The organism is Streptomyces sp. NPDC097619, from assembly GCF_040302735.1.
Taxonomy (GTDB): domain Bacteria; phylum Actinomycetota; class Actinomycetes; order Streptomycetales; family Streptomycetaceae; genus Streptomyces.
On sequence record NZ_JBEOSD010000007.1, the window covers coordinates 1 to 55711 of the forward strand.

At 73.8% G+C, this 55711-nt stretch carries 49 protein-coding genes, 1 tRNA gene and 1 riboswitch (1 of these 51 cut by a window edge); of the genes, 26 read left to right on the forward strand and 24 right to left on the reverse strand.

The window, feature by feature from the left end:
* Positions 1–78: 78 nt before the first annotated feature.
* Both rlmB and ABTZ17_RS03275 read left to right on the forward strand, forming a co-directional pair.
* Entirely contained in the window at positions 79–1035 is a 957-nt protein-coding gene (gene rlmB, locus ABTZ17_RS03270; protein WP_352193771.1) for a 23S rRNA (guanosine(2251)-2'-O)-methyltransferase RlmB, read from the forward strand.
* Positions 1036–1212: 177 nt separating this feature from the next.
* Positions 1213–2814 (forward strand): DoxX family protein, encoded by a 1602-nt coding sequence (locus ABTZ17_RS03275; protein ID WP_352193772.1) that lies wholly within the window; start codon positions 1213–1215, stop codon positions 2812–2814.
* A 138-nt stretch (positions 2815–2952) separates the two neighbouring features.
* Here the strand turns inward: ABTZ17_RS03275 and ABTZ17_RS03280 are convergent, their stop codons facing one another.
* From ABTZ17_RS03280 to ABTZ17_RS03290, 3 genes are all read right to left on the reverse strand, one after another.
* Positions 2953–3756 (reverse strand): nucleotidyltransferase family protein, encoded by an 804-nt coding sequence (locus ABTZ17_RS03280; protein ID WP_352193773.1) that lies wholly within the window; start codon positions 3754–3756, stop codon positions 2953–2955.
* 296 nt (positions 3757–4052) lie between these two features.
* A complete protein-coding gene (locus ABTZ17_RS03285; RefSeq protein ID WP_352193774.1) occupies positions 4053–4466 on the reverse strand; it encodes a hypothetical protein in 414 nt (137 codons plus the stop codon).
* A 185-nt stretch (positions 4467–4651) separates the two neighbouring features.
* A complete protein-coding gene (locus ABTZ17_RS03290) occupies positions 4652–5740 on the reverse strand; it encodes an ABC transporter ATP-binding protein (RefSeq protein WP_352193775.1) in 1089 nt (362 codons plus the stop codon).
* A 213-nt stretch (positions 5741–5953) separates the two neighbouring features.
* Here ABTZ17_RS03290 and ABTZ17_RS03295 point away from each other — a divergent pair.
* The 4 genes from ABTZ17_RS03295 (at position 5954) to ABTZ17_RS03310 (ending at position 12112) form a co-directional block, all read left to right on the forward strand.
* Positions 5954–6027: transfer RNA gene (locus ABTZ17_RS03295), tRNA-Thr, on the forward strand.
* A 333-nt stretch (positions 6028–6360) separates the two neighbouring features.
* On the forward strand, positions 6361–8091 hold the full coding sequence (locus tag ABTZ17_RS03300) for an FG-GAP-like repeat-containing protein (RefSeq protein ID WP_352193776.1): 1731 nt from the start codon (positions 6361–6363) through the stop codon (positions 8089–8091).
* Between the two features lie 214 nt (positions 8092–8305).
* Positions 8306–10006 (forward strand): FG-GAP repeat domain-containing protein, encoded by a 1701-nt coding sequence (locus ABTZ17_RS03305; RefSeq protein ID WP_352193777.1) that lies wholly within the window; start codon positions 8306–8308, stop codon positions 10004–10006.
* Between the two features lie 339 nt (positions 10007–10345).
* Positions 10346–12112 (forward strand): FG-GAP repeat domain-containing protein, encoded by a 1767-nt coding sequence (locus ABTZ17_RS03310; RefSeq protein ID WP_352193778.1) that lies wholly within the window; start codon positions 10346–10348, stop codon positions 12110–12112.
* Positions 12113–12259: 147 nt separating this feature from the next.
* On the opposite strand, the gene ABTZ17_RS03315 is transcribed toward ABTZ17_RS03310, so the two are convergent.
* Positions 12260–13675: an NAD(P)/FAD-dependent oxidoreductase gene (locus ABTZ17_RS03315; RefSeq protein ID WP_502994582.1), complete on the reverse strand. Its 1416-nt coding sequence runs from the start codon at positions 13673–13675 to the stop codon at positions 12260–12262.
* A 189-nt stretch (positions 13676–13864) separates the two neighbouring features.
* On the opposite strand from ABTZ17_RS03315, the gene ABTZ17_RS03320 reads away from it, so the two are divergent.
* The 3 genes from ABTZ17_RS03320 (at position 13865) to ABTZ17_RS03330 (ending at position 16192) form a co-directional block, all read left to right on the forward strand.
* Complete coding sequence (locus ABTZ17_RS03320) at positions 13865–14659, forward strand: DsbA family protein (protein WP_352193779.1); 795 nt, start codon at positions 13865–13867, stop codon at positions 14657–14659.
* 26 nt (positions 14660–14685) lie between these two features.
* Positions 14686–15591, forward strand: coding sequence for an aminoglycoside phosphotransferase family protein (locus ABTZ17_RS03325; protein WP_352193780.1), 906 nt, complete (start codon positions 14686–14688; stop codon positions 15589–15591).
* Between the two features lie 124 nt (positions 15592–15715).
* Positions 15716–16192 (forward strand): GNAT family N-acetyltransferase, encoded by a 477-nt coding sequence (locus ABTZ17_RS03330; RefSeq protein ID WP_352193781.1) that lies wholly within the window; start codon positions 15716–15718, stop codon positions 16190–16192.
* A 50-nt stretch (positions 16193–16242) separates the two neighbouring features.
* On the opposite strand, the gene ABTZ17_RS03335 is transcribed toward ABTZ17_RS03330, so the two are convergent.
* The 6 genes from ABTZ17_RS03335 to ABTZ17_RS03360 form a co-directional block, all read right to left on the reverse strand.
* On the reverse strand, positions 16243–17235 hold the full coding sequence (locus ABTZ17_RS03335; RefSeq protein WP_352193782.1) for a zinc-binding dehydrogenase: 993 nt from the start codon (positions 17233–17235) through the stop codon (positions 16243–16245).
* 154 nt (positions 17236–17389) lie between these two features.
* On the reverse strand, positions 17390–17752 hold the full coding sequence (locus tag ABTZ17_RS03340; protein WP_352193783.1) for a DUF1304 domain-containing protein: 363 nt from the start codon (positions 17750–17752) through the stop codon (positions 17390–17392).
* Between the two features lie 79 nt (positions 17753–17831).
* On the reverse strand, positions 17832–19145 hold the full coding sequence (locus tag ABTZ17_RS03345; protein WP_352193784.1) for an FAD-dependent oxidoreductase: 1314 nt from the start codon (positions 19143–19145) through the stop codon (positions 17832–17834).
* Positions 19146–19286: 141 nt separating this feature from the next.
* Positions 19287–19787: a hypothetical protein gene (locus ABTZ17_RS03350; protein ID WP_352193851.1), complete on the reverse strand. Its 501-nt coding sequence runs from the start codon at positions 19785–19787 to the stop codon at positions 19287–19289.
* A 225-nt stretch (positions 19788–20012) separates the two neighbouring features.
* The gene (locus tag ABTZ17_RS03355) at positions 20013–20636 is read right to left on the reverse strand and encodes a response regulator (protein WP_352193785.1); all 624 of its coding nucleotides are present in this window, start codon (positions 20634–20636) and stop codon (positions 20013–20015) included.
* Positions 20633–22312, reverse strand: coding sequence for a sensor histidine kinase (locus ABTZ17_RS03360; protein ID WP_352193786.1), 1680 nt, complete (start codon positions 22310–22312; stop codon positions 20633–20635). Before ABTZ17_RS03360 ends, ABTZ17_RS03355 begins: the two co-directional genes overlap by 4 nt.
* 419 nt (positions 22313–22731) lie before the next feature.
* Between ABTZ17_RS03360 and ABTZ17_RS03365 the strand changes: the two genes are divergently transcribed.
* The gene (locus ABTZ17_RS03365; protein WP_352193787.1) at positions 22732–23286 is read left to right on the forward strand and encodes a GlcG/HbpS family heme-binding protein; all 555 of its coding nucleotides are present in this window, start codon (positions 22732–22734) and stop codon (positions 23284–23286) included.
* 186 nt (positions 23287–23472) lie between these two features.
* A complete protein-coding gene (locus ABTZ17_RS03370; protein WP_502994583.1) occupies positions 23473–24900 on the forward strand; it encodes a M1 family metallopeptidase in 1428 nt (475 codons plus the stop codon).
* A gap of 19 nt (positions 24901–24919) precedes the next feature.
* Here ABTZ17_RS03370 and ABTZ17_RS03375 read toward each other — a convergent pair whose 3' ends face one another.
* Positions 24920–25441, reverse strand: coding sequence for a GNAT family N-acetyltransferase (locus ABTZ17_RS03375; RefSeq protein WP_352193788.1), 522 nt, complete (start codon positions 25439–25441; stop codon positions 24920–24922).
* Positions 25442–25544: 103 nt separating this feature from the next.
* Complete coding sequence (locus tag ABTZ17_RS03380; RefSeq protein WP_352193789.1) at positions 25545–26120, reverse strand: TerD family protein; 576 nt, start codon at positions 26118–26120, stop codon at positions 25545–25547.
* Between the two features lie 185 nt (positions 26121–26305).
* On the opposite strand from ABTZ17_RS03380, the gene arfB reads away from it, so the two are divergent.
* A complete protein-coding gene (gene arfB / locus ABTZ17_RS03385) occupies positions 26306–26740 on the forward strand; it encodes an alternative ribosome rescue aminoacyl-tRNA hydrolase ArfB (protein ID WP_352193790.1) in 435 nt (144 codons plus the stop codon).
* Between the two features lie 77 nt (positions 26741–26817).
* Here arfB and ABTZ17_RS03390 read toward each other — a convergent pair whose 3' ends face one another.
* A complete protein-coding gene (locus ABTZ17_RS03390; protein WP_352193791.1) occupies positions 26818–27369 on the reverse strand; it encodes a flavin reductase family protein in 552 nt (183 codons plus the stop codon).
* Positions 27370–27818: 449 nt separating this feature from the next.
* On the opposite strand from ABTZ17_RS03390, the gene cdgB reads away from it, so the two are divergent.
* Both cdgB and ABTZ17_RS03400 read left to right on the forward strand, forming a co-directional pair.
* Positions 27819–29519, forward strand: a complete 1701-nt coding sequence (gene cdgB, locus ABTZ17_RS03395) for a diguanylate cyclase CdgB (RefSeq protein WP_352193792.1) — start codon at positions 27819–27821, stop codon at positions 29517–29519.
* A 68-nt stretch (positions 29520–29587) separates the two neighbouring features.
* Positions 29588–30613: a CBM35 domain-containing protein gene (locus ABTZ17_RS03400; protein ID WP_352193793.1), complete on the forward strand. Its 1026-nt coding sequence runs from the start codon at positions 29588–29590 to the stop codon at positions 30611–30613.
* Positions 30614–30676: 63 nt separating this feature from the next.
* Here ABTZ17_RS03400 and ABTZ17_RS03405 read toward each other — a convergent pair whose 3' ends face one another.
* The 3 genes from ABTZ17_RS03405 to ABTZ17_RS03415 form a co-directional block, all read right to left on the reverse strand.
* Positions 30677–31612 (reverse strand): 1-phosphofructokinase family hexose kinase, encoded by a 936-nt coding sequence (locus ABTZ17_RS03405; RefSeq protein ID WP_352193794.1) that lies wholly within the window; start codon positions 31610–31612, stop codon positions 30677–30679.
* Positions 31613–31771: 159 nt separating this feature from the next.
* A complete protein-coding gene (gene nagA, locus ABTZ17_RS03410; protein ID WP_352193795.1) occupies positions 31772–32926 on the reverse strand; it encodes an N-acetylglucosamine-6-phosphate deacetylase in 1155 nt (384 codons plus the stop codon).
* Positions 32926–33858, reverse strand: a complete 933-nt coding sequence (locus tag ABTZ17_RS03415; RefSeq protein ID WP_352193853.1) for an ROK family protein — start codon at positions 33856–33858, stop codon at positions 32926–32928. Before ABTZ17_RS03415 ends, nagA begins: the two co-directional genes overlap by 1 nt.
* Positions 33859–34057: 199 nt before the next feature.
* Here ABTZ17_RS03415 and ABTZ17_RS03420 point away from each other — a divergent pair, with 199 nt between their 5' ends.
* From ABTZ17_RS03420 to otsB, 3 genes are all read left to right on the forward strand, one after another.
* Positions 34058–35335, forward strand: coding sequence for an extracellular solute-binding protein (locus ABTZ17_RS03420; protein WP_352193796.1), 1278 nt, complete (start codon positions 34058–34060; stop codon positions 35333–35335).
* An 84-nt stretch (positions 35336–35419) separates the two neighbouring features.
* Entirely contained in the window at positions 35420–35854 is a 435-nt protein-coding gene (locus tag ABTZ17_RS03425) for a DUF3263 domain-containing protein (protein WP_352193797.1), read from the forward strand.
* A 20-nt stretch (positions 35855–35874) separates the two neighbouring features.
* The gene (gene otsB / locus ABTZ17_RS03430; protein WP_352193798.1) at positions 35875–36723 is read left to right on the forward strand and encodes a trehalose-phosphatase; all 849 of its coding nucleotides are present in this window, start codon (positions 35875–35877) and stop codon (positions 36721–36723) included.
* A 287-nt stretch (positions 36724–37010) separates the two neighbouring features.
* Here otsB and ABTZ17_RS03435 read toward each other — a convergent pair whose 3' ends face one another.
* Together ABTZ17_RS03435 and ABTZ17_RS03440 are read right to left on the reverse strand one after the other, a co-directional pair.
* Positions 37011–38396 (reverse strand): alpha,alpha-trehalose-phosphate synthase (UDP-forming), encoded by a 1386-nt coding sequence (locus ABTZ17_RS03435; protein WP_352193799.1) that lies wholly within the window; start codon positions 38394–38396, stop codon positions 37011–37013.
* Positions 38397–38537: 141 nt separating this feature from the next.
* Positions 38538–39488 carry a glucosyl-3-phosphoglycerate synthase gene (locus ABTZ17_RS03440; protein WP_352193800.1) on the reverse strand — a complete coding sequence of 317 codons (951 nt, stop codon included), beginning with the start codon at positions 39486–39488 and terminating at the stop codon, positions 38538–38540.
* Positions 39489–39735: 247 nt separating this feature from the next.
* A riboswitch (SAM riboswitch) is annotated at positions 39736–39893 on the forward strand.
* Between ABTZ17_RS03440 and thrC the strand changes: the two genes are divergently transcribed.
* The 5 genes from thrC to ABTZ17_RS03465 all read left to right on the forward strand — a co-directional run bounded on the left by thrC (position 39887) and on the right by ABTZ17_RS03465 (position 45107).
* Entirely contained in the window at positions 39887–41188 is a 1302-nt protein-coding gene (gene thrC, locus ABTZ17_RS03445; protein ID WP_352193854.1) for a threonine synthase, read from the forward strand. Its footprint overlaps the riboswitch before it by 7 nt.
* Before the next feature lie 38 nt (positions 41189–41226).
* Positions 41227–41505: a MoaD/ThiS family protein gene (locus ABTZ17_RS03450; RefSeq protein ID WP_352193801.1), complete on the forward strand. Its 279-nt coding sequence runs from the start codon at positions 41227–41229 to the stop codon at positions 41503–41505.
* Positions 41506–42048: 543 nt separating this feature from the next.
* Positions 42049–42252 carry a cold-shock protein gene (locus ABTZ17_RS03455; RefSeq protein ID WP_352193802.1) on the forward strand — a complete coding sequence of 68 codons (204 nt, stop codon included), beginning with the start codon at positions 42049–42051 and terminating at the stop codon, positions 42250–42252.
* 339 nt (positions 42253–42591) lie between these two features.
* On the forward strand, positions 42592–44211 hold the full coding sequence (gene groL, locus ABTZ17_RS03460) for a chaperonin GroEL (RefSeq protein ID WP_352193803.1): 1620 nt from the start codon (positions 42592–42594) through the stop codon (positions 44209–44211).
* Positions 44212–44504: 293 nt separating this feature from the next.
* Positions 44505–45107 (forward strand): Uma2 family endonuclease, encoded by a 603-nt coding sequence (locus ABTZ17_RS03465; protein WP_352193804.1) that lies wholly within the window; start codon positions 44505–44507, stop codon positions 45105–45107.
* 4 nt (positions 45108–45111) lie between these two features.
* On the opposite strand, the gene ABTZ17_RS03470 is transcribed toward ABTZ17_RS03465, so the two are convergent.
* The 3 genes from ABTZ17_RS03470 to ABTZ17_RS03480 all read right to left on the reverse strand — a co-directional run bounded on the left by ABTZ17_RS03470 (position 45112) and on the right by ABTZ17_RS03480 (position 48712).
* Positions 45112–46659 carry a PTS transporter subunit EIIC gene (locus ABTZ17_RS03470; RefSeq protein WP_352193805.1) on the reverse strand — a complete coding sequence of 516 codons (1548 nt, stop codon included), beginning with the start codon at positions 46657–46659 and terminating at the stop codon, positions 45112–45114.
* A 176-nt stretch (positions 46660–46835) separates the two neighbouring features.
* Positions 46836–47753, reverse strand: a complete 918-nt coding sequence (gene murQ / locus ABTZ17_RS03475) for an N-acetylmuramic acid 6-phosphate etherase (RefSeq protein WP_352193806.1) — start codon at positions 47751–47753, stop codon at positions 46836–46838.
* A 14-nt stretch (positions 47754–47767) separates the two neighbouring features.
* Positions 47768–48712, reverse strand: coding sequence for a MurR/RpiR family transcriptional regulator (locus ABTZ17_RS03480; protein ID WP_352193807.1), 945 nt, complete (start codon positions 48710–48712; stop codon positions 47768–47770).
* 124 nt (positions 48713–48836) lie between these two features.
* Here ABTZ17_RS03480 and ABTZ17_RS03485 point away from each other — a divergent pair, with 124 nt between their 5' ends.
* Both ABTZ17_RS03485 and ABTZ17_RS03490 read left to right on the forward strand, forming a co-directional pair.
* A complete protein-coding gene (locus tag ABTZ17_RS03485; RefSeq protein WP_352193808.1) occupies positions 48837–49217 on the forward strand; it encodes a DUF8819 family protein in 381 nt (126 codons plus the stop codon).
* Positions 49218–49232: 15 nt separating this feature from the next.
* Positions 49233–49535, forward strand: a complete 303-nt coding sequence (locus ABTZ17_RS03490; protein ID WP_352193809.1) for a DUF4031 domain-containing protein — start codon at positions 49233–49235, stop codon at positions 49533–49535.
* A gap of 133 nt (positions 49536–49668) precedes the next feature.
* On the opposite strand, the gene ABTZ17_RS03495 is transcribed toward ABTZ17_RS03490, so the two are convergent.
* Together ABTZ17_RS03495 and ABTZ17_RS03500 are read right to left on the reverse strand one after the other, a co-directional pair.
* Entirely contained in the window at positions 49669–50955 is a 1287-nt protein-coding gene (locus ABTZ17_RS03495) for a Cmx/CmrA family chloramphenicol efflux MFS transporter (RefSeq protein ID WP_352193810.1), read from the reverse strand.
* 229 nt (positions 50956–51184) lie between these two features.
* On the reverse strand, positions 51185–51838 hold the full coding sequence (locus tag ABTZ17_RS03500; RefSeq protein ID WP_352193811.1) for an HD domain-containing protein: 654 nt from the start codon (positions 51836–51838) through the stop codon (positions 51185–51187).
* 188 nt (positions 51839–52026) lie between these two features.
* Between ABTZ17_RS03500 and ABTZ17_RS03505 the strand changes: the two genes are divergently transcribed.
* Positions 52027–52722, forward strand: coding sequence for a copper homeostasis protein CutC (locus ABTZ17_RS03505; protein ID WP_352193812.1), 696 nt, complete (start codon positions 52027–52029; stop codon positions 52720–52722).
* A gap of 175 nt (positions 52723–52897) precedes the next feature.
* On the opposite strand, the gene ABTZ17_RS03510 is transcribed toward ABTZ17_RS03505, so the two are convergent.
* Positions 52898–55156: a HelD family protein gene (locus ABTZ17_RS03510; RefSeq protein ID WP_352193813.1), complete on the reverse strand. Its 2259-nt coding sequence runs from the start codon at positions 55154–55156 to the stop codon at positions 52898–52900.
* 439 nt (positions 55157–55595) lie between these two features.
* Between ABTZ17_RS03510 and ABTZ17_RS03515 the strand changes: the two genes are divergently transcribed.
* On the forward strand, positions 55596–55711 hold the 5' end (the start) of the coding sequence (locus ABTZ17_RS03515; RefSeq protein WP_352193856.1) for a hypothetical protein. Its footprint extends 184 nt past the window's final position; only the first 116 of its 300 coding nucleotides appear in the window; the start codon lies at positions 55596–55598; its stop codon lies off the right edge, out of view.

The following is a 55711-nucleotide window of genomic DNA, read 5'->3' on the forward strand; positions in this document are numbered from 1 at the left end:
CGTCGTGCCGCCGGGCCTGCCGGGCGCCACACTCTTCATACGTACATATCGCAGCACCGACGAAAACAGGTAGAGGTCATGGCCGGGAACAGCCAGCGCAGGAACCGCCGCACGTCCAACAAGAAGGGCGCCACGGTCGGCAGCGGTGGCCAGCGGCGCAAGGGCCTGGAAGGCCGAGGTCCCACCCCGAAGGCCGAGGACCGCAAGGGCCACAAGGCGCACCGCGTCTCCAACGCCATGGCCCGCCAGGCCGCCAAGCGCCGCCCCGCCCCGCGCCGCGGCGGCCCCAAGGGCACCAGCGAGATGGTCGTCGGCCGCAACCCGGTCTTCGAGGCCCTGCGCGACGGCGTGCCCGCCACCACCCTGTACGTCCAGCAGTTCATCGACAACGACGAGCGGGTCCGCGAGGCCCTCGCGCTCGCCCAGGCCCGCGGCAACATCAACCTGATGGAGGCCCCGCGGCCCGAGCTGGACCGCATGACGAACGGCCTCAACCACCAGGGCCTCGTCCTCCAGGTCCCGCCGTACGAGTACGCGCACCCCGAGGACCTCACCGCCGAGGCCTACGACGCCGGGCAGGACCCGCTGATCGTCGCCCTCGACGGGGTCACCGACCCGCGCAACCTCGGCGCGATCGTCCGCTCCGTCTCCGCCTTCGGCGGCCACGGCGTGGTCATCCCCGAGCGCCGCGCCGCGGGCATGACCGCGGGCGCCTGGAAGACCTCCGCGGGCACCGCCGCCCGGACCCCGGTCGCCCGGGTCACCAACCTGACCCGCGCCCTCCAGGAGTACAAGAAGGCCGGGATCGCCGTGGTCGGCCTCGCGGCCGAGGGCGAGCACGAGGTCCAGGACCTGGAGGCGCTCGGCGGCCCGGTGGTCATCGTGGTCGGCTCCGAGGGCAAGGGCCTCGGCCGCCTCGTCGGCGAGACCTGCGACTTCCTCGTCCGCATCCCGATGCCGGGCGGGGCCGAGTCCCTGAACGCCGGTGTCGCCGCGGGCGTCGTCCTCTACGAGGCGGCCCGCCGCCGCGCCTGATCCGTTCGGCGGAGCCGGGCGCGGCGGACCGACCCGCGCGCCCGGCCCCCGCCGGCCCTCCCGGACCTCCGGGGGAGGGCTGCCGGACCGGCCCGGACCCGGCCGACAAGATCTTGACGGGCCTCCGACACATCCCTGCTGTCAAGGCAGTGTCCTAAACACTCATCACTCGGTTAGATGAGTGTGGACACCAGAACGCCGTTCGACGACCAGCCCGCGCTGAGCATGGTGAAGGTGCCGTGCGACCCGGCGCAGGTCATCGTCAACCACGCCAGCTTCCGCGTCCGGCTCGCCGCCCCGCCGCGCCGGCCCGCGGCCCCCGCGGGTCCCCTCGGGGCTTCCGCGCTGAGCGGCGCCGCGGCCCTGGCCGGGGCCTCGGTCCGGACCCGGCGCCGTGCCCCCGTGGTGTGGAGCGGCCGGTCCGCCGACGCCGCCGCCACCGGCGGGCTGCTCCAGGCGGTCCGCGAGGCCGGTCAGGGACACCCCGCCTACGAAGGCGCCGACGGCGGCACCACGCAGGTGATCCCCCGGATCGACCTGGCCGGGGACACCATGCCGACGCCGACCGTCATCGGCCAGCGCAGCCGGCACGACGCCGACAGCACCCAACTCCTCTCCCCGGTCGGGGACCCCGACGGCCGCACCGGCGGCTACGACGGGTACCCCGGCTACGCGGGCGGCCCCGCCCCCGACGAGCTCGGCGCCGCCGAGGCCGCCGACGCCGGGCTCCGCCGCCGCCGCCCCGCCGCCTCCGACGGGGACCGCCAGGGCTACTACCCGGACCGCCGGATGAACCTCGGCGTGGTCCTGCTGCCGCTCCGCGTGTTCCTCGGCTTCATCTCCATCTACGCGGGCATGGGCAAGCTCTGCGACCCCGTCTACTTCGACGGCGGCGAACGCGGCTCCATGGTGACCTGGCTGCACACCCTGCACCCGTGGGCCCTGGCCGAGCCGCTGCGGGACTTCGCCCTCTCGCACCCGGTGGGCGCCGGGCTCACCGTGGCCTTCCTCCAGGTCATCGTCGGCGTGCTGACCGTCCTCGGCCTGTGGCAGCGGTTCGCCGGCTGCATCGGGGCGCTGCTCTCCGCGGCCCTGCTGATGACCGTCACCTGGAAGACCGTCCCGGTCTACGACGCCCCCGACATCATCTACCTGGCCGCCTGGAGCCCGCTGATCATCGCCGGTGCCCCGGTGTACTCGCTGGACGCGCGACTGTCCGGCGAGGCGTGGCGGACCCTCGGTCCGCGCTCCGAACTGTGGGAGCTGCGCCGCCGGGTGCTGCGCCGCGGTGCGGTCATGGCGGCCGTGGTGTGCGGGCTGACCCTGCTCATCGGTTCGCTGCTGGGCGGCGCGGTGCGTTCCAACACCGTGGTCACGGTGCCCGGTCCGGACGAGGCCCCCAGCAACTACCTGCCGGGGCAGCCCCTTCCGCAGGAGCCGGTGAAGTCCCGGGCCCCGCGCCGGAAGACGGAGCCCTCGGCGGCGCCGTCCGCGGCGGCCTCCACCCCGGCGGCCGAGCGCAGCGTCACGAACCCGGACGCGGGCCCGGCGCGGGAGACGCGCGGCGGGGAGGAGCGTCCGGAGTCCCCGAGCACGGGCACCGGCACCGGCGGCGGGTCCTCGACCCCGCGGCAGCCGGTGAGCCGGCAGCCCTCGACCCCGGGCGGCGGCTCGCCCGCGGCCCCGGGCGGTTCCACGGGCGGTGACGGCGGCAGCGGGGGCGACTCCGGGGCCCCGGAGCCCGCGAAGCCGGGTCTGGTGGGCGGCCTGCTGGGCTGATCCGCCCCCGACGGCCCGGAGGGCCCGGTACGCGCGTGCGGTGCGCGTACCGGGCCCTCCGTCGTGTCAGGTGTGCCCCAGCCCTTCGGAGGCGGGTCCCAGGGGCTGTGTACGGGGCTGTGCGGGCCTGTACGGGCCTCAGGAGGCGCGCTGGGCGGCCAGCTCCTTGGCGGCCTCGGTGAGGTCCTTGGCGGTGTCGATGGCCCGCCAGTAGGCGCCCTGGGGCAGCGGGAAACCGGCGAGACGGCGCTCGCGGGCGAGGCGGGGGAAGGTGGTCCGCTCGTGGTCGCCGAGGTCGGGCAGGAGCGAGGCGAACTCCGCGGAGAAGACGTACACGCCCGCGTTGATCAGGTAGGGGGAGGGCGGGGACTCGATGAAGTCCAGCACGTGCCCGAACTCGTTGGTCTCCACCGCGCCCCACGGGATCCGCGGGCGGGCCAGCGCCAGGGTGGCGGTGGCGGCGCGCTCCTCGTGGAAGGCGGCCATCTCGCGCAGCGAGAAGCGGGTCCAGATGTCGCCGTTGGTGGCGTACCAGGGGCGGTCCGGGTGCGGCAGGTGGGCGGCCGCGTACTTGAGGCCGCCGCCGCGCCCCAGGGGTTCGGTCTCGACGACCGTGCTGACGCGGAGCGGGAGTTCGGCCTTGTCCAGCCACTCCTGGAGGACCTCGGCGAGGTGGCCGCAGGAGACCACGGCGTCGGTGACGCCCTCGGACGCGAGCCAGGCCAGCTGGTGCCCGATGATCGGGACGCCGGTGCCGGGGATCTCGACCATCGGCTTGGGCCGGTCGTCGGTGTACGGGCGCAGCCGCGAGCCCTGGCCGCCCGCCAGGACCACGGCCTGGGTGGGTGCGGCGGGGAACGCGGCGGGGTCTGCGGGTGCGGCGGGCGCGGGGTGCGGCGCGGCGGCCGCGGAGCCCGCGGCGGAGGGGTCTGGCTGCGTCATGCCGAGCAGCCTATGCGGCCGCGCCCGGGCGGGGGGCCGGACGGCGGGGGAGGCCGCCGGGCGGGTGCGCCGGTGCGTGGGGCCGTGCTGTGGGGTGGTGTGCGGCGGGCCGCGGGTGGGGCTCGTTCGGGGTGCCGTGGGGCGGGGTGGTGCGGTGGTGGGGCGTGCGTGCGGACGGGGGTGGGGGCCGGGGGGTCGGGCCGGGCGATGCGGCCGCCGGCGGGCGGCCGAGCGCTGCGGTCCTGTCCGGTGCCGGGGAGGTGCGGGGCCCGGTACCGGGGTTGCCGGGGTGTCGGCTAGCCGAAGGAGGCGACGCCGGAGGCGAAGGAGGTGTCGCAGGCGGGCCGGGAGTACGTCTGGGCCTTCGTGGGGCCGTAGAGGTCCGCGGCGGCCCGTCCGAGGGCCTTCGCGATCTGCCCGCAGTAACCGGCGAGCGAGGGACGGCGGTCCACTTCCTGCTGGAGGTGGGTCAGGACCACGCCCGGGTCCTTCTTCTCCTGGAGCTCGCCGAGCAGCTTGTCGCGCAGGACCTCGTGGGGCGCGCGGACCTTGGCGGGCTTGGAGACGTCCTCCGCGGAGGCGGTGAGGACCTGGGACGAAGAGGTGTCCGCCCAGGGGACCATGGTGACCGCGAGGGTTCCGGAGAGGACCAGGACGACGGGCAGGACCAGGGCGAGGGATCGGCCGATACGGCGGGCAGAATGGGTCACGAGGGCGAGAGTAGCGCTCGGTGAAGATTTGGCGACATTTAGTCACCCTGTCGAGGGACGGTTCGACGTGGCCTTTCGAATCGGGTGTTGACGCACGAGGCTCGAAATGCCCGGTCTGCCGGGGTATTTGTCACACTGGGCCCCGCCGTGAACGGCGGGGCCCAGTGTGCGTGCGTCCTGCGGGGTCAGTCCGCGAGGCGCTCGCCGGTGGAGGTGGAGAAGACGTGCAGTTCGCCGGCGCGCGGGACCACGTGGAGGGTGGCGCCCTTCTCCGGGACCTGGCGGCCGTTCACGCGGACCACGAGGTCCTGGCGGGTGCCGCCGACCTCGGCGGTGCCGTAGACGTAGCCGTCGGCGCCGAGTTCCTCGACCACGTTCACGGTGACGGCGAGGCCGCCCTCCTCGACGAGGTCGAAGTGCTCGGGGCGGACGCCGACGGTGACCCCGCGGTCGCCCTTGTCGGCGGCGGCGGTCAGGGCCTCGCGGTTCACCGGCACCACGCTGTCGCCGAACTTCACGCCGCCGTCGGTGATCGGGACCTCGACCAGGTTCATGGCCGGGGAGCCGATGAAGCCGGCTACGAAGAGGTTCGCCGGGCGGTCGTACATGTTCCGCGGGGTGTCGACCTGCTGGAGCAGACCGTCCTTGAGCACGGCCACGCGGTCGCCCATGGTCATGGCCTCGACCTGGTCGTGGGTGACGTACACGGTGGTGATGCCCAGGCGCCGCTGGAGCGAGGCGATCTGGGTGCGGGTGGACACGCGGAGCTTGGCGTCGAGGTTCGACAGCGGCTCGTCCATGAGGAAGACCTGCGGCTGGCGGACGATGGCGCGGCCCATGGCCACGCGCTGGCGCTGACCGCCGGAGAGGGCCTTCGGCTTCCGGTCCAGGTACTGGGTGAGGTCGAGGATCTTCGCGGCCTCCTCCACCTTGGAGCGGATGGTGGCCTTGTCCACGCCGGCGATCTTGAGGGCGAAGCCCATGTTGTCGGCGACGCTCATGTGCGGGTAGAGCGCGTAGTTCTGGAACACCATGGCGATGTCCCGGTCCTTGGGCGGCAGGTGGGTGACGTCGCGGTCACCGATGCGGATGGCGCCGCCGTTGACCTCTTCGAGGCCGGCGAGCATGCGCAGGGAGGTGGACTTGCCGCAGCCGGAGGGGCCGACGAGGACGAGGAACTCGCCGTGCTCGATGCTCAGGTCGAGCGCGTCCACGGCGGGCTTGTCGCCGCCGGGGTACAGGCGGGTGGCCTTGTCGAAAGTCACGGAAGACATGGGTGATGTGTCCCTTCACCGGCAGGAACGTGCCGGACGATCCGAGTAAAGGAAGGATGGGTCTAGTCCATTTGCCGGACTGCTCGGCACGCTACCCGGCAATTCCGGATCTGTCAGTAGCGCAGCGCACGGCGGGGGAACTTCTTCGCGGAGCGAGGGGCCCCATGTGTACAGTGAAGGCGGCTCGCGCACGGTTCCCGTGCCGCCCGCCGCGCCGCCTTAGCTCAGTCGGCTAGAGCGCTTGACTTGTAATCTTGAGGTCGTCGGTTCGATTCCGACAGGCGGCTCGACCCCCTCCAGCAGGGGCCGAGAAGAAGTCCCGCAAAGGGCCCCGGACTCCGATCCGGGGCCCTTTCGCATTCCCGGAGCCGCCGCGCCGCTTTCGCCACTCCGACCACGCCGACAGGGTCCGCCCAGGACCGATCGGGGCATGACTTCCCGGGTGCCCGCACGGGCCCGTCCGGTTCCGGGAGGAGCTGCGGTCGCGGATGCCCCCGGCTGGGGCTGAGGGGCTGAGGGGCTGAGGGGCGGTGTGAGCTGGGGGAACCCCGGGGGTGGGGGGTGTCCGTGGGGCGTGTTAGCGTCCGCCGTCTTTGTTGTTCTTCACATGGGGGAATCGCGTGCGCAGGATCGTGGGCGCCGGGGTGGCGGCCGTACTGCTGGCCACCGGTGGAGTGGTGGGGACGGGGGCGGGGACGGCCGTGGCGGCCGGGGACCCGACCTTCGAGTTCTCGCCCCTCGTGGACAAGGCCGTCATGCCCGGGGAGGGCTGGGCGGACCTGGGACCGAGCTCGACGGGCGGGCAGCACGACGGCCGGGGCGACGGCACGTACGTGTACGCGCTGAGCAAGAAGCCGCTGACGGAGGCCGGCTGGTCCGGGGGCGGGCTGCCCGCCGGGTTCAAGCTGGACCTGTCCTCGTCCGAGACCTGCAAGGCCAAGGCGGGTGTCGCGGGGATCCTCCTGTGCGACGTCAAGGACAACAACCCCTCGCCGACGCTCGCCGCCACCAGCACCGCCGCCAACGGGCTGACCGCCTACTACGGGCTGGTGTACGTGCCGCGCGGCGGCGACGTGAACAAGGGGATCAAGGAGGCGCAGACGGCCGCGACGCAGCCGGTCGGGACGCGCCGCTCCCACGCCACCGTGACGGCCAAGACCCGGGCGCACGTGGCGCAGAACACCATGAAGCCCGCCACGGCCCCGCTGCCCGCCGGCGGCACCGTCACCCACACGGTGCAGCTGCACGCCGTGGACAAGGGCAACCTGGGCATCAGCTTCCCGCCCGCGCCCGGCCAGCGCCGCTGGGACGAGGGCGAGCTGAAGGTCGAGGTGCTGTCGGTCACCTCGAACGGCGGCGCGAACCTGGAGTGCGACAACTCCCTCGGGGAGATCGGCTGGGGCAACGAGGCCCGCTGCCTGGTGAAGAAGCCCGGTGACTACACCGTCTCGTACACCCTCAAGGCCGCCCCGAACAGCCCGGCTTGGCGGCTGCGCGCCGAGATGACCTACGAGGTGTACTCCTTCGGCACGTACAACCCGCAGGCGCACGCCGACTTCGCGGTCAGCAGCCCCGTCCCGGTCGTGCCGCGGTACCGGCTGCTGGCCCGGGACGCCGCCGGTGACCTGTGGGACCACCAGGGCACCGGCAAGGGGTCCCGGGTGCTGGAGGCCATGGGCCCGGTGGGCTGGAGCGGGGACTGGAACCGCTATTCGGCGCTGACCCGGCTGGGCCCCGTGACGGTGCAGAGCACCGGTCCCGGCGCCGTCGCGCGCGACAAGGCCGGTGTGCTGTGGTTCCACGGCATGTCCGGGGACGGCGGGGTCTACACGGCCGGCAAGCGGATCGGCGCGGGCTGGAACGCGTTCAACGCGCTCGTGGGCGCCTCGGACCTGACCGGTGACGGGAAGGCGGACCTGCTGGCCCGGGACACGGGCGGCGTGCTGTGGGTCTACCCGGGCACCGGGAACACCGCGGCCCCGTTCGGGACGAAGACCCGGATCGGCGCGGGCTGGGGCGGCTTCGGCGCGCTCGTCGGCGGCGTGGACCTGACCGGGGACAAGAAGGCCGACCTGCTGGCGCGGGACGCCTCCGGGGTGCTGTGGCTGTACCCGGGCACGGGCACCCAGGCGAAGCCGTTCGGCGCGCGGGTGCAGGTCGGTACCGGCTGGGGCATCTACAACTCCGTGGTGGCGCCGGGCGATCTGGACTCCGACGGCAAGGCGGACTTCGTGGCCCGCGACGCCTCCGGGGTGCTGTGGTGGTACCGGGGCACGGGCGACGCGGCGAAGCCGTACGCGGCCCGCGTGAAGGTCGGCGGCGGCTGGAAGCCGTACAACCTGCTCTTCTGATCGGCCCTTTGGGGGCGCGCGAGGTGTCGGGGGGTCGCTGCCGTGGGCGGCGGCCCCCTGAAACTTTGTAACAAAAGCGTGTGTTATACGGTCCGCGCACGTCATGCGGGGAACATGACGTTGCCGCGGCAGCACGATGCCGCCTTCACGTTGCGGAGCGCGAAACATGCGCGGAATGAACGGAATGATGGGACGGGGCGCGAGGCGCCTCGGTGTGTTCGGGGGTTCTGCGGTCCTGCTGGCGGCCGGGTCGGTGCCCGCGTTCGCGGCCGGGGCGGCGGGGAGCGCGGACGACTACGCGTTCACCTTCAAGGACCACGTGGTCGCGCCGGGCGAAGGGTCCGTGGTGGCGCTCAAGCCCGACACCGTGGACGGGACCCCGAACGGCACGCTGGTGTTCGCGATGTCCGGGGCGCCGCTGACCGACGCGTCCTGGGCTAAGGGCGGCCTGCCCGCCGGGATGAGCGCGCGTACGGACGACTCCTGCACGGTCTCGCCGACGGTGAAGGGCGTGTACTTCTGCGCCACCGGCGAGGACACCGGCTGGGTGGGTCCGGCGGTGTCCGCCGCCGACTCGGTGAAGAACCTGACCAAGCTGCACTTCGGGGTGGCGTACGCGCCGCGCGGCACCGACCTCAAGGCCGCGGTGAAGAAGGCCCAGCTGGCGGGCAGCGCCCCGCAGAAGGGCAGGGTCGAGGCGCACGCGGTGACGGTGCTGACCTCGGACCACGTCAAGAAGAACAAGCTGACCCTGAAGACCCCGGCGGTCAAGGCCGGTTCGGAGGTCACCCAGTCGGTGACGGTGCAGGCGCGGGACGCCGGTCAGCTGCGGCTGTCCTTCGGCCCCGGCGAGGGGCAGCGCTACTGGGACAAGGGCGAGCTGAAGGTCTCCCTGGTGTCGGCGAAGCCGGGCCCGGGCGCCTCCGACTGCCAGGTGACGCCGGGCGAACTGACCTGGGACGGCCTGGTGTGCGACGTGGCCGCCCGCAACGGCGCGGACGTCACCGTGACCTACGTGCTGAAGGCGGAGGCGAAGGCCCCGGCCTGGAAGCTCGCCGCCAACGCGAGCTACCAGGTGTACACCTCCGGCTGGGGCGACGGGCCCACCGCCGACAAGGAGTTCGCCGTGGACAGCCCCTTCGCGGTGAAGGAGCGCCACATGCTCCTCGCCCGGAAGAAGGGCACCAAGGGCGAACTGACCGTCTTCCAGGGCACGGGCAAGGCCCCGAAGGTGTTCGCCCCGGCGGAGACCTACGGAGAGGGCTGGGCCAAGTACACGGCCGTCACCAAGCTGTCCCCGGTGAAGATCCAGATGGCGGGCGGCCCCGTGGTCGCGCGCGACGCGGCCGGCGTGCTGTGGAACTACCACCTCGGACGCGACGGCGGCCTGTGGGAGCCGAAGAAGGTCGGCGCGGGCTGGAACATGTACGACTCCCTGACCGGGGCCGGCGACGTGACCGGCGACGGCAAGGCCGACCTGCTGGCGCGGGAGCCCGGCGGCCGGCTGTGGCTGTACCCGGGCACCGGCGACGCGGCCAAGCCCTTCGGGGCCAAGGTCAAGGTCGGTGCGGGCTGGCAGGTCTTCGACGCGGTGACCGCGGTCGGCGACGTGACGGGCGACGGCAAGGCGGACCTGCTGGCCCGGAACCGGGGCGGCGGCGAGTCCTTCGTCTACGCGGGCACCGGCCTGGCGGCGCGCCCCTTCGAGAAGCCGGTGTCGGCGGGCCTCGGCTTCAAGCGGTTCGACGCGCTGAACTCCTCTGGCGACCTGGACTCCGACCTGAAGGCGGACCTGCTGGCGCGCGACGCGGCGGGCGTGATGTGGCTGTACCGGGCCACCGGGCAGGCCGCGAAGCCGTTCCAGGAGCCGGTGAAGATCGGCGGCGGCTTCGACAAGTACGACCTGCTGTTCTGAGCGCGGGACGTGTCGCTCCGATCCGGTGATCCGGTGATCCGGTGAGCTGTCGGTCCCCTGGACCCGTGGATCCGTGGATCCGTGATCGGGCGGTGAGATGAGAGGAGGGGCCCCGGCCGATCGGCCGGGGCCCCTCCGGCGTTCCGGCGTTCCGGCGTTCCGGAGGCCCGGAGGCCCGGAGGCCCGGGGCGTTCGGGGCCCGGGGACAAGTGGGGGACAACCCTTCCGGGTCCGGAGCGGTCTGGGCTCTTGATCATTGCGGTCGGGGTGCGGAGCCCCGGCCGCCGGCAGGCCGGGCGCCGTGGACCGCGGGCCCGCGGATGTGGTGGGGGAGTTGCGATGGGTGTGCGCCGTGCCTCGGTGGCGGTGGGCGGTTCGCTGGTGCTGCTGGCGGGCGGAGCCCTGGCGGGGGTGGCCGCGGCGGACGCCCCGTACGGGTTCGCCCGGGTCCTGGACGCGGTCGTGAAGCCGGGCGGTGCCGCGGACCTCGCCCCGGGCCTCGCCGTGGGGAAGACGGAGGCCGACGGCACCTTCGTGTACGCGGTCAGCCCGAAGCCGCTCACGGGCGGCACCTGGGCGGGCGGCGCCCCGACCGGGACGACGGTCCGGGTCTCCGGCACGGACTCCTGCGCCCCGCGCGCGGGGGTCGCCGGGGTGTTCACCTGCGCCGCGCAGGGGCCGCGTGGGCTGCCCGGGCCGGTGGTCTCGGCGCAGGCCGGGGCGGCGCACGGCACGACGGTGCACTACGGCGTGGTGTACGTGCCCCGGGGCGGCAGCCTGGCGGACGGGGTGCGGGAGGCGCAGACGGCCGGGGCCCGGCCCGAGGACCGCCGGCACGGCGCGGGCACGGTCACGGTGAAGACCCCGGAGCGGGTGGCGGCGAACCGGCTCTCCCTGGCGGTGCCGGGCCTGCGGACCGGCGGTTCGGTGACCCAGTCGGTCACGGTGGCGGCCGTGGACGCGGGACGGCTGGTCCTGGACTTCGACTCCTCGGCCTCGCAGCGGCCCTGGGACCCGGCGGAGCGCGATCTGCGGGTGACGGACGTGCAGGTGGTTCCGGCCGGGGCCGGCGGTAGGGGAGGTCCGGCCGGGGCGGGGGTCGCCGGTGGGGGCGCGGACTGCGAGCCCGCGGGGTCGGGAGGTGTGACCGTGCAATGTGACGTGCAACCCGGCCATGTGACGGTGCGCTACACCCTGGAGGCCGGTCCCGAACTCAAGGCGTGGACCGTGGACGCCCGGGCCGTGTACCGCGTCTACACGGATCCGGCGAATACGGGCGACCCGGTGGCCACGGCCTCCTTCAAGGTGACGAGCCCGTTCCCGGTGCGGGACCGGTCCCGGCTGCTGGCCCGCGGCAAGGACGGGGCCCTGCGGGTCCTGGAGGGCACCGGGCGGGCCGCGGAGCCCTTCGGGGCCCGGATGGGCGGCGCGGGGTCCGGCTGGGGCGCGTACGGGCTGTCGGCCAAGACCGCCCCGGTGACCGGGCGCGGTACCGGGGGGCCGTTGGTGGCCCGGGACAAGGCGGGGGTGCTGTGGCGGATCGCCCCCGAGCGGGGCGGTCAGGGTTTCGGGAAGCCGACCCGGATCGGAGCGGGTTGGCAGGTGTACGACGCCCTGGCCGGGACCGGCGACCTGACCGGCGACGGCCGGGCCGATCTGGTGGCCCGGGAGCCGGGCGGGGTGCTGTGGCTGTACGCGGGCACCGGGAAGGCGGCGGCGCCGTTCGCCCCCCGCGTGCGGGTGGGCGCGGGCTGGCAGGGCTTCGACCGGCTGGTCGGCGCGGGCGATGTGACCGGTGACGGTACGCCGGACCTGCTCGCGCGGGACCGGGCGGGCGCGGTGTGGCTCTACGCGGGCACCGGGACCGCGGCCCGGCCCTTCGCGCCCAAGGCGGTGACCGGTCTGGCCGGCGCCGGGCTACGGGCGTTGGCCTCGCCGGGGGACCTCACGGACGACGGCCGGGCCGACCTGGTGACCCAGGACGCGGCCGGGCTGCTGTGGCTGCACGCGGCCACGGGCGATCCGGCCGCCCCGTACGCCGCGCCGGTGAAGGTGGACCGCTGGTGGGACCAGTCGGTCGTGGGCGCCTTCGCCGCGCTGCTGTAGGCGCGCCGTCGCGGGGCGGGCGGGGACCGGGCGTGGGCCGGGCGGGCGTGGGTGGACGTCCCCTCGCCCCGCATGCCCCTCCCGCCCCGCGTGCCGCCCCCGCCCCGCCCGTGCGGCCCACGGCACGTGCGCGCTGCCCCCGCGCGGTCAGTGGCGGCCCGAGATGAGGTCGGCGGCGCGGGCCAGCGGGGAGGTGGTGGGGCGGTGCGTGGCGGACTCGTTGCGGTCGGCCGCCCGGTAGGCCGCGTACAGGGCGTGCACGCCGAGCCAGCGGAAGGGTTCCGGCTCCCAGCGGCGGACCCGGTGGCCGACCCAGGGCAGTCCGGTCAGCTCGGTGGGGCCGGTCTCGCCGGAGTCCTGGAGCACGAGGTCGCGCAGGGTGCGTCCGGCGAGGTTCGCGGTGGCCACGCCGCTGCCCACGTAGCCGCCCGCCCGGCCGAGGCCGGTGGCGCGGTCGAGGCCGACGGTGGCGCACCAGTCGCGGGGCACGCCCAGCACCCCCGACCAGGCGTGCGCCACGGGCACGCCCGCGAGCTGCGGGAAGAATCTCAACAGGATCTCGCGGAGGGCCTCGACGGTGGCCGGTTGGGTGCGGCCGTCGTTGTCGGTGCGGGAACCGAAGCGGTACGGGACCCCGCGGCCCCCGATGGCGATCCGGTCGTCGGCGGTGCGCTGGGCGTACATGTACGCGTGGGCCATGTCGCCGAGGGTCTCGCGGCCGTCCCAGCCGATCTCGGCCCACAGGGCGGCGGGCACCGGCTCGGTGACGATCATGGAGGAGTTCATCGGGAGCCAGTCCCGCTTGCTGCCCTTGAGCCCTGCGGTGAACCCCTCGGTGCAGCGCAGCACGTAGCGGGCGCGGACGGTGCCGTACGGGGTGACGGCGCGGCCCGGGGAGATCCCGGTGACCGGGGTGGACTCGTGGAGCACGACGCCGAGGCGTTCGCAGGCGGCGGCGAGCCCCTTGACCAGTTTCACGGGGTGCACCCGGGCCCCGTGCGGGGTCCAGGCGGAGCCGACGGCTCCGGCCACCCGGATCCGTTCGGCGGTCTCCCCGGCGTCGAGCAGCAGCCGGTCGGTCTCGCCGAAGGCGGTCTCGGTGGCGTGGAAGGCGCGCAGGCGCGCGAGTTGGGCGGGGGTGTGGGCGACCTCCAGGACCCCGCCCTGGTGGATGTCGGCGTCGATGCCTTCCTCGGCGCAGGTGCGGACGACCTCGCCGACGGTGGCGTTCATGGCCTGCTGGAGGCGGACCGCCGCGTCGTGCCCGTGGAGCTTCGCGTAGCGGTCGCGCCCCGCGATGCCGTTGTAGAGCCAGCCGCCGTTGCGGCCGGAGGCCCCGTACCCGCAGAACTTCTGCTCCAGGACGGTGACGCGCAGGCCGGGGTCGGCCTTCTTGAGGTGGTAGGCCGTCCACAGGCCGGTGTAGCCGCCGCCGACCACGCACACGTCCGCGTCCGCGTCGCCGGGCAGGGGTTCGCGGGGCGGCGGGGTGCCGTCCTGGGCGTACCAGAAGGAGATCCCGCCGTTCACGGCGGCGGCCGTGGTGATCGTCTCGCGCGTCATGGGGGAGTGGTACACCGCCTTCCGCTCACGTGTCCAGGGTGTGCGGCCTCCTCATTCCGGCCTTCGCCCCAGGTCAGGGCGGGTGACGTTCGGCCCGGAGCGGGGGCCGGACGGCCCGGGCACCGTACCGGGTCGGGGGATTAGGGTCTCTTCGGGAGAAGTGTGACGATTTCGGAGGTTCAGGGCTCTATGGGTGGCGCGGCGGGGCGGTACGGGCACGAGGACGGGCGCGGGTCCGGGGGCGTGCGGGAACGGGCCGGCGGGCACCCCGGCGGGCCGGGACGGCGGCTGCGGCGGGGTCTCGTGGCGGCGGCGACCGTGCTGGCCCTCGGTGCCGGCGCGGCGGCCTGCGGGGGCTCGGACTCCGGGGACTCCGGGGCCGGGTCCGGAGCCGCCGCCGTGCACACCAGCCCGATCGCGGCCGAGCTGGCCAAGCTGCCCGCGAAGGTGGAGGGGGCGCGGGTGGTGGTCGGCGACCCGAAGGCCCCGCACACCGCGGAGGTCCTGGTGGACCCCCACTGCGGATACTGCGCGCTGTTCGAGAAGGCGGGCGGCGAGGCGCTGCTCCAGGCGGCGGGGAAGGGCCGGGTGAAGATCGAGTACGTCCTCGCCTCCTTCCTCGACCAGGGCGGCAGCGGTTCCGCGAAGGCGGTGAACGCCCTGCGCGCCTCCGTGGACCGGGGCCGCTTCGCGGCCTATCAGGCGGCCGTGTTCGCGAGCCAACCGAAGGGGGCCTTCACGGAGGAGCACCTGCTCGCCGTCGCCTCCGCGGTGCCGGGGCTGCGCGGGCCGGAGTTCGACAAGGCGGTGCGGGAGAACGCCCACGGGGGCTGGGCGACGCGCGCGGAGGCCGAGTTCGAGGCCACCGGCGCGCAGGGCACCCCGCTGGTGCTCGTCGACGGCAAGCCGGCGGGCACCACCGACCGCTCGATGTTCGACAAGGACGCCTTCGCCAAGACCCTGGCGGCGGCCGGGATCGGCTGACCGCGTCCGGCGCGTAGGGTCGGGCCATGGGCGAGATCGTGGTGCCGCGGGAACTGGCCGAGAGCCAACTGCTCTTCAACGGGGAGGCCGGGCGGGCCTTCGTCGACGCGCTCCCCGGCCGGGCCGCAGGGTACCTGGACCGGTGGGACCTCACCCCCGACGGGCCGGAGATGTACGGGACCTGCTCGCTGGTGCTGCCCGTGCGCCGGGCCGACGGCAGCGGGGCCGTGCTGAAGCTTCAGCTGCTCGACGAGGAGACCGAGGGCGAACCGGCGGCGCTGCGGGCGTGGGCGGGCTCGGGGGCCGTACGACTCCTCGACGCGGACCCGGCGGACGGGACCCTGCTGCTGGAACGGCTCGACGCGGGTCGCCCGCTCGCGGCGGTCGAGGACGAGGCGACCGCCCTGACGGTGCTGGCGGGCCTGTTGGCCCGACTCTCCGCGACCCCCGCCCCGACCGGGATGCGCGGGCTCGGCGAGCTGGTGGCCGGGATGTTGGCCGAGGTCCCGAAGGCGCTGGGCGGGCCGGCGGACCCGACCGACCGGCGGCTCCTGGCGGACGCGGCGGCCGCCCTCGCGGAGGTCGCGGACGAGCCGGGGGACCGGCTGCTCCACTGGGACCTCCACTACGGCAACGTGCTGGCCGCGGAACGGGAACCCTGGCTGGTCATCGACCCGAAGCCGTTGTCCGGCGACCCCGGCTTCGAACTCCTCCCCGCGCTCCACGACCGCTGGGACCCGACCCGGGTCCGCTACCGCTTCGACCTGCTGACCGAGGCCCTCGGCGCGGACCGGGACCGGGACCGGGCCCGGGCCTGGACCCTGGGCCGCATCGTGCAGAACGCCCTGTGGGACCTGGAGGACGAAGAGGACGCCCTCGACCCCCGGCACCGCGTGATCGCCCGGATGCTGCTCGACGACCTCAAGGGATGAGGGCGCGGGGGCGGCCGGGCAAGGTGGCACGTCACAGCGCAACGTGCCGTATCACAGCGCAATGTGCCATGTGACGGAACCATGTGACGTGCCGTCCGGTCGCCCCGCGCCCTACCCTGCCCCCATGATCCGTACCGCCACCCCCGCCGACGTACCCGAGATCCACGCCATGATCCGCGAGCTCGCGGAGTACGAAAAGGCCCTGGACGAGGCCCGTGCCACCGAACAGCAGCTGCACGAGGCGCTGTTCGGGGAGCACCCGGCGGCCTTCGCGCACATCGCCGAGGCTCCCGACGGCCGCACCGCCGGCTTCGCGCTCTGGTTCCTGAACTTCTCCACCTGGCAGGGCGTGCACGGCGTCTACCTGGAAGACCTCTACGTGCGGCCTGAGTTCCGCGGCGGCGGCCACGGCCGGGCGCTGCTGGTCGAGTTGGCCCGGATCTGCGTGGACCGCGGCTACGGCCGGCTCCAGTGGTCCGTCCTCGACTGGAACGAGCCCTCGATCCGCTTCTACGACTCCCTGGGTGCCGTGCCCCACCCCGAATGGCTCGGCTACCGCCTCACCGGCGAGGCCCTCACCTCCTTCGCCGCACCCCGCTGACCTCGCCGCACCCCGCTGACCCCGCTGACGCCGCTGACCCCGTCCGGTGGTCAGGGTTCCAGGACGACCTTGCCGGTGGTGGCGCGGTTTTCCAGGTCGTGGTGGGCGCGGGCGGCCCGGGCGAGCGGGTAGCGCTGGACGGCGGGGACCAGGCGGCCGGCGGCGGCTTCGGCGAGGGCGCGGGTCTCCAGGGTGCGCAGCGGGTCCGGACCGCCGGCGCGGGCCAGCATGGCGGGTCCGAGGACGCTCTGCGAGCTGATCCCGCGCCGCTGCTGCTCGGCTTCGGTCAGGTGCAGGGGTTCGCCGCCGGACCAGCCGAAGACCAGGTGCAGGCCGCCCTCGCCGAGGAGGTCCACGGCGGCGCGCGCGGTGGCGCCGCCGACCGAGTCGAAGACCACCGTGGCCCGGCGCGGCCCCAGGAACTCCCGAACCCGGGCGGGCCAGTCGGGGAGGTCGTAGTCGACGGCCAGGTCGGCTCCGTTGGCGACGGCGCGCGCCGTCTTCGCGGGGCCGCCCGCCAGGGCGATCACGGTGGCCCCGGCCCCCTTGGCGTACTGCACGAGCAGGGTGCCGATGCCGCCCGCGGCTGCGGGGACGATCGCCACCGAGTCCGGTCCCAGGGTGGTGAAGCCGAGGATGCCCAGGGTGGTGCGGCCGGTGCCGATCATCGCGACGGCGGCGGCCGCGTCCAGTCCGTCGGGGATCTCGTGCAGCCGGGCGGCGGAGGTGACGGCCCGCGAGGCGTACCCGCCGGGCACCATCCCCAGGTGGGCGACCACCCGCTTGCCGAGCCAGGACGGGTCGGTGCCCTCGCCGAGGGCGTCCACGGTGCCCGCGACCTCGCGGCCGGGCACCGTGGGCAGCTCGGGCAGGGCGTGCGCGGGCCCGCCGGCGCGGCCCTCGCGGAGCGCGGTGTCGAGGAGGTGAACCCCGGCCGCGGCCACCGCGATCCGGACCTCGCCCGGGCCGGGCACGGGGTCGGGGAGTTCCTCGGGGCGGAGGTTCTCCGCGGGTCCGAAGGCGTGCAGGCGGACGGCGTGCATGGTGGGCTCCCTCGCGTCGGCGGTGCGGGACCACCGCACCGGGTACGCGTCCGAGCCAACAACCTCAAGCGGCCTTGAGGTCAAGCTCCCGCCGCATCCCCGGATCCGCCGCTCCTGGACCCGTGCACCCGTACCTCCGCACGGCCGCCACCGGTCAGTGCGCGGCGAGCACCAGGGCGAGGCCGACCAGGGCCGGCACGGTCTGCACGAAGAGGATCCGGCGGCTCGCGGTGGCCGCCCCGTACACCCCGGCCACGGCCACGCACACCAGGAAGAACACCTTGGCCTGGAAGCCCACCGGGTCCGCGGCCAGCGCGCCCCAGACCAGGCCCGCGGCGAGGAAGCCGTTGTACAGGCCCTGGTTGGCGGCGAGGGCCTTGGTGGCGGTGGCGAACTCCACCGTGGTCCCGAAGGCGGTCCGGCCCCGGGGGCCCGTCCACAGGAACATCTCCAGGACGAGGATGTACACGTGCAGGCAGGCCACGGCCCACACGACGAGGTTCGCGGCGATCGACATGCCCCACATGATCGGCCATGGGGGCGGGCGGCGCGCCCCGGGGGTTCCGGAGCCCGCCGCCCGCCGGACGTGCGGAGTCTCAGCCCGCCTGCCCCTGGGCCGGGCTCTGGGCCGGGCTCTGCTGCTCCTGGGTCTTGGGCTGGGTCTGGGTCCGGGGCGCGGTGAGCCGCTGCGCCACCGGCTGGGGCTTGGGGCTGGTGTGGTGCCGGGGCTCGCGGCCGGGGGTGTGGGCGACCGTGCCGCCCCGCCCGCCGGCGGCCAGGGCCAGGGAGACCGCCTCCAGGGCGCTGCTGAACGAGACCTCGCTGAGCACGCCCGGGGCGGCCACCTGGTCGCCCGCCAGGTACACCCCGTGGCCGCGGTCGATCGCGGGCCGGTCCCGCCAGGTGGTGCCCGGCCGGTCCACGGCCCCGGTGCGGCCCACGCACAGGGCGTCCTTGCCGCGCCAGGTGGTCCGCTCCCGCCAGCCCTTGTAGCCGAGGTCGAAGAGTCGCTCGGCGCGTTCCACGCCCACCGACTTGGCCTCGTCCGGGCCGATCGGGATCTGCGCCTGGATCAGTTCCTCGCCGGCCGGGGCCAGGGTCTTGTCCTGGGCGGTGAACCGTTCGATCCAGGCGGGGGCGTCGGCGTCCGCGATGGCGTACAGGTCGCCGCGGCGGTGTCGTACGGCCACGTCCACCAGGACGGCCCGGCCGCTCTCCCAGGTCAGGGAGGAGTCGTCGAGCAGCTGCGAGGCGGCGGCCAGGGAGGTGGCGACGATCACCGGGCCGCGGTCGGCGGGCACCTCGGTGACGCGGGCCCCGGTCTCGATGGTGACGCCCAGCTCGCGGGCGCGGGCGGCCATCCGGTCGATCACGGACTGCCAGCCGCCGCGCGGGAAGCGGGCCTCGGGGGAGAGCCGGGCCAGCCGGCGCAGCCGTTCCTGGACGAAGGCGGCCGACAGGGCGCCCACGTCGTGGTGGAAGAAGCTCACGGCGACCACGTTGGAGACGGCGCGGGCGCCCTCCTCGCCGACGATGGAGGAGGCCCAGGTGAAGAAGTCGGTGTCCACGGGGGCCTCGGCCAGCGGCTTCCGCGCCAGCTTCACCACGGCCATCGGCGGGGTCATCCGGAGCTTGCCGCCGCTGTGCACGCGCAGCTTGGTGCTCTCGGTGAACGGCACCGGGGCGAGCGGCCCGATCAGGTCGCGCTGCTCCAGCCAGCCCCAGTGCGGGCCCTGGTTGTAGAAGGCGTGCGGTCCCTCGTTGGTCCGGTACGGGCCGTCCGCGGTCCGCGCCCGGCCGCCAAGGGTCTGGTGGGACTCGTGGACGGTGACGCGGGAACCTGCTTCGGCGGCGCTGATGGCAGCGACGAGCCCGGCGAAGCCGCCGCCGATGACGGTGAGCTGGTTCATGGTCCCGATCTCCTCGTGGTCGCGTGTGTCGCGTTCGTGGAGGAGACGGATCGAGGGCCCGCGGATGTGACATCCCTACGAGAACTTTTTTGTTTCCGCAGGTCAGAGCCATCGCGCGGGTGAGGTCCAGGGAAGGGGCGGTCAGGGGACCCGGGGGTAGCGGGCCTGGAGGGTCCAGATCGCCGGGTTGTCGGCGAGGCCCTCGTGCATGTCGGCGAGGTCGGCGATCAGGTCGTGGAGGAAGTCCCGGGCCTCGCGGCGCAGCACGGCGTGGCCGAAGGTGAGCGGGGGCTCCTCGGCGGGCATCCAGTCGGCCTCGACGTCCACCCAGCCGAAGCGCCGTTCGAAGAGCATGCAGTCGGAGGACTCGGTGAAGTCCAGTTCGGCGAACCGGCGCTCCGCGGAGCGGCTGCCGCGCGGGTCCTCGTCGAGCCGTTCCACGATGTCGCAGAGGGCCCAGGCGAAGTCGAGGACGGGCACCCAGCCCCAGGCGGTGGACACCTCCCGGTCCTCCTTGGTGTCCGCGAGGTACACGTCACCGCAGAAGAGGTCGTGGCGCAGGGTGTGGACGTCCGCGGTCCGGTAGTCGGTCTGCGGGGGGTCCGGGAAGCGCCGGGAGAGGGAGTAGCCGATGTCGAGCACGTCCCTCATGGTGTCACGGTCACCCGGCGGCACCCCCGCCGCGGCCGGGAGCCGGGCTCTCGCGGGGGCGCGGGCGCTGCCCGAGGTCGGGCCCGCCGTGGGGCACGGGTGCGGCCGGGGCCCGGGGCCGCGCCCGGGGTCGGGCGACGCGTGGGCTCAGGGCAACAGGTGTTGTTCCTTGGCCACGGCCACGGCCACGGCCACGGCCACCGCGCGACGCGTGGGCTACGGCAGCAGGCGTTGTTCCTTCGCCACGGCCACGGCGCCGGACCGGGTGTCCACGCCGAGCTTGTCGTAGATGCGGCCCAGGTGGGTCTTGACCGTGGCCTCGCTGATGAACAGGGCGCGGGCGATCTCGCGGTTGCCCAGGCCGCGGGCCAGCTGGCCGAGGATGTCCAGCTCGCGGTCGGTGAGGGAGGGCCGGGAGGAGCCCCGCATGTGGGCCATGACCCGGTTGGCGATGGGGGCGGAGAGGGCGGTGCGGCCCTGGGCGGCGGAGTGGATCGCGGCGAACAGCTCCTCGGGGCGTTCGGCCTTCAGCAGGTAGCCGGTGGCGCCGGCGCCGATGGCCCGGGTGATGTCGGCGTCGGTGTCGTAGGTGGTGAGCACCAGGACGTGGGGGGCGTCCGGGGCCGCCGTGATCCGGCGGGTGGCCTCGACCCCGTCTATGCCGGGTCCGAGCTGGAGGTCCATGAGGACGACATCGGGCCGCAGCCGGGCGGCGAGGGCCACCGCTTCCTCGCCGCTGCCGGCCTCGCCGAGCACCTCGATGTCCGGTTCGCTGCCGAGCAGGGCGAGCAGCCCGGCCCGGACCACGGCGTGGTCGTCGCACAGCAGGATGGTGGTCAACGGGGCTCCTCGGGGCGGGCGTCGGCGCGGGCGTCGGCGCGGTGGTCGGGGCGGCCGGGGGCCACCGGGGGTCCGTCGGGCCCGGCCGGCCCGCCGGATGCGGTGGGTGAGGTGGGGGCCGTGGGTTCCATGGGTTCCGTGGGGCGGGTGGGTGCGCCGCGTCGGGTGGGTTCGGCGGGGTCCGGGCCGCCGGGGCCGGGCAGGGGGACGGACACCGAGAGGAAGGTGCCCTCGCCGGGGGTGGACTCCACGGTCAGGGTTCCGCCGAGCTGCCGCACCCGGGCCCGCATCGCGGGCAGGCCGTGCCCGCGGCCGCTCCCGTCGGGGCCCGCGCCACCGGCCGGCACGGCGAAACCGCGGCCGTCGTCGGCGATGTCCAGGAGGACCTGGTCGCCGAGGAAGCTGAGCGTGAGGGCCGCCGTACGGGCCCCCGCGTGCTCGCGGACGTTGGCGAGCGCGCCCTGGGCGATGCGCAGGAGGGCGGATTCGGTCCGGCCGGGCAGCGGTACGGGCACGCCTTCCAGGTGGAAGCGGACGGTGACCTCGGGACCCGCGTCCAGGGCGCGTAGCGCGTCGGCGAGTCCGGCGCCGCCGTCGAGCTGCGGCGGGGCCAGGTCGTGGACGAGGCGGCGGGCCTCGGCGAGGCCGCGGGCGGCGATGCCGGTGGCGGTGCGGACGTGCGAGCGGGCGGCGGCCGGGTCGGACTCCCAGGTGCGGTCGGCGGCCTGGAGCAGCATCTGCTGGCTGGACAGGCCCTGGGCGAGGGTGTCGTGGATCTCCATGGAGAGCCGCTGTCGTTCGGCGAGGGTGCCCTCGCGGCGTTCGGTGGCGGCGAGTTCGCGGCGGGTGCGGATCAGGTCGTCGATGAGGGCGCGCTGGGCCTGTGCCTGGCGTTCCATGTGCACGAACACGGCGGTGGCGAGGGCGGCGACGGCCGGCGGGGCGAGGATCAGGTTCGGGTCGAAGGCGGTGGCCAGCCGCAGTTGCGCGCCGACCACGAAGGCCGTGAGCAGGGCCACGAGGACGATCGCGGCGCGGGCGGGCAGGGTGCGCAGGGCCGTGTAGAACAGCGGGACGGCGCACCAGGCGAAGCTCGGCGCGAGCAGGACGATGACCATCCAGGTGGCGACCACGAGCCCGAGCCAGACCAGGCGGCGGGGTCGGGGCCGGGGGCGGGCCCGCGGGGCGGCGGAGGCACCGGCGGGGCCGGGCTCGGTACCGCCGGCGCCGACGGCCGGTCCCAGGACGTACAGCAGGGCCAGGGCGAGGCTCAGGGCGAGGATCCAGGGGGTGCGGGGTTCGCCGGGGTGCCGCAGCAGGAAGCGGGCCAGGGAGGCGCCGAGGAGCAGGAAGAAGGCGGTGTGGACCACGGCGGCGAGCCGGCGGTGGTCGGCGCTGCCCGGCCCGTCACCGGGACGGCCGGCTTCCGGGCGTCGGGGAGCGGCGCGGCCGGGAGCCGGGCGGCCGGGGCGTCCGTGTCCGTCGTGCCCGCCGCGCTCGCGGTGCCCGTCGTGTCCGCCGTGCTCGCCGCGCTCGCGGTGTCCGTCGTGTCCGCCGTGCTCGCCGCGCTCGCGGTGTCCGTCGTGTCCGCCGTGCTCGCGGTGTCCCTCGTGAGGCCCGGGTGCGCCGGACTCCGGGGCCGGGTCGGGGGCCGGGTCCGCCGGGGGCTGTGCCATGGGTTCCTCTCCGTCCTCGCTCTGCCATGATCCCCCGCCGCGCCCCGGTACGGCTCCGCCGCCGGTCGGGGCGGGAGGGGGAGCCGGGGTGCGTGGTGTGGGGCCCGGCCGGGCCGGCGCGGGGGCCGGCCCGGCGCGCCCGACGGGGCCCGTACCCCCGCTCCGGCGCAGGTCCGGGGATGTGTCGTCGTCCGGACCGGGGCCCCGCCGGAGCGGGGGCTCCGACCAGCTGAGCAGCCGCGCCGGGGGCCCGCATCAACCGATCGGTGGACCCGGGGGTCAGCCGGGTCGCCGGCCGGGCCGAGCCGAAGCGGGGACGGGCCGGCGCCGGTTCCGGGGCCAGGATCGAAGGGACGGAAACGACGGCCCCACCGGGCCCCGCAGCGAGCGGCCCGGCACCCCCAGAGGAGTCCCCAGAGATGAAGAACCGCACCCGCGTCCTGACCGGTGTCGCCCTGGCCGCCGCCCTCGGGGCGGGCACCTTCGGCGCGGTCAGCGCCACCGCCGCCCCCGCGTCCGCGCCGGCCGCCGCCGTGGCGAAGACCGACGCGAAGGCCGAAGCGAAGAACTTCACCACCACGACCCACCTGACCGTGGACGCCGCCACCCGCGCCGCCCGCGCCGCGCTGAAGGCCGCGCAGGCCGAGAACCAGCGGGTGACCGTGGCCGTCGTGGACCGCAACGGCAACACCATCGTCACCCTGCGCGGGGACGGCGCGGGCCCGCAGTCCTACGAGTCGGCCGAGCGCAAGGCGTTCACCGCCGTCTCCTGGAACGCCCCCACCTCGGTGCTCGCGGGCCGCCTGGCCCAGACCCCGAACCTGAAGGACATCCCGGGCACCCTCTTCCTCGGCGGCGGCGTCCCGGTGCAGAACGCGGGCGCCCCGGTCGCGGGCATCGGCGTCGCCGGCGCCCCGAGCGGCGACCTGGACGAGAAGTTCGCCAAGGCGGGCGCGGACTCCCTCCTGAAGTAGCCCTCCCCACGCCACCCGCCGTGCGCCCCCGCCCCGGGCGCGCGGCGGGTCCCGCGCGCCCGGGGCGGGGCGGGCGACGGCTTCCGGTGGGACCCGACGGGACCCGGCGGGACCCGACGGACGGGACCTGACAGGACCCGCCGCGGCCGGAGGGCGTCCACAGGGAGGCCACTTAGGATCTTCTCCGTGGAACACCGCACACGCGCCCGAATCGCCCCCGCAGCCGCCGCCGGCGCCCTGCTCCTCGCGCTGACCTCGCTCACCGCGTGCACGGGCAGCACGGTGCAGGGCCGGCCCGGCGCGGGCGGCGTGCGGGATCCGTACTTCCCCAAGGCGGGCAACGGCGGCTACGACGTGTCCCACTACGGGCTCACCCTGACCTACGACCCCGACGAGGAGCACCTCGCCGGCACCGCGGTCATCACCGCCTCCGCCACCCACGCCCTCAGCTCCTTCCACCTGGACCTCACCGGCATGAAGGTGGAGTCGGTCACGGTGGACGGCGAGCCGGCCCGCTTCAACCGCGCCGGACAGGAACTGGTCGTCCGCCCCGCACGGGACCTGAAGAAGGGCCGCACCTTCCGCACCGTGGTCCGCTACGCGGGGACCCCGCGCACCGTCACCGACCCGGACGGCTCCGAGGAGGGCTGGATCCCCACCGAGGACGGGGCGCTGGCCGTCGGCGAGCCCGTGGGTTCCATGGCCTGGTTCCCCGGCAACCACCACCCCTCCGACAAGGCCGCCTACGACGTCGCGGTCACGGTCCCCGAGGGCTACGAGGTCGTCTCCAACGGCACCCTGAGCGGCCGCGACGAGCACGCCGGGGGCCGCACCACCTTCCGCTGGCACAACCCCGAACCCATGGCGAGCTACCTGGCCACCCTCGCCGTCGGCGCGTACGAGGTCTCCGAGGGCCGCACCCCCGGCGGGGTCCCGCTGTACACGGCCGTCGCCCCCGACGAGGTCGAGGACAGCGCGGCCGTCCTGAAGAAGCTGCCGACCGTCGTGGACTGGGGCAGCCGCCGCTTCGGCGCCTACCCCTTCGCCTCCGCCGGCGCGATCGTCGCGGCGGCCGACTCCCTGGGCTACGCCCTGGAGACCCAGACCCGGCCCGTCTACTCCAGCGCCCCCGACCTGCGGCTGCTCGTCCACGAGACCGCCCACCAGTGGTTCGGGAACTCCGTCTCGCCGAAGAGCTGGCGGGACATGTGGCTGAACGAGGGCTTCGCCACCTACGCGGAATGGCTGTGGTTCGAGGACCACGGCGGGCCCACCGCCGCCGAGCGTTTCGACGCCTTCTACGAGGGCGACACCGAGGTGGACGAGGAGGCCGACGGCGACTGGTGGGCCTTCCCGCCCGCCGAGCCCCCCGGCCCCGAGGACATCTCCTCCGACCCGGTGTACGGGCGGGGCGCGATGGTCCTGCACCGGGTCCGCGAGGAGGTCGGGGACCGGGCGTTCTTCGCGCTGCTGCGGGACTGGGCCACCGCGCACCGGCACGGCAACGCGAGCACCGCCGAGTTCACGGCCTTCGCGGAGGACCGGACCGGGGTGGACCTGACGGAGGTCTGGGAGACCTGGCTCCACGGCGAGTCCAAGCCCGACCGGTCCTGACGGCCGGTCCGGCACGCCCTCAGGCCCCCGCGGCCCCCAGTTCCTTGCGCAGCACGGTGCAGGGGCGGCCCCGCTCCCGGTCCCGGCCCTCGCGCAGCCGCCGGTACCCGAGTGCGGTCCAGAAGGCGAGGCCCCTCGCGTTGGCGTCCAGGACGGCCAGCCGTACCGCCGTCCGGCCGGCCCGCCGGAACTCGTCCTCCACCAGCTCCGCCACCCGCCGGCCGTACCCCCGCCGATGCGCCCCCGCGTCCACCAGCAGCAGCCCGATCCACGGGTCCGGGTCCTCCCCGGAGGGATGGTGCGCCAGGGTGGCCGCGAGAGCGACCAGCCGCCCCTCGGAGCGGGCCAGCAGCACCTCCGCCCCGGGCGGGGCCAGCTCCTCGGCCAGGGCGCGCGCCACGTCCTCGACGGTGATCCGCGCCGGGTCCGGGAAGTCGCCGCTGAGCTCGAAGAACTCCCGGTTCGAGGCGTACAGGGCGCTGACCTCGGACAGCACCTCGCCCGGCAGTGCCCCGTCCACGACGTCGAGTCTCTCCAGCATCACACTGCCGGACGTTACCCCGAGCGACCCCGCCGGACGGCCGGAACGCACGGGGACCCCCGGTCGCCGGAGCGGCCGGGGGTCCCTCGGGGCGTGCGGCGGATCAGACGTTGACGCCGAAGTCCTGCGCGATGCCCGTGAGGCCGGAGGCGTAGCCCTGGCCGACGGCGCGGAACTTCCACTCGGCGCCGTTGCGGTACAGCTCGCCGAAGACCATGGCGGTCTCGGTGGCGGCGTCCTCGGAGAGGTCGTAGCGGGCGATCTCGGTGCCGCCGGCCTGGTTCACCACGCGGATGTAGGCGTTGCGGACCTGGCCGAAGTTCTGGCTGCGGGTGTCGGCGTCGTAGATGGAGACCGGGAAGACGATCTTGTCCACGTCGGCCGGGAGACCGGCGAGGTTGACGTTGATGGCCTCGTCGTCGCCCGCGCCCTCGCCGGTGCGGTTGTCACCGGTGTGCACGATGGTCTGGTCCGGGGTGGACTTGTTGTTGAAGAAGACGAAGTGGCTGTCGGAGACGACCTTGCCCAGGGCGTTCACGGCGATGGCCGAGGCGTCCAGGTCGAAGTCGACACCGGTGGTGCTGCGCACGTCCCAGCCGAGGCCGACCGTGACGGCGCTGAGGCCCGGGGCCTCCTTGGTGAGCGAGACGTTGCCACCCTTGGACAGGCTTACGGCCATGATGTCCCTTTCCTCGTCTTCCTCGACTTGTGTCCGGCTCCGTGGCCGACGCCGGTCACGGTACCGCTGACCTTTCTAACGCAGGGAGTGGGCGTCCGGGTTCCTGGCCCGGCCGCTCCGTGTGAACGGCGGCGGAAACACGGGTGCCGAAATGAGGGTGACGGCGGGCGCCCCGGGGCGGGATCATGGGGTCCATGCCTGGTCCTTACGTCATCCGCGGTGCGGTCGTCCTGCCGGAGGCCGAGCTGGTCTGGCGTTTCTCCCGGTCCTCCGGGCCCGGCGGCCAGCACGTGAACACCTCCGACACCCGCGTCGAGCTCGGCTTCGACCTCGCCGCCACCAAGGCGCTCCCGGAGGTGTGGAAGGAACGCGCCCTGGAGCGGCTCGCGAGCCGGCTCACCGGCGGGGTCCTGACCGTCCGCGCCTCCGAGCACCGCTCGCAGTGGCGCAACCGCGAGATGGCGGCCGTCCGGATGGCCGCCGTGCTCGCCGAGGCGACGGCCGCCCCGCCGAAGGCCCGGCGGCCCACCCGCATCCCGCGCGGCATCAACGAACGCCGGCTCCGCGAGAAGAAGGCCCGCGCCCAGACCAAGCGCGGCCGCACCGGCAAGGACTGGTGACCGCGCGGGACCGGTGACCGCGCCCTCCCGTGCGTCGCTCCCCCCTCCCGTAGGGCGCGTCCCTGCCTCGGGTGCCCTCAGGGGGCCAGGTGGCGGTAGGCGCCGCGGAAGTAGGCCAGGGGGTGGGCGGAGCCGTTCGCGGGCGGGGTCGCGGGGGCCGTGGCGGTCAGCACGCGGCCCAGCACGAGGGTGTGGTCGCCCGCCGGGATCCGGGACTCCGTCCGGCACTCCAGCGTGGCGAGGGCCCCGTCCACCAGCGGGGCGCCGGAGACCGGGCCGCGGGTGTGCGGGAGGTCCGCGAAGAGCAGGCGGTCGCTGAGCCGGCCCTTCATGGCGAACCGGCTCGCGATCTGCCGCTGGCCCTCCGCGAGCACCGACACCGCCCAGTGCGGCTGCTCGGCGAGCAGGTCGTCCATCCGGGAGCCCTCGCGGACGCTCACGAGCACCAGCGGCGGATCCAGGGAGACGGAGAGGAAGGCCGTGGCGGTCATGCCCGCGATCTCGTCCTCGTCGTCCGGTTCCTGAGCGGTGATCAGGACCACGCCCGCGGCCAGCCGGGACATGGCGGCGCGGAACTCCTCTTCGGTCACCCCTTCAGCATGAGGGGTCAGGGGTCTCGTCTTCAGCACGTCGGGAACGCTAGTCTCACCCTCCCGCCCGCCGCATCGGGCCCCGGGCCGAGCCGTGGCCTAGGGCTCACGACCCATGCCGGTCCCGGCGGACCCGCCCGAAGGCCTCGTCCCGAGGTCCCGTCGCGAGGCCCGATCCCGAGCCTCCGGCGGCCCCGGACGGCGCCCCGAACGGCGCCCCGAACGGCCCCGCGCACGGGGTGCCGGGCACCCGCTCGGCCCTGTGCCGTGCTCCGCAGGCGTAACGTTTGCGCACGAGAACGCGGGGGAGCGCTCCCACCGATACCGGACTCTGTTATTCATCTCATGTGACTTGAGTCACAGACAGCAAGATTTGTTGACCCTGTGTACCGGCGGAACAGCTCACTGTGATTCAGTGGAGCGGACACCGCAACGAAACGCCGATGACAAAACTGGAGTTGCTGTCGAGGTCTCGGGGAGAGCGAGCGATGGAGACCGAGTCGGAGCCGTACGTCCGTCTTGCGACCCTGCGGCAGCTGCACCAAGTGGTGGCCGAACTCAACACGGCCCGCAGCCTGGCGGACACCCTGCAGACCGTCGTGGACGGCATCGTCGTGGGTCTCGGCTACGAGCTCGCCTGCGTCAACCTCGTACGCCCCGACGGTGACCTCGTCGTCGCCGCCTTCGCGGGCAACCCCGCGGCGGAAGCCCTGATCACCGGCCGGGTCGGCTCCCGCGCCTCCTGGGAACGACGCCTCGCGATGGGCGAATCCTGGGACGGCCTCCGCTTCATCCCCCACTCCGAGGGCTGGGTCCTCCTGGAGGACGACGTCCCCCAGTGGCACACCGACGGCCCCGCCCCCCGCTTCGAGGACGAGTGGCACCCCGAGGACCGGCTCTACGCCCCCATGTACGCCGCCGGCGGCGAGCTCCTCGGCGTCATCTCCGTCGACAAACCCCGCAACGGCCGCAAGCCCGGCGCCTGGGGCCGCGAAGCCCTCCAGATGTACGCGTTCCAGGCGGCCATCGCGATCAGCAACGCACGTCTTCGCGCCAACATGCAGCGGGCCCTCGTCCGACTCGAACGCGAACAGCAGGCCCTCCGCGCCAGCGAGGAGTCCTTCCGGCAGGCCTTCGAATACGCCCCCAGCGGCATGGCCATCGCCGAGATGGGCGGGGACCAGCACGGCCGCCTCCTGCGCACCAACGACGCCCTCTGCCGGCTCCTCGGCCGCCCCGCCTCCGTCCTGCGCCGGTACTCCTTCTCCGACCTCGTCCACCCCGAGGACATCGGCACCCTCCTGCGGACCTCCGCCGAAGGGGGCCGCGCCGAACTGCGGCTCGGCCGCCGCGACGGCTCCTACGTCTGGGTCTCCCTGCGCAACTCCGTCGTCGCCGACGCCGCCGACGGCCCCCGCTTCCTCCTCACCCACGTCGAGGACATCGAGGACCGCAAACGGCACGAGCTCCAGCTCGCCCACCGCGCCAGCCACGACTCCCTCACCGGCCTCCCCAACAGCGCCGAACTGCGCGCCCGGCTCTCCGCCCGGCTGTGCCGCCTCCCCCAGGCCGTCCGCGCCACCGCCGTCGAAGAGCTCGACGCCGCCTTCGAGCGCGGCTCCGGCGGCCCCGGCATCCCCGGGCAGGACGGCGGCCCCGGCGAGCACGGCTACCAGCCCGACGCCTACCCCGCCCCCTACGAGTACCCCGGCCCCGGCGGCGCCGAAGGCTCCGGCCCCTACGAGCACCACGTGCACACCGTCGCCCCCGACGCCGACGTCGACGACGGCACCAAGGGCCTCGCCGTCCTCTTCTGCGACCTCGACGGCTTCAAGTCGATCAACGACCGCTTCGGCCACCACACGGGTGACGCGGTCCTCATCGAGGTCGCCCGCAGGCTCACGACGTGCGTCCGCGACGGTGACACCGTCGCCCGGCTGGGTGGTGACGAATTCGTCGTCCTCGCCGACGGACTCGGCGCCGCCGACGCCGCCGACCTCGCCGTGCGGCTCCGCAACGCCATCATCCCGCCCATCCGCGTCGACGGCCGCGCGGTCCGCGTGGGCGCGAGTTTCGGTATCGGCTGGGCCAGTTGCGGGATGTCCGCCGAAGAGGTGCTGCGCTCCGCCGACCAGCGCATGTACATCGAGAAGCGGTCCCGCTCCAAGGCCCACCGCAGGGCCGGCTGAACTCCCGCCGAATCCTGGCGTGCACCTGTTCGGGGTAGGCTCCCGTGGGTCGAAAGGAGTGACCTGCGATGACGACGCCCGCGGACAACGGCCCGAACAACGGCGCGAACACGCCGGCAGACGATGATCCGTTCGGTTACCTCTACGCGGACGGACAGGCCAACGGCGCCACCCCGCCCGCGCAGGCCGGCGGATACGGCTACCCGGGCCAGGCGGGCGGCCAGCCAGGGGTCCCGCGCACCTCGTACAACCAGGTGCGCACCGTCGGCGAGCGCACCTACGGAGGCCAGCGCGGAGCGGCCCCCGGCCAGGTGCCGCTGCAGCCGCCGTACGGCCAGCAGCAGCCCCAGCCCGGCTACCCGCAGCCCCAGTACCCGGCCCCCGAAACCCTCCAGGCCGGGGGGTACGGGGTCCCGCCTCAGCAGAGCTACGCCCAGCCCGCCCCGCCGCAGCGCGGCTCCAGCCGCAAGGGGCTGCTGATCGGCGCGGTGGCCGTGGTCGGCGCCGTGGTCATCGGCATCGGGGTGGCCCTGCTCTCCGACAAGGACAAGGACCAGGGCGACGGCACCGCCACGGGCCCCTCCGACCAGGTCAGCGAGGCCCCGGAGACCCCCGGCGAAAAGACCCCGGGCACGAAGCCGAGCAAGGACGCCGAGAAGCTTCCGAAGGCCGACGCGGCCTCCGGCCCCGGCCTCGCCCTCACCGGCGGCGCCTCCGTGCAGAACACGGTGCCCGGGGCCAAGGGCGCGGGCGGCCAGTACGTCGGCGGCTTCAACCAGGTCGGTGCCTCCGTGACCTGGACGGTGGACCTCCCCAGTGACGGGGATTACACCCTTTTCGTGAACTACGCCGTCCCCGGCAAGGACGCCGACGCCACCCTCACCATCAACGGCAAGGTCCAGTCCCGGGCCATCAACCTCAAGAACTGGGCCGGCGCCGGCGACGGCGACTGGGAGAAGGGCTGGACCAACAGCTACTCCTGGATCGAGCTGGCCAAGGGCACCAACTCCCTGAAGCTGTCCTGCGAGTCCTCGAACAAGTGCGACGCGGTCATCGACCAACTCCGCCTCGCCAAGGGCCACGTCAAGGGCTGACCCGCCCCGACCCCCACCACGGGCCCCCGCCCCGGCCCCGGCCGGGACGGGGGCCCGTGGCGTTCAGCCGACCGGCCCCGGCTGAGGCGGGGTCACTTTGATGGTGTGGCGGAGGTTTTCGTAGGTGGGGCGGTCGAATTCGCCTGCCGCGGGGGCCCGTACGGTCGCGGCGGAGAGGGCCACCGCCTCGGTGAGGCGGGTGGGCCAGTCCGTGCCGCCCACCTGACCGGCGAGGAGGGCCGCCACCGCGGAGTCCCCGGCGCCGGTCGGGTTCCCGGAGAGGGCGGCGGGCGGGGCGGCCTGCCACACCCCGTGCGGGGTCGCGGCGAGCAGTCCGCCGGGCCCCAGCGAGGTGACCACCGTGTGGGCGCCGCGGCGGCGGGCCGCCAGCGTCGCGGGCAGCGGATCGCGGGAGCCGGTGAGCTGGGCCAGCTCGGCGGCGTTCGGCTTGACGATGTCGGGCCGGGCCGCGACCCCGCGGCGCAGCGGCTCCCCGCTCGTGTCCAGCAGGACCGGCACCCCCGCCCCGCGGGCGGAGCGGACCAGGGCCGCGTACGCCCCGACCGGGATCCCCGGCGGGAGGCTGCCGCAGAGGGCCACCGCGCGGGCGGAGCGGAGCAGCTCGTCGTAGCGGTCGAGGAAGGCGGTCCACTCGGCGGTGGAGACCACCGGTCCGGCCTCGTTGAACTGGGTGGTGTCCCCGGTGGAGGCGTCCACCACGGCCAGGGTCCGCCGGGTGGGCCCGGCGCAGTCCACCAGCGCGTCGGTGACCCCGGGGGAGGCGGCCAGGGCGCGGCGCAGGGCGGCGCCGGGCGGGCCGCCCGCGAAGCCGGTGACGGTGACCTCGTGGCCGAGCGCGGCCAGGACGCGGGCCACGTTGACGCCCTTGCCGCCGGGCCGTTCGCCGACCTCGGCGACCCGGTGCGAGCCGTGGGGCACGAGTCGCGGCACGTGGTAGGTCACGTCCAGGGCGGTGTTGAGCGTGACGGTCAGGATCATGGGCGCACCCCCGGTCCCCGATCGCTGGCACGGTGCGCAGCGCTGCCGGGATCATGCCAAAGGGAAGCGGGCCGGCCCAGTGCCCGGGCCGGTCCGGGGCCGTCCGTACCCGTGCGGCGGGGCCGGACGGGTACGGACGGGCGTTCGGTGGGGCGGGCCTCAGACGGAGGTCGGGCGGACGATCCACTCGCCGCGGCGCATGACGCCCTTCAGCTCGAAGTCGGCGTCGAGGACGACCAGGTCGGCGTACTTGCCGGGCTCCAGGGAGCCCACCTCGTCGTAGCGGCCGATCAGCTTGGCGGGGTTGGCGGAGATCGCCTGGACCACGGACTCGACGGGCAGTCCGTCCACGGTGACGGCGCGCTTGAAGGCGGTGTCCAGGGTGAGGGTGGAGCCCGCGATGGAGCCGCCCTCGACCAGTCGGGCCACGCTGTCCTTCACCTCGACGGCGAGCGGGCCGAGGCTGTAGATGCCGTCCCCGAAGCCGGCCGCGTCCATGGCGTCGGTGATCAGGGCGACCCGGTGCGGGCCCGCGTGGTGGAAGGCCAGTTCCAGCATGGCCGGGTGCAGGTGGGTGCCGTCGTTGATCAGCTCGACGGTGACCCGCTCGTCCTCCAGCAGGGCGGCGATCGGGCCGGGGGCGCGGTGTCCGAGCGCGGGCATCGCGTTGTACAGGTGCGTGGCGACGGTGGCGCCCGCGTCGATGGCCTCGCGGGTCTGCTCGTACGTGGCGTCGGTGTGGCCGATGGCCGCGATGACCCCGTGCTCGGCGAGGAGCCGTACGGAGTCCAGTCCGCCGGGCAGCTCGGTGGCGAGGGTGACCATGCGGGCGTGGCCGTGCGCGGCGTCGATCAGCTTGCGGACGGTGGCCGGGTCGGGGTCGCGGAGCAGGCCCTCGGTGTGGGCGCCCTTGCGGCAGGGGGAGATGAAGGGGCCCTCGAAGTGGATGCCGGCGATGTCGCCCTGCTGGGCCAGTTCGGCCAGCAGTCCGGCGCGGCGGGCCAGCTCGTCGAGCTCCTCGGTGACGGTGGAGGCGATGAGGGTGGTCGTGCCGTGCTCGCGGTGGGTGCGGACGCCGGTCAGGACGTCCTCCGCGGTGCCGGAGGTGAAGGAGGCGCCGCCGCCGCCGTGGTTGTGGATGTCGACGAAGCCGGGCACGACCCAGTGGCCGGTGAGGTCCACGACCGTGGCGTCCTCGCGGGCCGAGCCCGCGATCCGGCTGCCGTCGACGATCACCCGGCCGTTGGCCACGGTCCCCGTGGGCAGCACCACCCGGGCGCCGGAGAGGACGGTGGAGTGTGCGCTTCCGGACATCAGGCGGATACCTCCGTGGCGAGTAGGTCCCAGGCGAGCAGGCCCGCGCCCAGGCAGCCGGCGGTGTCCCCGAGGGCCGCCGGCACGATCTTCGGCAGCCGCTGGAACGTCACCCGTTCCCGTACGGCCGTCCGTAGTGGTGTGAACAAGGTTTCCCCGGCCTCCGCGAGTCCGCCACCGATGATCAGCGTGTCCGGGTCCAGCAGGGTGAGGGCCGTGACCAGCCCGTCGGCGAGGGCGCCGACCGCACCGTGCCACACCGCGAGGGCGCGCTCGTCGCCGGATTCCACGGCCTTGGCGCAGTCCGCGGCGTCCGCCTCCGGGTCGCCGCTCGCCTCCGCCCAGGCGCGGGTGACGGCCGCGGCGGATGCCAGGGTCTCCAGGCAGCCGCGCTGGCCGCAGCCGCACTCGGGGCCGCCGGGCCGGACCACGATGTGTCCGATCTCCCCGGCGTAGCCGTGCGCGCCTTCCTCGATGCGTCCGGCGATGCCGATGGCTCCCGCGATGCCGGTGCCCAGGGGCACGAACAGGAAGCGGTCCGCCCCGCTCCCCGCTCCGATGCGCCCCTCGGCGAGTCCGCCGGTGCGGACGTCGTGGCCGAGCGCGACGGGGATCCCGTCGAGCCGGTCACTGAGCATCGCGCGCAGCGGTACGTCCCGCCAGCCCAGGTTCGCCGAGTACACGGCGAGGCCGCGCTCGGCGTCGACGATGCCCGGGACGGCCACCCCCGCCGCGGAGGCGGTGGTCCCGAAGCGTTCGCGGCCCAGGTCCCGCAGGTCCGCGGCGAAGGCCAGGATCGACTCGACGACGGCCTCGGGTCCGCGCGCGCGGCCGGTGGCGCGGCGCGCCTCGTGCAGCAGCGTGCCGTCCGCCCCGACCAGGGCGGCCTTCATCCCGGTGCCGCCCACATCGAGGGCGATGACGTGTTTCACGGGTTTCACGGGGGACAGTCTCGCGTGTCGGACGGGGAAAGGTCTAGTCCACTGAGAGGGATTGTTGACTCGCCATACAAATTCGGGACCTCGGTCCTCGTCCGGAAACGGGATCCGGCTGTAAGCGGAAGCTCAAAGTGGTGTAGACCTTACGGGCAACATACGGGAAACGAGTGGGACGACAAGGGTGGGTAAACCTGTGAAGCGCCGCTACCGGAACGGATGCCGAAACCTCGTCGCGGGGGCGGTGGCCCTCGCGGCGACCGTCACCCTCACCGGCTGCGGAAGCGTCACCGGGAACAACGACGTGACCCTGCGGCTCGTGGCGGCCGATTACGGGGACAGTGCCGCGAACTCCTCCCAGGGGTACTGGAAGGACCTCGCCGCCGCCTTCACCGCCGCCAATCCCGGCATCAAGGTCGACGTGTCGGTCTACTCCTGGGAAGAGGTCGACGCCAAGGTCGCCGCCCTCGACAAGGCGGGCGACGCCCCCGACATAGCCCAGATCGGCGCCTACGCCGACTACGCGGCCGCCGACAAGCTGTACTCCACCGACCAGCTCCTGTCGGTCACCACCGAAGCCGACTTCCTCGGCCCCCTCGCCGACGCCGGAAAGGTGCAGCGCGTCCAGTACGGGATGCCCTTCGTCTCCAGCACCCGCCTGCTCTTCTACAACAAGACCCTCTTCGAGAAGGCCGGCGTCAAGGAAGCCCCCACGACCTGGGACGAGCTCGAAGCCGCCGCCAAGAAGCTCAAGGGCACCGCCGCCGTCCCCTTCGCCCTGCCCTTCGGCCGCGAAGAGGCCCAGGCCGAGACCATGATGTGGCTGCTCTCCGGCGGTGGCGGCTACACCGACAGCGACGAGACGTACGCCATCGACTCCGTCGAGAACACCAAGACCCTCCAGTGGCTCAAGGAGCACCTGGTCGCCCCCGGCCTCACCGGCTCCGTCCCGCCCTGGCAGCTCAACCGGCAGGACGCCTTCGACGCCTTCACCCGCGGCGAGGTCGGCATGCTCAACGGCCACCCCACCCTCATGAAGCAGGCCGAGGCCAAGGGCGTGAAATACGGCATGGTCCCCATGCCCACCTACGACGGCCGCGAGCAGCCCGCCATGGGCGTCGCCGACTGGGTCATGGCCTTCAAGAGCGGCGGCCACCGCAAGGAGGCCGGCAAGTTCCTCGACTTCATGTACGAGCAGAAGAACGTCACCAAGTTCACCAGCACCTACGACCTGCTGCCCGTCACCACCAGCGGCTACCGGGCCGCCCTCGCCGCCCGCGGCGGCAGCGCCGACGACCTCCGCACCTTCCTCGGCACCCTGCCCACCGCCCGCCTCTACCCCGTCGGCAAGAAGTCCTGGGCGGCGGTCAGCGAGAACATCAAGCAGAACATCGGCAAGGCCGTGGCCCCCGACGGCCGCCCCGAGAAGGTCCTCGGCTCCGTGGCCGAGGTCGCCCGCACCTCCGGCGGCTGACCGGGCCGCCCGTCCCGTGCCCGTCCCACGCCCCTCCCGTCCCGTGCCGGGGCCGCCGTCGGCGGCCCCGGTTATGTTGGGGAGATGACGGACCAGGCGCCCGAAGGGCAGGACACGGGCTCCGGACCGACCGCGGACACGCAGGACACCACGGCCCCGGCCCCCGGAGCGACAGCGGGGACCCCGGAGGCGGACGGAACCTCGGGGGCGACGGACGGAACCCCGACGGCGGACGGAACCGCAGGGGCCCCTGAGGCGGCGGCTCCCGCCTCGGGTCCCGACCCGGCCCCCGCCCGGGGTCTCACCGAACGGGAGGCGGAGGTGCTCGCCTACGAGGCACGAGCCTGGCCCGGACCCGGAGCCAAGGAACGCGCCATACGCGAGGACCTCCGGATGTCCCCCGTCCGCTACTACCAGCTCCTCAACGCCCTCATCGACGACCCGCGGGCCCTCCGCCACGCCCCCGGCACCGTCCACCGCCTCCAGCGGATCCGTACGGAGCGGCGCGCCCGGCGCTGAGGCCCAGTAGGGTCGGAGCCATGGGGAGCCAACCGGACAGCCTGCCGACGCCCGCCACCGAACCCGGCCGCGAGGGCCTCGCCGCCCTCCTGCGCGCACCACGCCGCGCCGTGATCGCCCTCGACTTCGACGGGACCCTCGCCGAGATCGTCCCCGACCCCGAACGCGCCCGCGCCCACCCCGGCGCCGTACCCGCCCTCGCCGCCCTCGCCCCCCAGGTCCGCTCCGTGGCCGTGATCACCGGCCGACCGGCCGGGGTCGCCGTCCGCTACGGCGGCTTCGCCGGGGTCCCGGGCCTCGAACACCTCACCGTCCTCGGCCACTACGGCGCCGAACGCTGGGACGCCCGCACCGGCACCGTCAGCGCCCCCGCCCCGCACCCCGGGGTCGCCGGCGCCCGCGCCGAGCTGCCGGGCCTCCTCGACTCCCTCGGCGCCTGGCAGGGCACCTGGACCGAGGAGAAGGGGCAGGCCGTCGCCGTCCACACCCGACGCGCCGCCGACCCCACCGCCGCCTTCGAAGCCCTCCGCGAACCCCTCGCACAGCTCGCCCGGCGCCACGGACTCATCGTCGAACCGGGCCGCGCCGTCCTGGAACTGCGACCCCCCGGCATGGACAAGGGCGTCGCCCTCGCGGAATACCTGACGGAGACCGGGGCCGGAGCCGTGCTCTACGCCGGGGACGACCTCGGCGACCTGGCCGCCTTCGCCGCCGTGGAGAAGCTCAGGGCGGACGGGCTGCCGGGACTGCTCGTGTGCAGCGGCTCCACCGAAGTCCCCGAACTGGCCGCCCGGGCCGACCTCGTCCTCGACGGCCCCGCCTCGGTCGTCACCTTCCTCGCCGCCCTCGCCGAAGCCACCACCACCTGACGGCGCCGCTCCACCCACGACCCCGCCTGCTCCGCACCCGGCGCGCCTCAAACGCCGGCGGGGGCGCCCATCAAGCCCGCGCGGCGTTTGAGCGCATCGGTGAGGTGCACCCGAGCTCGGACGGGCCCCCATCCCAGCCCCGCCGGCGTTTGAGGCGACCGGTGAGCCGCGCCCGAAGACGTGCAGGCCCCATCCCAGCCCCGCCGGCGTTCGAGGCGATCGGTGAGGCGCGCCCGAGCACGGACGGGACCACCACCCCCAGCCCCACCCCTCCGGGAAGCCTCGGCTCAGACCCCCGCCCCACCCACATCGCTCAGCTGCCGCTCGAACCACCGCACCGGCGGCCACCCCACCCCCGCCACGGCCAACCGCTTCGTCCGCTCGGCCCGCTCCGCCCCCGCCATCGACAGGGCCTCGTGCAGCGCCCCCGCGGTCTCCGACACGTCGAACGGGTTCACCCCGATCGCGTCCTCACCCAGCTCCGCCCACGCCCCCGCCTCCCGCGAGAGCACCAGCGCGCAACCGGCCTCCGACACCACGGGGATCTCCTTGGCGACCAGGTTCATGCCGTCCCGCACCGGGTTCACCAGGGCCACGTCCGCCATCCGGTACACCGCCAGCGAGCGCGCGAAATCGTCCTGCACCGCCACCAGCACCGGACGCCAGTCCGCCGTGCCGAACTCCTCGTTGATCTCCTCCGCCACCCGGGCCACCTCCGCCGTGTACTCCCGGTACACCGCGAGGTCCTGCCGCGACGGGTACGCCGAGGCCAGGTGCACCACCCGGCCCCGCCACTCCGGCCGCGTCACCAACAGCTCCCGGTAGGCCAGCAGCCCGCGCACGATGTTCTTCGACAGCTCGGTGCGGTCCACCCGCACCACCGTCAGCAGTCCTTCCGTCTCCGCCCGCAGCTGCGCCAGCCGGTCCTCGACCTCCGGCCGGTGGGCCAGCTCCCGCAGCTCCTCCCCGTCCACGCCCAGCGGGTACACCGCGAGCCGCGGCCCCTCCCCGGGCGGGAACCCGGCGGCCTCCGCGCACCCCCGGAAGTCCGCCGCCCACCGCTCCGTGTGGAAACCGAGCAGGTCCGCGCCGAGCATCCCCTCCAACAGCTCCCGGCCGATGTCGGCGGGCAGCATCGCGAAGACGCCCGGGGCCGCCCACGGGGTGTGGGTGAAGTGGGCCGTCCGCAGGTCCGGGCGCAGTGCGCGGAGCATGCCCGGCACCAGCGCCAGGTGGTAGTCCTGCACGAGGACCGCCGCCCCCGGCGCGGCCCGTTCCGCGAGGGCCTCCGCGAAGGCCCGGTTGTACGCCCGGTAGCCCGCCCACCGCTCCCGGAAGGCCGCGTCGAAGACCGGCTCCCGCGGCACCTCCCACAGGTGGTGGTGGAGGAACCACAGCACGGAGTTCGCGATGCCGTTGTACGCGGCGTCGTAGACCTCCCCGGGCACGTCGAGCATCAGCACCCCCGGCTCGGACTCCCCGCGCCGCACCGCCTCCCGGTCCGCCTCCGACAGGGCCGCGCACACCCACACCGCGTCCGGCCGGTCCCCGAGGGCGGCGGACAGCCCCGAGACCAGTCCGCCCCCGCCGCGCCGGGCGACGAGGGCTCCCTCCTCGGTCAGGGAGTAGGAGAGCGGGCCACGGTTCGCTGCGACGAGCACCTGGGAAGCCATGCGGCCAACCTAGCCCGGCCCACCCGGGCTCAAACGTCCCCCGGACGCGCCGAGCCCCATGTCACACGGACACCCGGTCCCCCGCCACGCCCCCGCGCGACGCCCCGCGCCGCGCCGCCCGAAGCCCCCCGCCCCGCCCGCTCAGGCCACGCGCCGGGCCCGGTACTCCTCGATCTCCCGCATCGGCGGCCGCTCCTCCGTGTCCACCGGGTACGTCCGCGGCTCGAAACCCGCCTCGCCCCGCTCGAACTGCACCAGCTCGGGCCGCACCAGATGGCCCCGCGACAGCCGGACCTGAGCCGTCCGGTAGATCGCCGCCGCCATCCGGCCCAACGCCCGGCCGTCCTGGTGCCGGTGCACCCGGACCCCCACGTCCACCTGCGCCAACGCGTCCAGACCCACCGTGTGCAGGGCGTCCACCAGCAGCCCCAGCTCCACCCCGTACCCCACCGGGAACGGCAGCCGCTCCAGCAGCGACCGGCGCACCGCGTACTCCCCGCCCAGCGGCTGCACGAACCCGGCCAACAACGGCCAGTGCAGGTTCAGCAGCGGTCGCGCCACCAACTCCGTCACCCGGCCGCCCTGTCCCGGGGCGCTGCCCAGCGGCCGGTCGTACATCGCCTTGACGAACTGCACCTCCGGATCGGTCAGCAGCGGACCCACGATCCCGGACACGAACGCCGCCTCGAAGTCCCGCAGGTCCGCGTCCACGAAGCAGACCACGTCCCCCGTGGTCACCAGCAGCGACCGCCACAGCACCTCGCCCTTGCCCGGCACCGCCGGGATACGCGGCAGCACCTCGTCCCGGTGCACCACCCGCGCCCCGGCCTTCGCCGCCACCTCCGCCGTCCGGTCCGTGGATCCCGAGTCCAGCACCACCAGCTCGTCCACCAGGGGCACCGGCAGCCCGTCCATCAGCTCCCGCCGGACGACCGCGACGATCTCCCCGACCGTCGCCTCCTCGTTCAGGGCCGGCAGCACCACGCTCACGGTGGTGCCCGAGGCCCGTTTGGCGGCCGCCAGACGGGCGAGCGGGCGGTCGGCCGCCGACCAGGACCGGCGGGCAAGCCAGCGCTCCACCTCTTCCAGCACGGTCAGCACTCCCTGTCTGCGTGGTCCGCGCCGCCCCGTCGAGCGCGGCGGTCCGCGAATTCCGTTGTTTCCATGGTCTGGGCGGGTGTTGAGGACAGGAATGTGACCCATCTCGCGGATCGGACGACTGTCTCAACCACCCCGCCCTTCGGTTACAGTCTTGAACAACGCGGACGACCATCGCATGTCGGGGTCGCTCCGCGCACAAACGCCCGGCCGCGCCCACGTGCTTCCGCCGGTGCCATACCGCTCATCCAGAGGGGCAGAGGGACACGGCCCGTTGAAGCCCCGGCAACCCTCCAGTCGGTTATCTCGCGCATCCGCAACATGCCCGCGAGGCCACCACCGGCTAGGGAAGGTGCCAATTCCGTCTCGTGGCGACGTACGCCACGGGGAAGATGAGGAGAAAGGGCCTCGCCATCATGGCTGCACAGACCGCCACCCGTACCCGGACCGACCTCGGCCCCGCCACCGGACTCTCCTGTCGCGAGTGCGGAACCCGCTTCGAACTCGGCCCGATCTTCGCCTGCGTCGAATGCTTCGGCCCCCTCGAAGTCGCCTACGAGCTGCCGCTCGGCGACCCGGAGGCCCTCCGCGCCCGCATCGAGTCCGGCCCGAACAACATCTGGCGCTACGCCCCGCTGCTGCCCGTCCCCGCGGACGTCGCCGACAAGCCCAGCCTGAACCCCGGCTTCACCAAGCTCGTGGACGCGCGGAACCTCGCCAAGGCCCTCGGGGTCACCGGCAAGCTCTACGTCAAGGACGACTCCGGCAACCCGACGCACTCCTTCAAGGACCGCGTCGTCGCCATCGCCGTCGAGGCCGCCCGCGCCTTCGGCTTCACCACCCTCTCCTGCTCCTCCACCGGCAACCTCGCCGGCGCCGTCGGCGCCGCCGCGGCCCGCGCCGGCTTCCGCTCCTGCGTGTTCATCCCGCACGACCTGGAGCAGGGCAAGGTCGTCATGGCCGGCGTCTACGGCGGCGACCTCGTCGGCATCGAGGGCAACTACGACGACGTCAACCGCTTCTGCTCCGAGCTCATCGGCGACCCGCTGGGCGAGGGCTGGGGCTTCGTCAACGTCAACCTCCGCCCCTACTACGGCGAGGGCTCCAAGACCCTGGCCTACGAGATCTGCGAGCAGCTCGGCTGGCAGCTGCCCGACCAGCTCGTCATCCCGATCGCCTCCGGCTCCCAGCTCACCAAGATCGACAAGGGCCTCCAGGAGCTGATCAAGCTCGGCCTGGTCGAGGACAAGCCCTACAAGATCTTCGGCGCCCAGGCCGAGGGCTGCTCCCCGGTCTCCACCGCCTTCAAGGCCGGCCACGACGTGGTCCGCCCGCAGAAGCCGAACACCATCGCCAAGTCCCTGGCCATCGGCAACCCGGCCGACGGCCCGTACGTCCTGGACATCGCCCGCCGCACCGGCGGCTTCGTCGAGGACGTGGACGACACGCAGGTGGTCGAGGCCATCAAGCTGCTGGCGCGGACGGAGGGCATCTTCGCCGAGACCGCGGGCGGCGTGACCGTCGGCGTCACCCGGAAGCTCATCGAGAACGGGCAGCTCGACCCGTCCCTCACCACCGTGGTCCTCAACACCGGCGACGGCCTGAAGACCCTGGAGGCGGTGTCCGGGGACACCGGCCAGACCGCCGTCATCCGCCCCAGCCTGGACGCGTTCCGCGCCGCCGGCCTCGCCTGACCATCCCCTCGCCCTCGCACCCGGAAGGCAGTTCCGCCATGAGCGTCACCGTCCGCATCCCCACCATCCTGCGCACCTACACCGGCGGCCAGGCCGAGGTCCCCGCCGAGGGCGCCACCCTCGCCGAGGTCATCGAGTCCCTGGAGGCGAGCCACCCGGGCATCGCCGCCCGCGTCCTGGACGACCAGGGCAAGCTGCGCCGGTTCGTGAACGTGTACGTGAACGACGACGACGTCCGCTTCGAGGGCGGCCTCGACGCGGCCACGCCGGAGGGTGCCGGCATCTCGATCATCCCCGCGGTCGCGGGCGGCTGCTGACCGCCGGGTCGTTGATCTCCGGGTCCGCCGATCCACGGATGTGCTGATCCATCGGTCCACCCCGGTCGGAAGCTCCGGTTCCGGAGATCTTCCGCCGGGAGGGCCGATTCGGAACCGATAGTTCGGAATTCTGAATTCCGAAACGGATCCCCTGTTTTTCCGGGCGTCACCCCTGATTACCCCCTCCGCCAGAAGCGGAGGGGGTAATTCTGCTTGGTTGGACGCGGTAGGGTTGGGGTAGCGCCCCCTCCCGGAGTGTGCCCCGGACATATGTAGGGGTCGGGTCAGGGGCGACATCGGGCCAATGTGCTTGTGGCATATGGGTCTTGGGCGTGTTTTGTCCCGTCCGAGTTGCCCGGGAGTCCTCCGAAAAAGCGGCGATTGTCGACATATCTTCCTGTCTTGATTTCTCAGCGGAATGACCTGTTGCAGACCGCGTTGGTGCAGATACATTCAGCCGCGGTCGACGCGTTCCGGCGCAAGTTCTGACCCGGGACCGCGGAGTGCGGCCCCGCGCAAGGGCCAGTAACAGGGGAGTTAGGCATGGCTCAGGGCACCGTCAAGTGGTTCAACGCGGAGAAGGGCTACGGCTTCATCGCGGTCGACGGTGGTGCGGACGTGTTCGTCCACTACAGCGCGATCCAGATGGACGGCTACCGCACCCTTGAAGAAGGTCAGCGAGTCGAGTTCGAGATCTCGCAGGGCCAGAAGGGTCCGCAGGCGGACATGGTCAAGCTCGCCAGCTGAGCTCGGCGCGATCGACCACTGACGCTTACGTCGCGAGGGGCCCGCATCCCACCAGGGAGCGGGCCCCTCGCGCATGCCCGGACCCTTCCCGACCGGGTCGCGGCCCGCCCGGATCCCTGTCCCCGCTTGGCTCATCCGTGAGAGCCGCTTGCACTCGGGTGGGTCGAGTGCTAATCATTGGCGTTAGCACTCTCCGGGTGAGAGTGATAAAGACGAGGATCGAGTCGGTGAGGCTCGCGGGCCCGGCGGGGCAAGGAACCGCCAGGTGCGCAGGCCGTCCGTCGCGGGCGCCAGACACGGTCCGGAGCAATCCACCCCAGTCCGGGAGGACCACTTCACATGGCCAAGATCATCGCGTTCGACGAGGAGGCCCGGCGCGGTCTCGAGCGCGGCATGAACCAGCTCGCCGACGCCGTCAAGGTCACCCTTGGCCCCAAGGGTCGCAACGTCGTCCTTGAGAAGAAGTGGGGCGCCCCCACGATCACCAACGATGGTGTGTCCATCGCCAAGGAGATCGAGCTGGAGGACCCGTACGAGAAGATCGGCGCCGAGCTGGTCAAGGAAGTCGCCAAGAAGACGGACGACGTCGCCGGTGACGGTACGACCACCGCGACCGTCCTGGCGCAGGCGCTGGTCCGCGAGGGCCTGCGCAACGTCGCCGCCGGCGCCAACCCGATGGCCCTCAAGCGCGGCATCGAGAAGGCCGTCGAGGCCGTCTCCGGCGCCCTGCTGGAGCAGGCGAAGGATGTCGAGACCAAGGAGCAGATCGCTTCCACGGCCTCCATCTCCGCCGCCGACACCCAGATCGGCGAGCTCATCGCCGAGGCCATGGACAAGGTCGGCAAGGAAGGCGTCATCACCGTCGAGGAGTCGCAGACCTTCGGTCTGGAGCTCGAGCTCACCGAGGGCATGCGCTTCGACAAGGGCTACATCTCGGCGTACTTCGCCACCGACATGGAGCGTATGGAGGCGTCCCTGGACGACCCGTACATCCTCATCGTCAACTCCAAGGTCAGCAACGTGAAGGACCTCCTTCCGCTGCTGGAGAAGGTCATGCAGTCCGGCAAGCCGCTGCTGATCATCGCCGAGGACGTCGAGGGCGAGGCCCTGTCGACCCTGGTCGTCAACAAGATCCGTGGCACCTTCAAGTCCGTGGCCGTCAAGGCCCCGGGCTTCGGTGACCGCCGCAAGGCCATGCTCGGCGACATCGCCATCCTCACCGGTGGCACCGTCATCTCCGAGGAGGTCGGCCTCAAGCTGGAGAACGCGGGCCTCGACCTGCTGGGCCGCGCCCGCAAGGTCGTCATCACCAAGGACGAGACCACCATCGTCGACGGTGCCGGTGACAGCGACCAGGTCGCCGGTCGCGTGAACCAGATCCGCGCCGAGATCGAGAACTCCGACTCGGACTACGACCGCGAGAAGCTCCAGGAGCGCCTGGCGAAGCTCGCGGGCGGCGTGGCCGTCATCAAGGCCGGTGCCGCCACCGAGGTGGAGCTCAAGGAGCGCAAGCACCGCATCGAGGACGCCGTCCGCAACGCGAAGGCCGCCGTCGAGGAGGGCATCGTCGCCGGTGGTGGCGTGGCCCTGCTGCAGGCCACCCAGGTCTTCGAGAAGCTGGAGCTGGAAGGCGACGAGGCCACCGGTGCCGCCGCCGTCAAGCTGGCCCTCGAAGCCCCGCTGAAGCAGATCGCCGTCAACGCCGGCCTCGAGGGTGGCGTCGTGGTGGAGAAGGTCCGCAACCTCACCCCGGGTCACGGCCTCAACGCCGCCACCGGCGAGTACGTGGACCTCATCGCCGAGGGCATCATCGACCCGGCGAAGGTCACGCGCTCCGCGCTGCAGAACGCGGCCTCCATCGCCGCGCTGTTCCTCACCACCGAGGCCGTCATCGCCGACAAGCCGGAGAAGGCCGCCGCCGCTCCGGGCGGCATGCCCGGCGGTGACATGGACTTCTGATCGGCCCCACCGGCTGATCGGCTGTTCTCCGGGCCCGCACCCGCGGACCCACCGAGGGCGGCACCCCATCCCGGGGTGCCGCCCTCGGGCGTTTCCGGGTGCGGACGTTTCCGGGTGCCGACGTGATCCCCCCGGGGGTGCGGGCCGTGACCCCTTGCACCCGGGGCGCAGCACCGGCACGGGATCGCTGCGCCGCTCCTTCGAACGTGGGACGCTGGACCCCGAGCGGCGACCGTCCCGCCGCACCGCCGATCTGAGCTCCCGCACATGGGCCACAGGAGAGGGGACCCGCGATGACCGCTGCGATGGTCGAAGGCGACCACGGCTCCGACGGTCTGCCGTGGGACTACCTGCTGCAGAGCTGGCGCGAACTGGACGTGCCGGAGGGCTGGCGCGCCGAGATCGACGAAGGACGGATCACGTTGGTACCGCCTCCCCACCGACACCACAACAGCATCGCCGCCCGCCTCCAGCGCGCGCTCTACGGCGTCATGCCCCCGGAGTGGGACTGCTACCAGACCCTGGGCATCGAGGTGGCCCGACTCGGCAAGCTGTACGTCCCCGGCCTCGTGGTGATGCCCACGGACGTGGTCGACGACGTGGATCCCGAAGTCAGCGCCCCCGTGGACGCCGCCGAAGCACTGCTCATCGTGGAGATCACCTCCAAGGGCAACGCGGAGGACGACCGAAAGAAGAAGCTCTGGGCCTACGCGCACGCCCCGGTGCCGGTCTACCTCCTGGTGGACCGCTTCGACCCGACCGGGCCGACCGTCACCCTCTACACCGGGCCGGAGAACGGTGCGTACAAGCACGCCGAGCGGGCCGCCTTCGGCGACCCGCTCGTGCTGCCCGAGCCCTTCTCGCTGGAGGTGGACTCCGCCGGGTTCCCCCGGTGAACCGTCAGGTCAGGGCGGGTTCCTTCGAGGCGGGGCCCGTCGTGCCCGGCGCGCCCGGGCCGTCGGAGGCGGGGGCGTCCTTCGCGGCGGGGGTCGGGTCGTCGCCCGTGTTGAACTCCGTGAGCATCTCCGGGGTGAAGCCGAAGAAGTACGTGGCCAGGAAGCCGACCAGGTAGCCGACGAGCAGGCCGCCCGCGTAGATCGCGACGGTGGTCAGCAGCGAACCGGAGCCGTCCAACAGCGGGAACAGCGCCCAGCCCGAGGGGCCGATGGCGGTGGAGCCGAAGGCGTCACCGAGCTGGTTGAAGAGGCCGACGAAGGCCCCGCCGGCCGCGCCGCCCACGCAGGCGGTGACGAAGGGGCGGCCCAGCGGCAACGAGACCCCGTAGATCAGCGGTTCGCCGACGCCCAGGAATCCGGCCGGGAGCGCGGACTTGATCGTGGCGCGCAGCGAGCCGTTGCGGGGGAGCTTGAAGTAGACGGCCACGGCCGCGCCGACCTGGCCCGCGCCCGCCATCGCCAGGATCGGCAGGAGCACGGTGTAGCCCTGCTGCTCGATGAGGGTGGTGTGGATCGGGATCAGCGCCTGGTGCAGGCCGAGCATGACCAGGGGGAGGAACAGCCCGCCGAGGACCAGCCCGGCGAAGGAGCCACCGGTGTCGAGCAGCCAGTTCGCGAAGTCGCCGATGGCCTGCGAGACCTCACCGGCCAGGAACATCAGGCCGAAGATCGTGACGAGCCCGGAGATCAGCACCGTGAGGGTGGGGGTGACCAGGACGTCCAGGGCTTCGGGGACCCAGCGGCGACACCACTTCTCCACGTACACCGCGAGCAGCGCCGCGGCGAGCGCGCCCAGCACACCGCCCTGGCCGGGGGAGAGCGCCAGCCCGAAGGCGGTGATCTTGGCGACCCCGGGGAAGACGATGATCGCCGCCACCGCACCGCCCAGGATGGGCGTCCCGCCGAACTCCTTGGCCGTGTTGTAGCCGACGAACACCGCGATCAGCGACATGAACCCGGAGGCCATCGCGGCGAGTGCGGGCACCAGGGCGGGGGCCCAGCCGAGGTTCGTGAGCAGGCCGTTGAGGCCGGCGATGATGCCGCAGCCGATGAGGGCCGGGATCAGCGGGACGAAGATGTTCGCGATCCGGCGCAGGAACAGCTTGAACGGGGTGGCGTTCTTCGCCTTCTGGGCCTGCTTGATCGCGGCGCCCTGGGCGGCGAGTTCCTCGGCACCGGCGGCCTGACCCGGGGCGCTCCCGGCCGTGGGGGCGGCGGCGGGGGCGGCGGCTCGGGCCTCGGCGACCAGGGCCTCGAACTCGGGGGTGACCCGGGCGACGGTGCCCGGGCCCAGCACGATCTGGTACGTGTCGTCCTCGACCACGCCCATGACGGCCGGAACGGCCTTGAGGGCCTCGTCCTGCACGAGCGAGCGGTCGCGCAGTCCGATCCGGAGCCGGGTCATGCAGTGGGCGATGGAGGTGATGTTGGACGGGCCGCCGACGAGCGGAAGGATCGCGGCGGCGGTGGCGCGGTTCTTGTCTGTGGCCATGGTGAGTGCCTTGCTTTGGGGGTGCGGGCAGATCGGGTGGCTGGGCGGGGACGGTCGGGGCTGGGGCTGGGTGGTGGGTGATCGTGCAATGTCACGTGCGGTGTTGCACGGTGACGTGCGACGTCGTACGCGGTGAGCGGGTCGTGCGGGTGGGGCAGGTCGGTGGGGCGTACGGGTCAGGGGGCCGCGGTCAGTGCGGCGCGCAGGTGGCCCTCGGACTCGGTGAGGAGTCGGGCGGCGGTGGCGGCGTCCACGCGTGCGAGGAGGACGAGGATGGCCTGCTTGACCTCGCCGCCGGTGGCGGTGAGCGCCGCCTCGATCTCCTGGTCGGGGGCGTCGGTGGCGAGGGCCACGATCCGCCGGGACCGGGCGCGCAGCTTCTCGTTGGAGGCCCGCAGGTCCACCATCAGGTTCCCGTAGGTCTTGCCCAGCCGGATCATCGTGAGCGTCGAGATCAGGTTGAGGACCAGCTTCTGCGCGGTGCCCGCCTTGAGTCGGGTGGAGCCGGTGAGGAGTTCGGGTCCGACCACGACCTCGATGCCGTGTTCCGCGGCGGCGGCCAGGGCGCTGTCGGCGTTGCAGGACAGGCCGACGGTGAGGGCGCCGCGGTCGCGGGCGAAGGCGACGGCTCGGATGGCGTAGGGGGTGCGTCCGGAGGCGGAGATGCCGATGACGGTGTCGGCCTCGGTGAGGCCGAGGGCGGTCAGGTCGGCGGCGGCCAGCTCCGGGGAGTCCTCGGCGCCCTCGACGGCCTTGACCATGGCGGAGGGGCCGCCCGCGATGAGGCCGATGACCTGCGCGGGGTCGGTGTTGAAGGTGGGCGGGCATTCGCTGGCGTCGAGGACGCCCATGCGGCCGGCGGTGCCCGCGCCCGCGTAGACGAGGCGTCCGCCGCGGGCCATCCGGGCGGCGATGGCGTCGATGGCGGCGGCGATCTCGGGGAGCCGTTCGGCCACGGCGGCGGGGACGGTGGCGTCCTCGGCGTTCATGGCGCGGGCGATGTCGAGGGTGGACTGCCGGTCGATCTCGGCGAGTTCGGGGCGGAACGCCTCGGTGGTCAGGGTGTCGAGCTGGGCGCGGAGTTCGGCGTACATGGCGGTGCTCGTTCCTAGCGTGCGGAGTGGCGGGGGATGAGGGCTTGGTAGGAGGCGGTCAGGGCGGGGGCGGCGGTCTCGTGGGTGCGCTGGGCCACGCCGACGAACAAGCAGTCCACGACGAGGAGTTGGCTGGTGCGGCTGGACATGGCGGCGGGGCGGAGGGTGCTTTCGCGGGCGGCGGAGGTGGCCAGGACCAGGTCGGCGTGGCGGGTGACGGGGCTGTCGGGGCGGCTGGTGACGGCGAGGGTGGTGGCTCCGCGTTCGAAGGCGGCGCGCAGGGGGTCGATGACGTCGCCGGTGGTGCCGGAGTGGGTGACGGCCACGGCGACGTCGCCGGGTCGCAGTTGCACGGCGTTGGTCATGGCGAGGTGGGGGTCGCTGTGGGCGTGGGCGACGAGGCCGATGCGGAGGAGCTTCTGGGCCAGGTCCTGGGCGACGAGCGCGGAGGCGCCGACGCCGTAGATGTCGGTGCGGCGGGCGCCGGCGAGGGCGGTGACGGCGGCGTCGAGGGCGGCGAGGTCGAGTCCGGCGGCGGTGTCGGCGAGGGTGGCGCGTTCCTCGGCGGCGAGTTTGGCGACCACGTCGGCGAGGGGGTCGTCGACGGTGATGTCGGCGGTGACGGCGGGGGTGGAGTCGGCGTCCTGGCGGGCGGCGAGGGCGGCGAGGGCGAGCCGGAGTTCCTTGTAGCCGGGGTAGCCGAGGATCCGGGCGGTGCGGACGACGGTGGCCTCGCTGGTGCCGGTGTGTTCGGCGAGGGCGGTGACGGTGAGGGTGGCGCAGCCGGCGGGGTCGGCGGCCAGGGCCTCGGCCACGCTCTGCATGGAGCGGGTCATGGAGGGGGCGAGGCTGCGGATCCGGGCCTGGAGGGCGGCGGGGGCCGTGGGCGCCGGGGTGGCGAGGGGGGCGGGGGTCGCCCCGGCGACATCCGTGAAAGTTTTCTTCTGCTGCGTGCTCACGTGATGAAAGATATTTTCAGAGGCGGGTGGGGGTCAACGGTCGTCGGTCATCGGATCCGCGTGTCGTTCCCGGGGGGAACGGGGGTCCTTCGCCACTTGACTCCGTTCGGGCCACAATGGCCGCATGGACCACGCGACCCCCTTGACCCCGTTGGAGAAGGCGCTTCACGCCGCCCGTGCCCTGGTGCTCGCCGATCTCGTCGCGGGCGAGGTCGCAGATGCCTCTGTCGTCTCGCTGGTCGAGGATTCGGTGGAACACCGCCGCTGGTGGGTGGAACAGTGGCCCGAGGGCATCGACTACCTGCCCGGCCTGGTCGCCCAGGACGTGCAGGACGCCCTGTTGGAGAAGTACGGCCGCTGGCCGCTGTGCCCGGTGTGCGGGCACGGTGATCCGCACGCGTTGGACGTGGAGCCGGAGCTGGGCCCCGATCCGCACTGGGTGTGCGGCAAGGCGGGGGTGAAGGTCGCTTCGGTGGGGATGTTGGGAGGGGTGTTCGGCCGGTGAGGGTGCGGTGACGCCGTGACGCTGTACATCGACGCGCCGACCTGGCCGGGGCACGGCCGGATGTGGTCGCACCTGGTCAGCGACGTGTCCTTCGAGGAGCTGCACGCCTTCGCGGCGGCGCTGGGGGCTCCGCCGCGGGCCTTCGACGGGGACCACTACGACCTGCCCGAGGAGCGGTACGCGGACGCCGTGGCCGCCGGAGCGGTGCCGGTCGGGAGCAAGGAGCTGCTGCGGCGGCTGACCGGGGCCGGACTGCGGCGCCCGAAGGGCCGCCGGGCCGAGGGCCTGCCGGTGCCACGGGGAGCGGACGGGACCTGAGGGAGGGGAACGGCGACGGGCGGGGTGCCGGAGCACCCCGCCCGTTCACGTGTCACGGTGCACTGTCACCGTTCACGCTGCCGTGTCACCTGTCACGCTGCGGCGCCACCGGTCACCGGCCGCCGATCGCCGGTCATCGCTCGCCCGGCACGGCTCCCGTGGCTCCCGCCGGTGCGGGTGCGGCCGCCGGTGCCGGTTCCGACAGGGGGGCGGGTACGGTCGCCGTCCGGTCGCCGGGAGAGGCGGTCACCAGCTTCGTACGCGACGGGCCGCGGCCGTGCCGGTCCCAGCGCAGGGCGAGGGCGGTCAGTCCCAGGGCCGTGACGGTCATCGCGGCGCCCGCCCAGGCGGTGGCGGAGAAGCCGAGCCCGGCGTCGATGACCGTACCGCCGAGCCAGGGGCCGCCGGTGTTGCCGAGGTTGAAGGCGGCCGTGGTGGTGGCCCCGGCGAGGGTGGGGGCGGCGCCGGCCACATTGAACATGCGGGCGTTCAGGGCGGGGGCGGTGAAGAAGGCCGAGACGCCCAGCAGGAAGGAGAGCAGCACGGCGGCCACCGCGTACTGCCCGAGCACGGCCAGGACGGCGAGGAAGACGGTGGAGGCCGTGATGCCCCACAGCATCACCCCGAACAGGTGGGCGTCGGCGACCCGGCCGCCGATCGTGGTGCCGACGAGCGCGCCGAGCCCGAAGAGGCCGAGGACCCACGGCACCCAGGCCGAGTCCAGCCCGGCCACGTCGGTGAGCAGCGGGGCGAGGTAGCTGAAGGCGCAGAAGACGCCGCCCGCGGCGAGCGCCGTCACGGCGATCGCCACCCACACCTGTCGGTCCCGGTAGATCCGCAGCTCGCGGGCGATGCTGGGCTTCTCCGCGGGCAGCGGGATGGGCGGGATCCGCAGCAGCAGGCCGACGAGGGCGATCGCGGAGGCGGCGGCCACGGCCCAGAAGGCCGAGCGCCAGCCCCAGTACTCGCCGAGGAAGGCGCCCGCGGGCACGCCGAGCACGTTGGCGATGGACAGTCCGCCGATCATGACGGCCATGGCGCGGGCCCGGGCGTCGGCGGGAACCATGGCGATGGCCACGGCCGCGCCCACCGCCCAGAACCCGGCGCAGGCCAGTGCGGCGACCACGCGCGAGGCGAAGAGGAGCTCGTAGCTGGGGGCGAGGGCGCCGGCGACCTGTCCGAGCCCGAAGAGGGTGATCAGGGCGACGAGGGTGGTGCGGCGGGGGAGCCGCAGGGTGGCCACGGCGAGCAGCGGTGCGCCGATGACCATGCCGACCGCGAAGGCGGATATGAGCAGTCCGGCTCTCGGGATGCTGACGCCCATGTCCTCGGCGATGGGCGGGAGCAGCCCGGAGAGCATGAACTCGCTCGTGCCGAGTGCGAAGACGGACAGGCCGAGGACGTAGACGGCGACGGGCATACGGGGACGTTCGGCGGCTGTGGGCATGAAACGGATCAACCGGTCCGGGTCCGCTCCCATTCCCGGAATCCGGTCTTCCGCCCGGGATCCGTCAGGTCCGTGCCCGGATGTTTCCGCAGGGTGGCGGGGGTGTGGCGGCGGTTCGGCGAGGGGGTGACGGGAGGCCCGGAGGGCTTGACGGGCGGCTGCTGTCTTCTGCCCCGGGTGGCGGTTCCGGAGGGCGGCGGTTTCAGAGGGTGGCGAGTTCGGCGGTGAGGTTGCGGCGGGCCACGGCCTCCCAGTGCGCGGTGCCGTAGGGGGTGCGGTAGAGCCGGGGCAGGTCGAGGAGCTGCCGCAGCACGGCGGCGCGGCCCTCCTTGAAGAGGTGCTCGGGCACGAAGGAGTACTCCTCCCGGACGGCGGCCACGTACGCGGCGTAGGCGTCGGGGCCGCCCGCGAGCACGGCGAGGTCGGCGTCGCAGAGGACCTCGCCGTTGGTGTCCCCGGGGGCCGGGTCGTGGGTGACGGTGAGCCGGACCAGGCGGGCCACCTCGGCGGTACGGGCCGGGGAGACGCCCAGCTCGGCGAGGGCGCGTTCGGCGAGGGCGGCGCTGCGCTCCTCGTTCTCGGAGCGGTCGGGCCGGTAGACGGCGTCGTGGAACCAGGCGGCGAGCCGGACCGCGGCCGGGTCGGCGGCGTACGCGGCCAGGGTGTCGACGTGATCGAGTACCACCGCAAGGTGCAATGTGGTGTGGTACCGCCGCTGCGGCTCGGCCCAGGCGCCGAGCAGCCGTGCCGCGTACGGGGCGGGGTCCGGGTCCGCCGCCCCGGCCGGGGCGTCCTGGCGGGCGGCGGTGACGGTCTCGTGCCAGCGGGCGGTGAGCCGCTCGGTGTCGGTCAGCATGGCGCCATTCTGCTGGGGCTCCGGGCGGGCGCGGTGGGGGGCGGGTGGCGGTGGCGTGAATGTGCTGGTGGAACGCCCGGCCGCGCCCGTACCCTGTAATTGGACTAGACCTATTTTCCATACCAGCAGCTAACCGGGCTTTCTGGTTTAACGAGCATCTTTCGAGCAATCCGAAGGGATGACGCCACATGAGCAACCGTGCAGTCCTGGAGGTGATCGCCCTCAACGCCGAGGACGCGATCGCGGCCCAGGCCGGTGGGGCGGACCGTCTGGAACTGGTCACCGACATGGCGGCGGACGGTCTGACCCCGCCCCGGGAGACCTTCGCGGAGATCCGGGCGGCCGTCGACATCCCGCTGCGCGTCATGCTCCGTGCGGCCGACGGCTTCGCGGCGGGCGGCCCCGCCGCCCTGGAGGCGCTCGTGGCCTCGGCACGGGCGCTGCGCGCGGAGGGCGCTGAGGAGTTCGTCCTCGGCTTCCTCACCCCGGACGGCTCCCCCGACCTCGCGGCCGTCGAGGTGCTCGCGGCCGAGCTCACCGGCTGCCGCTGGACCTTCCACCGCGCCATCGACCGGGCCGCCGACCGCGACCAGCTGCGGAAGGCCCTGAAGGAGTTCGCGGACCTCGACACCTACCTGACCGCCGGTTCGGCCTCCGGGGTCGACGACGGCCTGCCCGTCCTGCTCGCCGAGGCGGCCCGGCGCGGCGAGCCCGGCTACGAGCCGCAGATCCTCGTCGGCGGCGGCCTGCGCCTCGACCACCTGCCGGCCCTGCGCGCCGCGGGCGTCGACGCCTTCCACATCGGCGGCGCCGCCCGCCCCGACGGCTGGGACCACCCCGTCTCGGCCGCCGCGGTCGGGGAGTGGCGCGCGGCCCTGTCCTGACCGTGGCGCGGGGCCGGGTGGCCGACCCGGCCGTTCGGCCCGGCGGAAACCGGCCCCGCCGGTGAGCGGGGCGCGCGAGCGCGGGGCGCGGGAGTGTGGGGGCGGAGCCCCGACGGGGGGCCGCGCCGGCGGCCCACCGGGACGGCCCGCCCCGCTCCGGGGCACCGCGTACCGGTCAGGCGGGCAGCGCTCCCGGCAGCGCTCCCGGCAGTGCCTCCCGGTGCAGCACCGTGAGTCCGGACACGGCCCTGGTCAGGCAGACGTACAGCCGTCGCAGTCCGGTCCGCTCGTCCGGTTCCGCGGCCACGACCGCCGCGGGCTCGTCGAGGACCACGTAGTCGTACTCCAGGCCCTTGGCCAGCGAGGCGGGCACCAGCGTCAGTCGCGCCTCGACGGTGGTCTCCTCGCCGGGCGCCAGGTACGGCAGCCCGGCCTCCCGGAGCGCGTCGGACAGCTCCGGCAGCCGCGGGTCCGCAGCGATCAGGCCGATCGACCCCTCGTGCCGCAGCGCCTCCCGGCAGGCCGCGACCACGGCCCCGGTCAGCGCCGCCGTCCCGTCGACCGTCCCGTCGGCCTCCGCACCGGTCTGCGGGTCGGTCCGCGGGGCGGCCTCCGCGCCGGTCTGCGGGTCCGGGACCCGGATCACGGCCAGGGAGCCCGGTGCCTCACGGACCGAGGACACGGGGGCCAGCCCCGGTGAGATCTCCGGGAGCAGGCGGGAGGCGTACGCGATCACCTCGCGCGGCACGCGGAAGCCCGCGGTCAGCTCCTCCACGGCCGCCTCCGGCTTGCCGAGGTGGGTCAGGGCCTCGGACCAGCTGCGGGTGGCCCACGGGGTGGTGCCCTGGGCGAGGTCGCCCAGCACCGTCGCGGAGCCGGTGGTGCAGCGCCGGCCGACGGCCCGGTACTGCATGGGGGAGAGGTCCTGGGCCTCGTCGAGCACCACGTGGCCCAGGGAGTGCGTGCGCTCGATCAGGTCGGTGGCCTCGTCGATGAGGACCAGGTCGGCCGCGGACCACTTCGCGGACTTCGTGCTGCGGTAGGGCTTCGCCCACAGCAGCAGCTCCTGCTCCTCGGCGGTGAGCACGCCCTCGGCGTGCGCGGCGAGGAACGCGGCGTCCGACAGCAGCCGCAGCACCAGCTTGGCCGGGTCCACCGCCGGCCAGACGGCCTTGACCGCCGCCTTCACCGCGGGGTTGCGGGCCACGGCGTCCTGCACGCGGTCGTCGGGCGCCTCGCCGGCCTGCTCCATCCGGACCAGGACGGTGTGGGCGATCCGCTGAGGCAGGGCCGCGAGGGCGGCCCCGTACCGCATGTCGCGGGCGAGGAGTTCGGTCACGATCTCCTCCAGTTCGTACGCGGGCACCCGCCAGCGCCGTGAACCGCGGACCACGACCAGCGGCTCGCTGGGCAGGGTGACATGTGACCGTACGGCGTGACGCAGCACATCGGCCATGCGCGCGTCCCCCTTGACCACCGCGGTCGCCGCGCTGTCGGCGCCCCGCACCTCCAGGCCCGGCCGGGCCACCAGGTCGTCCACCGTGGCCTGCTTCACCTCCAGCTCGCCCAGGGCCGGCAGCACCTGCTCGATGTAGTGGAGGAAGGACCGGTTGGGGCCGATGACCAGGGTGCCGGTGCGCGCCAGCCGCTCCCGGTGCGCGTACAGCAGGTACGCGACCCGGTGCAGGCCCACGGCCGTCTTCCCGGTGCCGGGTCCGCCCTGCACGCAGACGGAACCGGACAGCCCGGACCGGACGATCTCGTCCTGCTCGGGTTGGATGGTGGCGACGATGTCCCGCATGGGGCCGACGCGCGGCCGCTCGATCTCCTGCTGGAGCAGCTTGCTGACCGCGGCGGCCTCCTCCGGGTCGGAGAGGTGCTCGTCCTCGTAGGCGGTGAGCTCGCCGCCCGTGTACCCGAACCGGCGGCGCAGGGCCACGTCCTGCGGGTCCTTCTTGGAGGCCCGGTAGAAGGGCTGGGACACCGGGGCGCGCCAGTCGATGACCATCGGGTCGCCCTCGGCGTCGTGGACGTGGCGGCGGCCGATGTAGAACTGCTCGCCGCCGGCCCCTTCCGCACGGTCGGCGCCCGGCGCGTGCAGGTAGTCCAGGCGACCGAAGAAGAGGGGGGTGTGGGAGAGGTCCGCGAGCGCCTTGATGCGGTCGTCGATCTGGGCCTGGAGGACGAGGGAGTTGACCCAGTTCGCGGTGACGTCCCGGATGTCCAGGGACTCCACGTCCTCGCGCATGGCCCGCAACGCGGACCGGGAGGCGGCGAGGTGGGAGCGTTCCCGGGCGAGCGGCCCGTCGGGATCCGCCGCGGTCGTGGTTCCGGTCTCGGTGCCGAGCGGCTCGGCGCCCGGCGTCGCCGTCCCGGCGGTCTCGGCGGCGGGGAGCGGTTCGGGCGAGGGGTCGGTGCGGGCGTGCGCGGGCACGGTACGGCCTCCTGCTGGGGGATCAGTCCTTCGGGCAGCGACAGGCACCCCCCGGTTTCCGACCGGGCGGCGGCTCTCCCCAGCGGTGCGGCGGGAGGCGGGCAAGAGCGAAGAGTGTAGTCAGCGGGCCGGGCGGGCGCGAACGGGTTTCGCGGCCCCGGGCCGCCCCCGCCGGCCCGGCCGTCGTTCCTCTGCCGTTCCTCCGCCGCGCCGGCTCGTCGTGGTGGCGGGACACCGTTCGGGCTCAGGGTCGGGCCCGTGCCGGACGCCTCGGGAAATCCCTGGTCAGCCGCTGGGCCGTCCGGAGGTATCAGGGACGGCATGGGACTTTCGACGGGGTGCCTCAGGGATTTCCTGCGTCCTGAGGAGGACCCCGGGGCCGCGCAGGTTCCCTCCCGAGAGCGATGTGATATCCGGGGCGAAATCGGACCATGGATCCATGAGCACCGCAGCCTTCACTCCGGTCCAGGGCGGCCGCACCCGCGGCGCCACCGCCTCCTCCCACACCACCCCCCACCCCACCTCCCCCCACCCCTCTCACGACACCCACGACTC

Excerpts from the sequence above, each read along its gene's own strand:
- rlmB (WP_352193771.1), top strand. The coding sequence starts at position 79 with ATGGCCGGGAACAGCCAGCGCAGGAACCGCCGCACGTCCAACAAGAAG.
- ABTZ17_RS03275 (WP_352193772.1), top strand. The coding sequence starts at position 1,213 with ATGAGTGTGGACACCAGAACGCCGTTCGACGACCAGCCCGCGCTGAGC.
- ABTZ17_RS03280 (WP_352193773.1), bottom strand. The coding sequence starts at position 3,756 with ATGACGCAGCCAGACCCCTCCGCCGCGGGCTCCGCGGCCGCCGCGCCG.
- ABTZ17_RS03290 (WP_352193775.1), bottom strand. The coding sequence starts at position 5,740 with ATGTCTTCCGTGACTTTCGACAAGGCCACCCGCCTGTACCCCGGCGGC.
- ABTZ17_RS03310 (WP_352193778.1), top strand. The coding sequence starts at position 10,346 with ATGGGTGTGCGCCGTGCCTCGGTGGCGGTGGGCGGTTCGCTGGTGCTG.
- ABTZ17_RS03315 (WP_502994582.1), bottom strand. The coding sequence starts at position 13,675 with ATGACGCGCGAGACGATCACCACGGCCGCCGCCGTGAACGGCGGGATC.
- ABTZ17_RS03320 (WP_352193779.1), top strand. The coding sequence starts at position 13,865 with ATGGGTGGCGCGGCGGGGCGGTACGGGCACGAGGACGGGCGCGGGTCC.
- ABTZ17_RS03325 (WP_352193780.1), top strand. The coding sequence starts at position 14,686 with ATGGGCGAGATCGTGGTGCCGCGGGAACTGGCCGAGAGCCAACTGCTC.
- ABTZ17_RS03330 (WP_352193781.1), top strand. The coding sequence starts at position 15,716 with ATGATCCGTACCGCCACCCCCGCCGACGTACCCGAGATCCACGCCATG.
- ABTZ17_RS03335 (WP_352193782.1), bottom strand. The coding sequence starts at position 17,235 with ATGCACGCCGTCCGCCTGCACGCCTTCGGACCCGCGGAGAACCTCCGC.
- ABTZ17_RS03340 (WP_352193783.1), bottom strand. The coding sequence starts at position 17,752 with ATGTCGATCGCCGCGAACCTCGTCGTGTGGGCCGTGGCCTGCCTGCAC.
- ABTZ17_RS03345 (WP_352193784.1), bottom strand. The coding sequence starts at position 19,145 with ATGAACCAGCTCACCGTCATCGGCGGCGGCTTCGCCGGGCTCGTCGCT.
- ABTZ17_RS03360 (WP_352193786.1), bottom strand. The coding sequence starts at position 22,312 with ATGGCACAGCCCCCGGCGGACCCGGCCCCCGACCCGGCCCCGGAGTCC.
- ABTZ17_RS03365 (WP_352193787.1), top strand. The coding sequence starts at position 22,732 with ATGAAGAACCGCACCCGCGTCCTGACCGGTGTCGCCCTGGCCGCCGCC.
- ABTZ17_RS03375 (WP_352193788.1), bottom strand. The coding sequence starts at position 25,441 with ATGCTGGAGAGACTCGACGTCGTGGACGGGGCACTGCCGGGCGAGGTG.
- ABTZ17_RS03380 (WP_352193789.1), bottom strand. The coding sequence starts at position 26,120 with ATGGCCGTAAGCCTGTCCAAGGGTGGCAACGTCTCGCTCACCAAGGAG.
- arfB (WP_352193790.1), top strand. The coding sequence starts at position 26,306 with ATGGGGTCCATGCCTGGTCCTTACGTCATCCGCGGTGCGGTCGTCCTG.
- cdgB (WP_352193792.1), top strand. The coding sequence starts at position 27,819 with ATGGAGACCGAGTCGGAGCCGTACGTCCGTCTTGCGACCCTGCGGCAG.
- ABTZ17_RS03400 (WP_352193793.1), top strand. The coding sequence starts at position 29,588 with ATGACGACGCCCGCGGACAACGGCCCGAACAACGGCGCGAACACGCCG.
- ABTZ17_RS03405 (WP_352193794.1), bottom strand. The coding sequence starts at position 31,612 with ATGATCCTGACCGTCACGCTCAACACCGCCCTGGACGTGACCTACCAC.
- nagA (WP_352193795.1), bottom strand. The coding sequence starts at position 32,926 with ATGTCCGGAAGCGCACACTCCACCGTCCTCTCCGGCGCCCGGGTGGTG.
- ABTZ17_RS03425 (WP_352193797.1), top strand. The coding sequence starts at position 35,420 with ATGACGGACCAGGCGCCCGAAGGGCAGGACACGGGCTCCGGACCGACC.
- otsB (WP_352193798.1), top strand. The coding sequence starts at position 35,875 with ATGGGGAGCCAACCGGACAGCCTGCCGACGCCCGCCACCGAACCCGGC.
- ABTZ17_RS03435 (WP_352193799.1), bottom strand. The coding sequence starts at position 38,396 with ATGGCTTCCCAGGTGCTCGTCGCAGCGAACCGTGGCCCGCTCTCCTAC.
- thrC (WP_352193854.1), top strand. The coding sequence starts at position 39,887 with ATGAGGAGAAAGGGCCTCGCCATCATGGCTGCACAGACCGCCACCCGT.
- ABTZ17_RS03450 (WP_352193801.1), top strand. The coding sequence starts at position 41,227 with ATGAGCGTCACCGTCCGCATCCCCACCATCCTGCGCACCTACACCGGC.
- ABTZ17_RS03455 (WP_352193802.1), top strand. The coding sequence starts at position 42,049 with ATGGCTCAGGGCACCGTCAAGTGGTTCAACGCGGAGAAGGGCTACGGC.
- groL (WP_352193803.1), top strand. The coding sequence starts at position 42,592 with ATGGCCAAGATCATCGCGTTCGACGAGGAGGCCCGGCGCGGTCTCGAG.
- ABTZ17_RS03465 (WP_352193804.1), top strand. The coding sequence starts at position 44,505 with ATGACCGCTGCGATGGTCGAAGGCGACCACGGCTCCGACGGTCTGCCG.
- ABTZ17_RS03470 (WP_352193805.1), bottom strand. The coding sequence starts at position 46,659 with ATGGCCACAGACAAGAACCGCGCCACCGCCGCCGCGATCCTTCCGCTC.
- murQ (WP_352193806.1), bottom strand. The coding sequence starts at position 47,753 with ATGTACGCCGAACTCCGCGCCCAGCTCGACACCCTGACCACCGAGGCG.
- ABTZ17_RS03485 (WP_352193808.1), top strand. The coding sequence starts at position 48,837 with ATGGACCACGCGACCCCCTTGACCCCGTTGGAGAAGGCGCTTCACGCC.
- ABTZ17_RS03495 (WP_352193810.1), bottom strand. The coding sequence starts at position 50,955 with ATGCCCGTCGCCGTCTACGTCCTCGGCCTGTCCGTCTTCGCACTCGGC.
- ABTZ17_RS03500 (WP_352193811.1), bottom strand. The coding sequence starts at position 51,838 with ATGCTGACCGACACCGAGCGGCTCACCGCCCGCTGGCACGAGACCGTC.
- ABTZ17_RS03505 (WP_352193812.1), top strand. The coding sequence starts at position 52,027 with ATGAGCAACCGTGCAGTCCTGGAGGTGATCGCCCTCAACGCCGAGGAC.